This is a genomic window from Paenibacillus sp. 01T424 (assembly GCF_056398745.1).
Genome location: NZ_JBFTPZ010000009.1, coordinates 115,344 through 170,761, shown reverse-complemented (window position 1 = coordinate 170,761; position 55,418 = coordinate 115,344). Strand labels below are relative to the sequence as shown.

The following is a 55,418-nucleotide window of genomic DNA, read 5'->3' as shown; positions in this document are numbered from 1 at the left end:
GCCGAGACCTGTGCCTCTAAGAGCTTGATCTACCCACAAAATATCGACCTCTATCCAATTCCAGCAAAAGACGCTTAATAGTCCGCCAAGGATTTTGCCTTCATCATCCTTTATCGTCAGGTTTATTTCCTCATAATTGTTTTTCAACTCGTCGGGGACATGCCCATGATTATACTCGATCAGTTTTCTTTTCACGTATTCGCTTTCTTCTTTGCTTCCATAAGTAATTTCAGCTGACACTAGTTTCCACCGCCAAATAAGATAATATAATGATCACTTTCCAATTATAGTATATTGCACATTCAAGATGAAGCGTTTTGCTTATTCATGGAAACGGCTGCGGAAGCTGCTTGGCGACTCTCCCGTCCAACGTTTGAACTGCCTGCTGAAGTGCGCAATATTATGGTAGCCAAGCCTCGCCGATATCGACTCTACCGTTGCTTCGGGATTCATCAACAGCAGCTTCGCTTTTTTCAGCATCAAAGTGGACAAATATTGACGGGGAGACACGCCATACACCTGGGTAAACATGCGATTGACCGACGACATGCTGTAACCCACCGAATCCGCAATTAATTTTATCGTCTCCATCTCGTCCTCCTGCTCTCTTCTGCTTGCCGCACCCTCAACCGTACGCTCCAGCATAGTCGCAATCTGTGCTGCTGCAGCCGATTTTCGTGCACCAGCCTCATCACCGCGGTTAAGCTCAGACAGCGTACCGCTTAATCCGGCAAACAGTTCAAATAAAGCAGACAAAATATTCATGCGAGATTCTACTCGTACCACTGCTTCTTCAGAGGTTAATGCCATTAATTTATCCAAAGCTGGCTTGATTGCTACTGCCAGCTCACTGCCAGCTTCGTGAAAACAATGGCTATTGCGAATAAGAAGCTCACGGAAAGACCTCTCATCCACGTCAAAATGCAAGCAGTAATAGGTCATTTCATCATTACAAACGACAGAGCTTTCATGATTGTCCCCTGGATTGAGCAATATAAGATCACCTGGACCTTGCTTATAGGCATGTCCGTTAACCTTCATCTCCTGCGTTCCCGATAATACGAGATTCACTTCAAATAGAGGATGCTTATGCAGCGGGTATTTCCATTCCGGATCAACCGTACGCCAGTGTGCTGCAAAAACACGGAAGGTGGAATCCATATCAGGCAGCATAAATTCCTTTCTAGCTGACTCTATTTTTATTTGCATAAGCGCGCTTCTCCTTCCTTATTTGCATGCCCAAAAATATGATTGATTTGGGTAAATATCAACATGGTATGGATATGGGAACGGGTTAAAATCATTGCTATGATATAGATAGTATAGATTACAATTCATTTCCTAAAAAGGAGAAAAGATATGACTGCCATCCAAAATCCGCTTTTACCTGGCTTTAATCCAGACCCCTGTATTTGCCGTGTAGGAGAAGACTACTATATTGCGGTTTCAACCTTCGAATGGTTTCCCGGCGTTGGCATTTACCACTCTAAGGATTTAAAAAACTGGAGGCTTGCCGCAAGACCTTTAAGCAGGCTCAGCCAGCTAAACATGATGGGCAATCCTGATTCTGGCGGTATTTGGGCTCCTGCACTATCCTATAGCGACAATAAATTTTGGCTGATCTATACCGATGTGAAAGTGACCGAAGGGCAATGGAAAGACTGCCACAACTATTTGGTTACCTGCGACACGATTGATGGTGAATGGTCCGAGCCCATTCATGTGAATAGCTCCGGCTTCGATCCATCGTTGTTCCATGACGAGGACGGCAAAAAGTATTTTGTAAACATGATGTGGGATCAACGGGTCGGCCATCACAACTTCTATGGTATTTTGCTACAGGAATACAGCGCGAGCGAGCAAAAGCTAATCGGCAAACCTGAAATTATTTTCAAAGGAACCGATATTAAGCTGACCGAAGCTCCTCACCTTTATAAAATGAATGGCTACTATTACTTGCTTACGGCTGAGGGCGGCACCAAATATGAGCATCAGGCGACCATCGCTCGCTCCAAACAGCTTGCCGGACCATATGAGGTGCATCCGGAAAATCCGTTAATCTCATCGTTCCATGCACCGCGTATTCCATTGCAAAAGGCTGGCCATGCTTCTATCGTTCAAACGCATACCGGCGAATGGTTCTTAGTGCATCTTGTTGGACGACCTCTCTCTAGAGAAGGCCAGCCGCTGCTTGATCCGCGTGGTTACTGCCCGCTTGGCAGAGAAACAGCTATTCAGCGGCTCGAATGGCGCAATGATTGGCCTTATGTCGTTGGCGGCAACCAGCCTTCCCTTGTCATTGAAGGACCTAACATTCCCGAAGTGAAATGGGAACGCGATTATCCAGTTAAGGATGATTTCGATAGCAGCACGCTAAATCTGCATTTCCAAAGCCTGCGCATCCCTTTAGGAGATCAAATTGTTTCTTTGACCGATAACCCTGGACATCTTCGTCTATACGGCAAAGAATCATTGACTTCTAAATTTACGCAGTCATTTATCGCAAGGAGATGGCAGCATTTCAACTTTACAGCTGAAACAAAAATCGCATTTCAACCGACGTCCTTCCAACAATCAGCTGGGCTTGTGAACTACTACAATACGCAAAACTGGACATCCTGCCAAATTTCATGGAATGAGGAAAAGGGAAGAATTTTGCAGCTTGTTGCATGCGATAATTTTTCGTTCTCTGAGCCGCTTCAAGGAAACGAAATAGCAATTCCAGAAGACGTTGCCTATGTGCATGTCCGTGTTGACGTAGAGAATACACTGTACTACTACTCTTATTCGTTTGATGGCAAGAGCTGGACTCGTCTGCCTGTAAACTTCGAATGCTACAAGCTATCGGATGACTACATTCAAGGCGGCGGCTTCTTCACAGGCGCATTCGTCGGCATGCAGTGTCAGGATACATCGGGACGCAGCCTGCACGCAGACTTTGATTATTTTATATACGACAATCATTAATGAAGCAAGAAAGCTTTTGGGAGCTGAGCATCGTTCCTAAGAGCTTTCTTTTTTTATACTTTGCATAAACGAAAGAACCTCCATAATCACTGCTGTGATTGGAGGTTCTTGTACGGTTCAGATACTGCCAAGTGGACGACGTCCCATCATCAGCTTTAGCCTTTGACCGAGCCTGCTGCTATGCCTTCAACGATACGATCGCTTAAGAATAAGAATGCAATCAATATTGGCAATATACTAATCATTAATGTAGCGCCGATTGCGCCCCAGTCCGTCGTATATTGGCCGATGAAGTTTTGCACGCCGACCGTCAGCGTTTTATAGGCATCTGAGCTTATAAATGTATTAACGAAAATAAATTCATTCCAATTATAAATCATGTTAATAATGCCTGTCGTTGCGATAACAGAGCCTGTCATCGGCAGTACGATTCGGAAAAATATTTTGTTCACGGAGCAGCCGTCGATAACCGCCGCTTCCTCTACCTCACGCGGCAAAGCATAATAGAAGCCAAGCAGGATCATAATCGTGATCGGCATATTGAACGCTACATAAGACAAAATAAGCGACAACGGATGATCAATAAGATGTATTTTGTTGAAAATGCTGAACAACGGAATGAGCGTCGAATGCACCGGAATCATCATCGCAACCATGAATAGACCGAGTACAAAAGAGCTGCCTTTCCACTTCAACCTTGTTATCGCGTAGGTAACTAGGCTGCCTAACACAATCGTAAGCACCGTCGCAACAACTGTAATCCATACGCTGTTGAAAAAATAAACATCAATATTTCCAGCGCTCCATACCTTCTCGTAATTTTCCCACCTAGGATTCATAGGCAGTGACAGCGGAGGAAGATTGAATACTTCCTGATTGTTTTTAAGCGAGAAAAACAGCAGCCATACGAGCGGGAAAATTTGCAATATGGCAACGACCGATAACACGATATATAGTACGGAATAACCCAGTTTGCTTGCTATCCAAGCGCCGGAGCTTTTGTTTCCGTTCCTCAGCTGTCCTGCAGTTCCGGGCATCATGAAGCTTCCCTCCTTACGAATATTGAATCGTATCTTTTGTAGCAGTCAATTTTCGGATTATCCAAGTTACGATGAGACAAATGATAAGCAGGAAGAAACCAATTGCACTGCCATAACCAAAGTCATATGCCCGGAAAGCCTGGTGATACATGTACGATGCCATCACTTCACTGGAACCGTTTGGTCCACCATCTGTCATGACATAAATCAGATCAAAGTATTTAAGCGATCCAACAATTGCCAGCACGATCGTTACTTTAATGACCTCCATCGCCAGCGGAAGCTTGATCTTGTAAGCGATTTGAAAGGCATTCGCGCCGTCAATCTTCGCCGCTTCCTCAAGTGAAGCTGGGATGTTCTTAAGCGCAGCGTAATAAATTAAAATATAAAAGCCCGCATACTGCCATAGGATTGGAATGAATAGAGCAAACAATACCAGTGAAGACTCAGCCAGCCATGCGGGAGGATTTGCAAACCCAATGGATTCGAGAAAGCTGTTCAGAATCCCATTCGTTGGATGATAAATTTTCAGCCAAAGCTGTGCAATCGCTACGGACGACAGCAGCATCGGAATCAAATATATTTTGCGAAAAAAATTGACGCCTTTTAGTTTGGCGGACAACACCATAGCAATAACTAAATAGAGAATGAGACTAAGTGTTGAAAAAACAGCTAACATAAGCGAATGACCAGCGCTGTTCCAAAACATTTTATCCTTAATTAGAGCTTGATAATTATCCAAACCAATAAATTTCATCGCTCCAATACCATTCCACTGGTTTAATCCATAATAGCCAGTCAGAACGATTGGAATATATACAATAGCTAATATCAGAAGCAGGGAAGGCAGCACATACAGCGCAATTATTCTTTTGTTCGACATGACCTTATCCAAATTAGCCGACTCCTTTCTCATTCTCAAGCAGTAAGCGTTTACCCGGCATCCTCTGCCGGGCAAACGGCTTCCCTGCTCCCTATTCTAGAAGCTGTCAGTTTCCTTTGGAAATGGCCGCATCATGCTCTTCAGAGAATTTCTCTGGCGTCACTGCTTTGCCGAATAACGCTTGAATTTGGTTGAGGTGCATTTCTGCGGCATTTGCTTGCATTTGTACATCTGCAAACAAGGTGATGCTGCTAGCTTTGTTCATTTCATTGAATAGATCTACATATAGCTGAGGCAGCTCAAGCTTGGAAGTATCCACCTTCGTTGCTGGAATAACACCTGCTCCAGTAACGGATTGCTCGCCCCATTTTTCCACAAAATATTCTACGAAAGCTTTCGCTTCTGCTTTGACGTTTGAGCTTTCTGAAACGAACAATCCAACGCCTGGTCCGCCTACCCAGCTGTTGATATCGCCTTTGCCGCCTTCAACCGTTGGGAACTTGAAGAAACCAACGCTGTCGCGGAACTCTTTAGGAATATCTTCATTCGTTGTGAAGTTAGGAAGCTCCCACGTACCCATCATGTACATAGCCGCTTTGCTGTTCAGAAACTCTGATTTTGCTTCTTCGTTGGACAAGCCGTTAAAGCCTTTTACGAATGCGTTGCTGTCTACTAGCGATTGAACCTCACTAGCCGCTTTTACCAGGTTTTCATCCTTGAAAGATCCTGAGCCGCTAATCGCTTTGGACAATGCTTCTTGTCCTGCAAAACGATCTGCAAGGTACATGTACCACAATGATCCAGTCCAACGATCCTTGTTGCCAAGGGCGATTGGCGCGACACCGTTTTCAGAGAGCGTTTTCACAACTTGCTTAAATTGCTCGTAGGTTTGCGGCACTTCCAGCTTGTATTTCTCAAAAAGCGCTTTATTGTAATATACCGGGGAAATATTGAATTCAAGCGGCAAACCATACGTTTTACCGTCTACAGCATAAGCCTCTGTTGTGCCGCTGACGAATTTGCCATTAAGATTTCCGCTAAGCAGATCATCCAGCGGTGTGAACAGCTTGCCCTCTACATACGGCTGAAGGAAGCCCGCTGCCCAAGTCACACCTACATCCGGCAGTTGATTTGATGCTGAAAGCACTTTCAATTTATTTTTATATTGTTCGTTATCCAGCACTTCTTGTTTGATCGTAACGTTAGGGTTCTCTTTTTGATATTCAGAAATAATTTGATTCACAATTTTGTTTTGTCCAGYCGATACGCCCTCAGGCCATAAGTGCATAAAATTAACCGTTACTTTCTCGGAACCGCTTCCATTTGCACCATTCTTTGAACCCTCTTTACCGCCATTGTTCGAATTTTGACCGCAGCCTGCTGCAACAACTGCAAGACATAGAGTCAATAGGAGAATCGTCCATTTCTTTTTGAACACGTTTACAACCCCTTTTCTGCTGGTGATAGATTTGAATCTTACAAATCCATTTTATCAACACGATGTCAGCATCGTAAGGGTACATGAATTGGGGAAAATACTACTTTTATTGGATTGTCTCCTCGGAATGAGCGATCGTTCTTCGGTATTGACCCGGGCTAGTTCCTTCAAGCGAACGAAACACTTTCACAAAATATTTCGCCGTTTGATAACCGACTTGTTCAGCAATATCAGCAATCGCAAGTCTTGTTGTAGACAGTAATTCCTTAGCTCTTTGCACCCTTTTTCTCGTCAAATAATCGCTAAACGTAAGCCCCGTCTGCTCCTTAAAGAGCACGCTGAGATAGCTTGCATTCATATGCAAATGGTCTGCTGTATCGCGCATAGTGAGTGGCTTCTGCAAATTGTCTTTTAAATACTGAATCGCTTCTTGCACCTGCGGGCTGTAGCTGTCTTCTTCCTGCGCAATATCCAGCAGCTTCGGGTCCATTAGCTTCTCCATGCGCTCAATCCGGTGTTTGCTTTCTTCTCTTTTCATAGCAAGCTCTACCGCTTTAATAAGTTTAGTCTTATCCAAAGGCTTGAGCAGATATTCGACCACACCAAACTGCAGCGCCTTCTGCGCGTAATCAAATTCAGGGTGACCCGAAATAATGATGACGACAGGAGGTTGCGGCAGCTGCTCGTTTATTCGCTCCACTAAATCGAGCCCTCCGATTTCAGGCATGCGTATATCGGTGATTAGCAAATTCGCCTCGTTAAGCGTAAGCCACTCCAACGCTTCTATTCCATTGGACGCGATCTCTATCCGATATTGTCCAGCCGACCATGCTTCAAGCACTTTGCGTACGCCTTCCCTCGTTCTCGGTTCATCATCCACGATCAGTATGGTTTTCAATTGGAATTCCCCTTCCATGTTCATTCGGTATCTCAAAGGCGACGGTTGTTCCACTGCCGATCTCACTCTTTATTTCCAAGCCTTTGGTTTCCAAATGATAATAAAGCAGCAATCTTCGCTCCACATTGCTTATGCCAACTCCAGTTCCTTTGGAGGAAGCTTGATGCTGACCTTTGTCCATTGCTGCGTATAACGCCCGAATTTTCTCCTCATCCATGCCTGGTCCATTATCCGTTACAGCGATGCGAGTATAACCCGTCCGCTCAGACGGCTCGACCCGAACAACAACGGTGCCTGCCCCAATTCGCTGCTCAACGCCGTGCAGAATCGCATTTTCCACGAGCGGTTGAATAAGAAGCTTAGGAATCGGCACGCTGCGGCAATTTTCATCTGATTCAACCTTCCATGTCAGCCTATCGATCATGCGCATATCCATTATTTTCAAATACCGCTGCGCATGCTCAAGCTCATCACCGATCGTTACCCATTCATCCTCATCCGCGTGTGAAATGACATATCGGAACAAACCAGACATCGCAATAACAACATCCGCCAGCTCCTCTTCGCCTTTCTCATCCAGGGCCCAATAAAAGGCTTCCAGCGTATTAAACAAGAAGTGCGGATTAATTTGCGCTTGCAGCGCCTTCAGCTCCGTCCGGCTTTGAACAATTTCCTTCTGATAAACAACATCAATGAGCTCATTCAAAGAGCCAACCATCTGATTGTACGTATTATTAAGCTCGTTAATTTCCATCGTTTTGGACGTAACCGGTATCGGCTTCAAGGTCCCGAACTTCGCATTGCGCATCACTTTAATCAAATTCAATATCGGGCGAGTAATCATCGTTGATAAAATAAAAGTTAAAATAAGAAATAACATGCCGCCTACTAAAATCGAAACAATAATAACGGTACGCAAAATTGAAATGCCTTCGGCAGCATACTTTATCGGCGTTAAAATAATAATTTTCCAGCCGGTCATTTCCGATTTTTTCTCAATGGCCATGAAACGTTCTCCGTCCAGCGCTACCGTCTCATCCCCTTGATTAAGCATCTTCTCAACGTCTACTTCCTTCGAAAAATCGGAGGTAATCGTCTGATTCTCGGCATCGAATAAACCCATCATTTCGCTGGAATTATTGTCAGCGTTTCCATTCGATTCCGTGAGCTCAAAATATTTTTTATCAATTTGCACCATCAAATACCCTGCATGCGAGAAGGAATGGTCAATAAGCCGAACATGGCGAATCGCAATGATGGAATCGGGGTACCTCGGGTCCATCCCGAACCAGACCAACCTGCCTCTTCCCTTGTCCACAAGGCTGAGCCAGCCCGTAGATACCCGGTTGTCCAAGCTTATATCCGTAAGCGGGAACAGCATCCGATAGTCGGTTGTATACAGCTCCAATGAGCGAATCCCCGTTGCATAAGCTTCTTGCTTTCGTATCTCCTGCTGAAGGGATTGACGTTCTTCAAAGCTGATCTTTCGTCCTTGCACCTCTTGTGCCATCAACCGCTGGATCGTTGCGCTTGTTGCTACCTGCATCGTAAACGTATCGATCTGCCGCAGCAGCACATCCAGCTTGCCTGTCGCTTGAACAGCCGTTTGTTGAATATGTTTTTCCGCATTGTTGCGCAGCAGAACCGAAACTTGATCATACGTAAAAAAGCCGACCGCCCCCAGCACGATAACCATAACGAGCATGAAGCCAAGGAAAATTTGATTACGCAATGTATTCATTTGTCCGAAACGATTCATGCCTACACTCCTTGTCCCATTCATTTCGTTTTTACTATACACAATTAAGATAATAAAAAGAAAGCCCTATCATTTCCACTGCTAATATATTAATTAATTAGATTAATAATCCATTGTTCACTGTAATCAGATATAATGATCATAAGCTTATGGCATATCAGAGTATCTACTTGCTAATCATCTTAGAGAGGGGAATTCCGATGACCGTTGATTTCCTAGTACGCAATAACGTAAATCTTTTAGGCAAAGGTGAACAAACGATTGTATTTGCTCATGGATTCGGCTGCGATCAAGATATGTGGCGCTACATCGTCCCGAGCTTTAAAGATGATTACCGCATCATCTTGTTTGATTATGTAGGTTCTGGAGAATCACAAATCGATTATTATGAACCCGAAAAATATAGTAGTTTACATGGTTATGCGCAAGATGTCATTGAAATTATGGATACGCTGCATGTAAAGGATGCTATATTTGTTGGCCACTCCGTTAGCAGTATGATTGGGATGCTTGCATCCATTCACAATACGGAATATTTTAAACACATCATTATGCTTGGTCCTTCTCCGCGTTATGTAAACGACCTTCCTGATTATTATGGAGGTTTCCATAGGCATGAAATCGATGAATTGCTTCATATGATGCAAATGAATTTTATTGGCTGGGCGAGCTACCTTGCGCCAATCGTCATGCAAAACCCAGATCGCAAAGAATTAACTAGCGAATTGGAAAAATGCTTTTGCTCTAGAGATCCCCATATTGCAAGGCAATTTGCTGAGGTAACTTTTTTATCCGATTGTCGCGCTGATCTCATTCATGCAACCGTCCCTACCCTCATTCTTCAATGTTCTGACGACAGCATTGCTCCTATTGAGGTTGGCGACTATTTGCATGCTCATCTTAAAAACAGTACTCTTCAGCATATGCTAGCAAAAGGCCATTACCCGCACTTAAGTCATCCCGAAGAGACGACGCAATTGATCAAACAATATCTATCCAACAACTAGAACTTGAAGAGAGGCAGTCGTTACATGGATACCCAGTTAAATTATGCCCCCTGTGGATTTTTCACTATTTCAAGTACAGGGGTAATTCTAGAGGTCAATCAAACGCTGTTAAACATGCTTGGTTTTGACCGACAGGAACTGCTGAACCAACATCTTGAAACCACTATGTCTCTTACGAACAAACTGTTTTTTCATACCTATTTTTATCCGTATATCCAGCTGTATGGGCATGTGAATGAAATGTACTTCTCGTTTAAAACGAGAGACCAGCTTGATGTGCCTGTACTGCTAAACGGTATTCGTCACGAACGAGATGGCGAAATTGTCATTGATTGTGTCGTTGTGGAAATGCGCAAACGCATTGAACATGAGAACGATATCCTGCAAACCAAAACAAAGCTGGAGGAGCTTTATCGGGCAACCAATGAAGCGAACAAAAAGCTTGAACTTCTACATGAAGAATATGAAAGCAAACAATCGCAATTGCTAATTTTGAACCACCAGTTGGAAAAGCTAGCCTCAACCGATCCTTTAACAGGGCTCAAAAACCGAAGGTTTTTTCAAGAGAGCTTGCTCGCGTATATCGCATTATTTCAACAAACTGAGCTGCCATTTTCCCTTTTAATTATCGATATTGATCGTTTTAAAAGCATTAACGATACCTATGGGCATCCGGTCGGTGATTTGGTTCTTACAGAGCTGGCACAATTACTCGTATCCGCGTCAAGAGAAGACGACATTGTGGCTCGATTTGGAGGAGAGGAATTCGTCATTATTATTCCTAATACCAACCAGGAGAATGCCATATTAGCGGCCGAAAGGTATCGCAGCAAGACTGAAACAGCTCATTGGGGAGAATATCATGTGACGGTTAGTATTGGCGCAGCAACGATTACGCAGGAGGATACCGATCAATCCTTGCTTCAAAAAGCTGATCAAGCGCTCTACAACTCCAAAAAAAGCGGGAGAAACCGGGTCACACACTACTCCAATTTGGAGGAGGGCTAATCGCTTGTTCCCCATTTTGAAAACAAGAAATAGACCGAGAACCACATTTTCGAATGGTTTCGGTCTATTTTGATATCTAATTATCATATATTTCGATTCAGATAATAATAAATAAGTTCATCTCTTAATTCTGCTTCCTTCTCAAAATGCAGCCTATTCAGCAGTTGAATGGATTTTTCATTTTGCTGTTCCACGGTGGCTTCGATTATCGATAAACCCATCTGCTCAAATCCAAATGCTATTACAGGGAGCAGCGCTTCTTGCATTAGCCCCATTCCCCAGTATTCCTTAGCTAAATCAAATCCTATCTCTGCTTTAGGCTGCTCTCCTTGAATCCAGCAATGGAAACCGCAAGTTCCAACGAGTCTATGATCCTTTTTACTGAAAATCCCCCATCGGCAGCCCTTATCATCGATGTGATATTGAATAATCTCTTTGGCCTCGTTTAAATCTTTACATGGGTTTATATCCATAAATCTGGTCACATTTTCATCCGAAAAATGTTTAAAAACTGCATAAGAATCATCTAAAGTCAAAATAGAAAGCCTCAAACGTTCTGTCTCTAGTTCAGGAAATACAAAATCATAAGCAGTCAATTCACAACACCTCCACTCAGCTAACCCTTTTACAAAAAGTGATCATACTCAATTCGCATTCTATATAAATTCAAAATTCGAACTTGTTCCTCACTTAATTGTTCATGATTCCAATACATATGCATCAAGTTGTATTCAAACAGCTGTTTCAATTTCAAAAAAAGAGGCAATGTGTCAACCATCTCCGGAGATAGCTCGTGCTCTTCTCTATACCCATCAAGGAGAGCTGCCGTAATGGACTGTCGATAGTCCTTTATGTTCCCTCCGCCTGAGAATGAGAATTCCATAGCAGAATAGATGGGCACAGCTAAATCAAAAATATTAAAATGTTTTTCACAATCTTGGAAATCAATCATCGTAATTTCAGAGCCGTCCACTAAGATGTTTTCTAGCCATAAATCACCGTGGATCAGTCCGTAGTTTGAATTATTTTTAGGTAAACCCTTAATCTTTGTTAAAAGATGATCCGCCATTTCTCGTATCGCTGTTTCTTCCTTCGGGATATATGTGAGAAAATCATATTCCTTATTTTCATACCAATCCTTAAGATGTGCCGTAGACTCACGATAGGATTGGGTTACACGATGCATCTTACCTATTTGTTTTCCAACCTTTTTAAGTACGGATGTGTTCCACTCCGCCCGTGGCAAATGAATGCCCGCCGCAGCTTTATATACAACGGCCAGCTTTTCTTCATCCAGCATGATCTTTTCAATATATTGATGATTAGAGGAGCGGACAGCTTCAGAAGCGCCAACGCCTTGATGGCATAAAAAATTCGTCCAGCTCACTTCTTCTGACTGCTCTTGATAGGTTTTATAGTTCGTTATTCGAACAAAAAAGGTGCCCTGCTCTGCAAGACAACGATAGATTTCATTGGTTACCGTCTCCACCTTATAACAACCAATAGAATAAGCTTCCTTAAGAAATTTCAATATTTGTTCTTCCATATTTGTATCCGCCTCGTTATAGATAGTTATCTAAACCACTTCTTTAGTTTACCATTTATAAACTTCGGGCTCCGATAAAATACAATTATACTTGTTCTTGGCATGGCCGAAATACTCTTATTGCAGCTATTTTCTATAATCTATAGTGCGTGAGCGGCTAGAAGCAGGCGATACGCAGGTGACCGCGCTTGTACGCCAAGCAGGTCAATATTTTGGCTACGCTTTAACTAACCTGCTTCATCTGTATAATCCAGATGTCATCGTGGTTGGCGGCAATACTCCGACATATAAGGGCTATATGGAAGCTGCCAAGGCTGCTCTTGAAGAACATGCGCTGCCTGAATTGTTGAAGTGCTGCAACCTAACAGAACCTAAGATTCATAACCGGGTCATCGCATTTGGCGCTAGAGAGTGGATAAGGAAGCTTACACAATAACCATATTTGCATAGCTTTATTTATTCATAAAGAACAGAAAAGCCGGACACCATTCGATTGAATGGTATCAGGATTTCTTGTAACTGCTCCTTATGTTGCTTCCCGCAAAAAAGAGCACCAGCAAGGTGCTCTTCTTATTCAATACACTTTTATAATGTCGAGGCGGCCTGGCCAACTAACGACGTCAGTTGATCATAATCAACTGTATTCCCTTGTTTAAGCTTAATGGTTTTCCGTTCAGGAGGACCGTCAAACAATGGCTCTGGAAACGATAGCTCACTTGCATTGAAGATCGTAAAGCTCACCGCATCCTTCGAAGTGGAAATAACGGCAGCGTATTTTCCATTTTTCAAAAAATGAGGTTTCTTATACTGTATGCGCTCCTGAACGTCTGGGATAGCTCCATGAACAAGCTTGCGCAGCTCAGAACTCAGCTCCACTTGCCAAGGCTCTTTTATCGCTGCGATAAAATCCGTTACTTCTTGATTCATATGATATTTCTCCTTTGTAATTGAAATTCTACCTGACTCTATCATTACGTCGAACGAGGATTAACAAAATCGACAGCATCATTAAAAAAAACTCAACTATTATTTAGCATGCCAATTTGGTCTCTCAAATCCGCTTCCAGTGCCATCATTCTTGAGCCTTGCAGCAAATTCGTATCATCAAGAAGCAAGCGGAGCTCAATTTCACCCTCACCGCCGTAGGCTGGGTTTGGCATACGCAGCGCAAATGCAATGGCTTCTTCCTCCGATTTCACATCAATCAGCGTAAATCCCGCAATTATTCCTTTTGCCTCCGCAAAAGGACCGACTACAACATTTGGCTTTTCTCCGTATTCGGAATACGTGATCCGCAGTCCGCTCGAGCTGGGCTGCAGACCTTCAGCAGCTAAGAGCACACCAGCCTCAGCAAGAGATTCATTGAACGAAGCCATCTCATCCATAAGCTGTCGATCGGGCTTTACACCAGCTTCAGATTGCTTGGTTGCTTTAACAATCAACATATATCGCATGTATATTTCCTCCCTATCKGTTGAGAACGGGGTGATTTCAAACCATCCTCTACTTCAGCAACGAATGGGGAGCTTCATAATCGACATGATCGTTATGTTTCATGACATTCATTTTCTTTATCCGCTTCTAAAGACAAGCACTCGGTAGCACGATTCAGCAGAAGCTCGCGCTCGCGAGCGTTACGTGTCAACGAAGCAGCACGCTCAAACTCTGTGCGCGCCTCATCCATACGGCCCAATTTAACCAGAAGATCACCACGGACGCTCGGCAGCAAATGATAGTCTTTTAACGATGCTGCGGACGTGAGCTCATCAACAATTTGAAGGCCGAACGCAGGACCGAAAGCCATTGCAATCGCTACCGCCCGATTTAATTCTACGATAGGAGACGGCATGACGCGCGACAAAGCTTCATATAAAGCGGCAATACGCGCCCAATCGGTCTCCGATGCCATCCGAGCTTTAGCATGGCACGCCGTAATCGCAGCTTGAAGCGCGTAAGGACCAAGCGGACGGCCGAGCTTTTGAGCTCGCTCAAGAGCGGTTAAGCCTCGGCGGATGAGCAGCTGATCCCATAAACCGCGGTTTTGATCCATCAGAAGAATCGGTTCACCCGCAGCATTTACCCGTGTTTTGAAGCGTGACGATTGGATTTCCATTAAAGCAACCAAACCATGCACTTCAGGCTCGGCGGGTGCAATTTCCGCAAGGATACGCCCTAGCCTTAGCGCTTCCTGACAGAGCAGCGGTCGAAACCAGCTGCCGCCGGAAGTCGCCGTATACCCCTCATTAAACATTAAATAGATTACTTCGAGTACAGTAGAGAGTCGTTCCTTGAGCTCATCGCCTACAGGAACCTCGAAACCAACTCGCAAGCTGCTTAATGTACGTTTCGCTCGAACAATCCGCTGTGCAATAGTCGACTCTGCTACAAGATAAGCATGTGCGATTTCATCCGTGGTAAGTCCTCCGAGCAAGCGCAGCGTCAAAGCTACTCTAGCCTCCTGAGATAGAGCAGGATGACATGTTGTGAAGATCAAGCGCAGGAGATCATCTCCGACCTCTCCGTCCATCGCAATATGAATATCTTCCTCGGTATATAAGACGGTTCCTCGTCCAAACTCTTCATATTTCTGGTCGCGCAGCTTGCTCCTCCTAATCATATCAATCGCACGGCGTTTCGCTGCAGTCATAAGCCATGCTCCTGGATTATCCGGAATTCCGCTTTCCGGCCACTTCTCTAGTGCAATAATAAGCGCATCCTGTGCAAGGTCTTCCGCAAGGCCGACGTCGCGAACCATCCGTGCCAACCCGGCTATAAGTTTGGCTGATTCAATACGCCAGATGGCATCAATTGTACGATGGACTGCAGACTGGCTCACGATTTTTTAGGCCTCTCCATCTGTTCACGAAGCGCGGCTTCCATAGCCAGCGTTTCCGGGTTTTGTGTCAAATCCATCGCATCAAGCACCTGCCGCAGCTCAATTTCACCCTCGCCATTACCATGGGGATCTGGCATCCTCATCGCCCATTCAATGGCTTCTTCCCTAGAATTAACTTCAATAAGCGTATACCCCGCTATGATTTCTTTGGCCTCAGTGAATGGACCGTCTATTACTTTCGGTTTTTCACCGGGATTTGGATAAGAAATGCGTATGCCGTTCGAGCTTGCTTGGAGCCCGTCCGCTGCGAGCAGCACGCCAGCCTTAGCCAATTCTTCATTGTAACGAAGCATCGCTTCGAGAAGCTCCTGACTTGGCATAACTCCTGCCTCGGAATCTTTAGTTCCTTTGACGATCATCATAAATCGCATATGTATTCCCTCCTGGTTTTATAATAGAGTCTCTATTATTGTTTTTACTCAGCTAATTATTTCGTCCTTATTTAAACGACGAATACCATTGTTCAAATTCGACTTAGCGAGTTAAAATGATGTCTATTAATTGCTCATGTTGTCCCGCTCCAGTTCATATCCGTTATTTATTCTTCATCTTTAAATAAAACTCCTTTATGGAGCAAGCACAGTGTATACATCATGAAGCAAAATAAAAACCTCTATGTCCGCCGCCTTCTGCAAAAGAGAAGAAGCGAGGCAAATAGAGGTTCTCGTATTCGTAAGTAATTTTATGCTTTTAACAATTAATCACATCAACAGTTTAAGTGGAAGCTTTGCTTTCCATCTCCCTTATATTAATGCCTTTATTTCACGCAGCATCTCACCTGCAAATGCCGCTAAAAGCTCACGATCAAACGTTTGTTTCCCTTTAACTCCGGCGTACTCGTCTAGGCACTTTCCAATCAAGTCCCGATACTCTTTTGGAAGAGCTTTGATGCCCCATTCTCCTCCTTCTTTTTTGGACGATATATTTCCTTCTCTCAGGTAGAACAGCACTCTACACAGGTTCAAGGTAATATACATCGGTTGATCCATAATGTCTTCCGAAGCCCCTTTAATATCATGATAAATGGACGCTAGAAAATACGTTTTATCGATAGGCTCATATAGCTCCTTAAGCGGCTTGCCATATAAGGTAATTCCGCGATAATAAGCGACAACCAGCTGCGATGCAAAATCATGATCCTCGTACCCGCCGCAAACATAGTTTTCGTCTGAGCGATATCTCTCCTTGTGGAAGTCAGAATAATGCATTTCACAGGGCGTAGGATAGACGAAGGAACTCAGGTGCGATTCCAAAACCATACTAAACTCCATACCTTTAGCATTTGGCATTTCATCATCCAGCGCCAACACTAACCTAGCCATCCTCTTTTTGCTTTCCTCGGTCAGACTCTCTTTGATCGCAACGATAAAATCGATATCGCTTCTATGGGGATGAAAGCATCCCATAGCCAATGAACCGTGTAAATAAATGCCCGACAAATTGTCGCCGAGCTCCCCTTTAAACAAAGAAACGATTTTATCCAAGTACAGCTGCATGCTTTTGCCTCCCCCAACTCATCTGTCCGCATTATTAAATCTAAACACCATTTTATGACCGTCAAATGTCATGCCAACTGCTTCTTCAAAATGGTTCTTTGTGTAGCTTGATACTGTTTTTCTCCAAAATTTTTGCCCTGTTATATTTTGCTCCATCGGGTTTGTAAAGAGCTCCCACTGGCCTTTGAACATCTCAAATACTTGTGTCGCGGCCTTTTGTGCAACACCTTTCCCTCTGAATGGCTGCAATAGAAAGAAATCGTTCACAAAATAATCGACCCCTTTTGCACAATGAGGAGGTGCAGCAATAAGCATAAAGCCCGCAGGAATGTCATCGACCCTTATTAGGAAAGGGTACAAACAGTCAGGCTTTTCCCACCAAATATTCTGAACATCATATTGTTCCGTTAATGTTCTACAATCGTTACTATCCTCGAAAATTCCATGACTGTTCGGCATATGCCCGTAATGTCCAGATAGATCGTGCAAATAAAGAGGATATACATTTTTTATGATATAAGATTCGTCTTGAGCAGCCAGTTTCACTTCTATTTTCATCATCTATCCCACTCTCAATCTTTAATTTCAAAAGAAGCTATATTTCAAACTTATACCAGTATGCGGCTGCAAGCAAGGTACAGTTTGATTGTAACTAATCTACACGTTTTTTCGGTGCAGCCTCCTCTAAAAACAAAAAACGGTTCAGCAAAGACTAAAATCGTCCTCACTGAACCGGAACAAATTAAATTTAGAGCTGTACGGTTGCTTTCGTTTCACTTGCTTTAATAATAGCATCTAAAATCTCTTGATTGCGGTAGCCATCCATAAATCCGGCAATGCCATCCGGAACGCTTCCCTCAAGCAATGCCGTAAAATCAGCATACTGCGTCACTTTACAACTTGCAGGAACTTCGACAACCACTCTCGCAAGTTGACCAGGAGCCTCCTCACGAATCCAAATCAACTCATTCGGATTTAGCGTTGACGCATGAAGYGTGCCTAAATCTCCATATATGGATACTTCGTGCTGATTGCCCGATCCAATCGCATTGCGAGTCGTTTGGAAGACGCCCATAATACCACCCTCCATACGAGCCTGGAAGCTTGCAAAGTCATCCACCTCGATGGTAACCATGTTGCCGCTCGCTGGATCTTGCCGCTGCGGAATAATGGTATGCAGCTGTGCCGACAGCTCTTCGAATTCCCCAATGAGAAACCGTGCCATATCGATCATATGCGAGCCCAAATCGCCAAGCGTCCCCGTGCCGGTAATGTCTTTGTTAAAACGCCAGATATAAGGGACATTATTGGGCGCTGCGCCCCATCCCTGCAAATATTGGACACTAAAGCTGCGAACCGTTCCGATTTCACCCTCGCGCACAAGCTGCCGTACGTAACGGAATGCAGGTGTATAGCGGTAGGTGAACGCCATCATTGCTGGAATCGGCTGCTGTTCATACAACTCAAGCAGTGACTCGGCTTCCTCAAACATGCGGGTAAAAGGCTTCTCCGCCATAAATGGCTTTCGTGCTTGCAGGCAAGCCCGGATAATGTCCGCATGGACGTTGTTCGGCGTAACGGACACTACGGCATCCACATCCGTATCCTCAATTAGATGGTTATAGTCCAAGTAACGCTTGCCCTCAGCAACATCAAGCTGGTCACCCACCTTGGCTAACGCTTCTTCATACACATCGCTTACCGCAATAATGTCAAAGCGGCCTTCCGCTTTCATCCACCGAATATGCTCCTGAGCCATTCCGCCCAAACCAATCAAGCCGATACGGAATTTTCTCATATTTCGGTTACCTCTCTCGAGTAAGGCTTGGATTTAATAGGCTCCAGCGGAGCTGCATTGCCATAGACAGGCTCAGCCGTTTGACTTGGCACTGCCCATCGCACGCCGTTCTCGATTACCTTCTGGATTTCTTTATTGTAATAGGTCGGATAGGTCTCATGCCCCGGACGGAAGTAAAAGACTTTCCCTTGTCCGCGGTGGTAAGTAACGCCGCTGCGGAACACTTCGCCGCCTTCAAACCAAGAAACAAACACCAGCTGGTCTGGAGTCGGAATATTAAAATGCTCACCGTACATCTCTTCCTGCTGCAGCTCGATGTATTCGCCAAGCCCAGAAGCAATTGGATGAGCCGGGTCAATGACCCAAATCCGTTCCTTTTCATCCGCCTCGCGCCATTTCAGTTGTCCTGTCGGTGTGCCAAGCAGCTTGCTGAAAATTTTCGAAGCGTGCCCTGAATGCAGAACGATAAGCCCCATTCCTTTCAGCACCCGCTGGTACACCTTGTCGACGATACTGTCCTCGACCTCATGATGCGCCAAATGCCCCCACCAAATTAATACATCCGTCTGATTTAATACCTGCTCCGTTAGTCCATGCTCCGGCTCATCGAGCGTAGCTGTTCCGACTTCAAAGCCTGCTTTCGTCAGGAAGTCTGCAATTGCGCCATGAATGCCGTTCGGATAAATGCCACCTACAACCGGATTGTTTTTCTCATGACGATTTTCATTCCATACCGTTACTCTCACCATTACGTACGAGCTCCTTTACAACAGTTACTTAACACTTGTGTAGCGTTTGTAGGCATCACTGCGAATCTCAACCAAACGTTCTAGTCCCATGCCGTTCAGCTGTTTAATATACGCGTCCCACTCTTGATCGATGTTTCCTTTTATAATCCATTTTGCACGGTTCGTTTTGACGTAGCTGTCAATATCCGTAGTAAGCGTTGGAAGCTCTTTGAATTCTTCTACGTTGTACATAACATTCGGGAATGGCGTCGTTACATATTCACTTACGAGCTTGTCGATTGCCAGCTTCAGCCCGTCGCCTGTCGTTTCATCCAAAACGATATTTTTCTCAAAGCTTGGGCTTACATATTTTGGACCAAAATCACGGACCGATTGATCCCAGTACCAAGCATCCGCGCTTGTGCCTTCTGGAGGATTCATCAGCGCATAGCTGCCATCGCCTTTTTTATCAATAACGGTACCGATTGCGCCCCAGAAATTTTGAATGCTTGCTTCATTTGTGTAGAACTGATCCGCCCAGCGCGCAGCGACTTCCGGATTTTCACTGAATGTCGTAATCAGCATTTCATTGCGTCTTAAGCTTAATCCAACAGGATCGCCGGTTTGATAACGTTTGCCATCTGGACCAGCAATGGACGGAATAGCTGCATATTCATCCTTCCACTTTCCGAAGACAGCATCCGGTATCCATTGATTCGAGAAGCCGATCATAGCTGCATCTGGATTTTGCTGTTTAGCAGAAGACATGGTATTGTCCTGGGTGAACAGCTCCTGATCGATCAACCCTTCTGAATACAATTTATGCGTCCATTTCAGCGCTTCTTTATATTCGTTCGAAGTCGGATAGAAAACGGGCTCGCCGTCCTTGAGCATCATGCTGTTACCGTTCAAATCTGTTATGCCAAATGGGTTTAGAAAATCCATGCTAATATCTACCGAGCCGCTAAAAGGAATTTCATCCGCTTTCCCGTTTTGGTTCGGGTCTTTTTCTTTGAATGCTTTGAACACATTGTACAGATCTTCAATGTTATTAGGAACTTCAAGGCCGAGACGATCGAGCCACGCTTTATTGATTACAGGCTGCATCGTCGAGAGAGGACGTGATGGCAGCCTAGCAGGCAAAGAATAAATTTTGCCGTCTGGGAATGTGCTGATTTGCTTCAGCTCTGGCGTTTCGTCCATTGCCGCTTTCAAGTTCGGCATATATTTGTCGATATAGTCATCGAGCGGGCGGAAATAGCTTAAGTTGTTGACGATATCGGAATCCGAGAAGGCGTTGTCTCCAAAAATAATATCAGGAAGCTTGCCGCTCGCCAGCATGATCGATTTTTGCTCGGCCCAATCATTGGAGGACATGACCTGCCAGTTTATTTTAACGTTCGTTGCTTTTTCAAGGTCCTGCAGCCATTTATTATTTTTGAATGTATCCCCCATATTGCCCCAGCGCACAGTCAACACATCCAGTGTGATTGGCGCCGTTACGATCGGCAGCCCTTCTGAGCTAAATTCGGAGCCTGCTTGGGCAGGTTCCTTCTCCGTTTTGCCAGAAGCGCAGCCTATAAGACTGATTAACATGCTTAAGCTTAGAACTAGTGCAATGAACAATTTTTTCTTCATTTGAAGTTCCCCCTAGTACTTATTGTGAATGGCAAATGGCTAAATTACTTCACAGCTCCAATCATCACCCCCTGATTGAAATACTTTTGAACGAATGGATACATACACATGATTGGAAGCGTCGAGACGATAATAACGGAATAGCGCATTAGGTTCGCTAGTCGCAGGGCAATAAGCGCCGCTTCGCCTGTTCCCATGCTTGACTGCATTTGGTTCGTAATTAATATGTTCCTAAGCACAAGCTGCAAGGGATACAAATCCTGATCCTTTAAGTAAATGAGTGCATTAAAATAGGAATTCCAGTAGCCAACCGCCGTCCATAAAGCCAAAACAGACAAAATGGCTTTTGACAGCGGCAGCACGATTTGCACATAATACTTCAGGTTGCCGCAGCCATCAAGCTGCGCGGCTTCCCACAAATCGCCAGGTATGCTCGACTGGAAAAACGTACGCGCCACAATGATATTAAACACGGCAACAGAGAATGGCAGTACCATAACTAGAAAAGTGTCATACAAATGAAAGTCGCGGATCGTCAAAAATGTAGGAATGAGACCGCCATTAAAAAACATCGTGAATATAAAAAATATATTGATGCTCTTGCGGCCTACAAGATCTTTTCTGGAAAGTGCATAAGCTGCCGAAACATTGATCGCCAAGCTAATGATCGTCCCTATTACGGTATACAGGAGCGTATTTCGGTAGCCGATCCATATGTTTGAATGATTCAATAATTCCTTATAGCCATCGAGCGTAAAGCCTTTTGGCAAAACCCACATTTGACCGTTAGCGACGGCGGCAGGATCACTGAATGATGCGATGACGATAAAATAAATCGGATAAACGATTAGGATCAGCATCACAATCGCAAACAAATATAACAACCATTCCATGGCGTCGAAGGAACGCCTTTTTTGTTTATGCAAAGCCGGTTGTGCTGCGGTTTCCATTGTGCTCATCCGTATCCTTCCTTTCTGTTACCACAGGCTGTTTTCGCTGTATTTTTTGGCTGCCTGATTAACTAGAATCAGTAATATAAAGCTAATGATCGTATTAAACAGATTGATCGCCGAGGAGAAGCTGTACTGGCTGCTCAGCATCCCGATTTTATATACATAGGTAGCAATAACCTCGCTGGAGGAAATGTTCAAATTATTTTGCATCAAATAAACCTTTTCAAATCCGACACCTAGCAGTCCGCCAATTCGAAGGATCAGCAATGTGATGGCCGTTGGGAGCAGCATCGGAATATCAATGAAACGTATTCTTTGCCAGCGGCTTGCCCCATCCACCTTCGCTGCTTCATAAAGGCTTGGATCAACAGCGGATAACGCCGCAATGAAGATAATGCTGTCCCAGCCAGCGTGCTGCCAAACATCCGTCCATACATAAACGCTGGTAAACCATTCCGCTGAGCCCATCAAGTTAGGAGCCTCAGCACCAAACAAGCGAAAGATATTGCCCATTAGCCCGGTGCTCGGTGAGGATAAAATGAGGATCAGACCCACCATTACAACGGTAGAAATAAAATGCGGCATATAGGTTACCGTCTGAAATACTTGCTTAAACCGGTTCACTCGCATTTGATTGATCATCAGCGCGAGCATAATCGGTATTGGAAAAGTAGCTATGCTATAGAAGCTAATAATCAACGTGTTTTTAATTGTGCTTGAAAATTGATAGGAATTGAAAAACTTCTCAAAGTACTTGAACCCTGCCCAAGGACTGTCCATAATTCCGAGAGCGGGACTGTAATCTTTAAAAGCAATCAGCACCCCATACATCGGCTTATAAGAAAAAAGCAGAAGCAGCACAACTGCTGGCAGCAGCAAAACATACAAGCCCCAATTCTTTCTTATCCGGCCAATCGTTTGCTGCATATTCATGTTTAATTGGCTGGTCTTCAATGAAATTCCCCCATCCTTCATTCGTCTGCGTCCATGTTGTTTCGTCACACTCTCTCTTGCCTCTTTATTATAGAGGCTGCTTTGAGAACAATTCGGACTATTCTAAATGGCTATTCGGACTTTTCATCCCATTCATCTAATGGTTTGGCAGCAGAATGCTAAAAATAAAAAAAAGACTGACACTATCCAGACTTTCTTGCGTTTTTTTCGGACTTTCATGTGAAAACGGGCTAGACCCGCCTCTCATTCTACTGCGTTTGCATTATAATTGGTTTTACTAGCAGACAGAAAGCCCGAAAAGAGAGGAAGCTAATGAGACCTATGACAAAACGCAAACCCGGCAAATCCTATCCGATTAGGCACTACGTAAAAGTGATGCTCTTGATTTTAGTCTCTGTATTAGTACTGGATTGCATTATTAGTATCGTCGCTATTTCCATGGTCAAGCAGCAAACGACACGGTATTTGCAAAACACCGCGAATATGTACATTAATCAAATCAATCTTGATTTCTCCAATATTAATCAATACATGGGCTGGACGCTCGCAAACGATGAAAACGTAAAAAAGATGAAGCAATTTCGCTCCACCGATAACGAATTTATTAAAGCAAATACAGAACTGTACAGGCGTTTCTCCGAGCTCCAAAAAAATTACGAGAAAAAGTATAATTTCTTCATCTATTTAGAAGATCAAAAATACTTTTTAAATTCCTCACCAACCAATGTGTTGTACCCCGATTATTTATCGTTAAAAAAACAAATCGCATCCTATGTACAAGATAAAAATTCGCTTGAAACCTATTATTCCAACTGGTCGCTTATCCAGCTGAATGCGAAATATTTTATCATTAATATCGTGCCATTTCATGAAAGCTACCTGATTTGTCTCATTTCGGCTGATGAACTGATTGGTCCGCTTCAGCAAATGGATCTTGGCGGCAACGGGTTTGTATCCTTAATAGATCATACCGGCAATGTCATCAATAATCTGTCGAGGGATAAGGGCACTGAGGTCCGTAACAACGAGCAAAAGAAAACGCTGCTAGGCATGATCCAGACCACAACAACCGTCAGCAAACCATTTGCAAACGCAACCTTTGGCGTGAAAATGTTCATCAAGTTTGGCGCGTTTGAGAAAATTATGATTGCCCAGCTGCTCATTATGCTCCTTGCTGCTATTGTTGCTTGTGCCCTATGCGGCATCATGGTATATTTCAATATCCTGATTTTAAGACCGCTCAAAAACTTTTCATTCAGCCTGACGCAGTTTAATGAAGACAGCAAACCGCTCGATCTCAAGATGAACAAAATCGTTGAGCTGGAATATGCCAATAAACTGTTCAAAAACCTGCTGGAGCAAATTCGAATTTTCAAAATCGATATTTATGAGCATGAAATTGAAAAACAAAAGATTCAGCTCGATTATATGAAATTACAGATCAAGCCTCACTTTTTTTTGAACTGCTTAACCAACATTCACAGCATGGCTCAAATGCAAATGTTCGAGGAAATTCAAAGCATGGCCATTTCAACGTCCAACTATTTTCGTTATATTTTTCAAAATGGGGAAGATTTCGTGAAGCTGGACGATGAGATTGATCATGTTCGCATTTATTTGGAAATTCAAAAACATCGTTACAGAGATGCCTTCTCCTATCATATTCATCAAGGCCAAGACACGGGCAAGATGAGAATTCCGCCGCTTGTGCTTCAGACCTTCATCGAAAATTCAGTGAAATATGCTGTTTCGCGTGTACAGGAGGTTCAAATTAGGCTGGATGTTGATGTGGAAAGGGAATCCGAGGAAGAGGTTGCTGTTATTCGTATATCCGATACCGGCCCTGGTTTTGACACGGATATATTGGAAAGGCTTGAAAGTGGACAGCCGCTTGATCAAGCAGACGGGAATCACATCGGCATCATGAACACAGTACAACGTTTGGAGTACTTATATCACCGCAAGGCTAAAATTCATTTTTCCAATATTGATGCTGGAGGGGCTTGCGTGACGATATACCTTCCTCATCCTACGCAGGATACACCGTGAAAGGAGTAACAACAAATGAATGTACTGCTTGTAGATGACGACTATTTTGTTGTGACCGCACTAGAGAAAAAGGTCGATTGGCAGGCATTATCGATTGATCATGTCTATACTGCTTTTAATATCGCCCACGCGCAGGAGCTGCTCAAGCAGCATCCGATTCACATTTTACTTTGCGACATCGAAATGCCGCAGGGCAGCGGGCTTGAGCTGCTTGCTTGGATTCGTGAAGAGAAATACAATATTCAGACCATATTTCTGACCAATTATGCTGATTTCAACTACGCGCAAAAAGCGATTGAGCTGCAGAGCTTTGATTATTTTCTAAAACCAATTGAATTTGACAAGCTGACGCTAATTATTCAGAAAGCCATCTTCAAAGCTAACGAACAGCAGGGCGTCGCCAAGGCGGTTCAAGAAGGCTACTACTGGCAAAAAAATCAAAAAAACGTACAGGAGCATTTTTGGCGTAAGCTTGTGACGGGGAAAACAACCTATTCTACCCCCTCCAACATTTCCTATTTGATTGCAGAGCAGAATCTCCCTTACGCTTTATCAGACTTGGTACTGCCTGTCCTTATTCATGTATTTCCTCACGAGGAAAGCCTAGAAAAAAAAGACAAGGATCTATTTGATTTTGCGCTTATGAATGTGCTGCATGAGCTGTTCCAGAATAAACGTTTTACAGTCGAATCGATATTGGAGTTCAAGGAGTCCAATTGGATGGCGATACTGAAATGGAAGGACATTCCCGACAGCGGAATCATTGAAAACATTTGCGCTACCTTCATTCAAAGAGCAAGTACATTTCTCAAATGTGATGCAAGCTGCAATATAGCAAGCACCGGAAAACTGGAGGCCATCCATCACGTCATGAAGGATTTGCTTAGCATGAATGAGAAGATCATTAAATATCGAAATCAAACCTTTTTGCTGGAGCATTTCAATCAGCAAGAAACTTCTTATATACCGCCTAACTTAATGCTTTTGGAGCAGCTGCTGGAGCAAAATAATCCAAGCTCCTTCCTTGCGGAAACGAGCTCATATTTGCACAATATCACCCAAAAGCAAATGCTGAATGCTTCTGTGCTGAGTTTGTTTCGGCTGGATATCGTTCAGCTTGTTTATGCGTATCTCAAGAGCAAAGAAATTCAAGCACATAAAATGTATACGGGAAGAACCAATGACCAAATGTTTATGCAATCGTTGAACTCCATAGAGGATATGGAGAACTATCTTCAATATCTGGTGAATACGGCGACAGAGTACCGAAATTTCACGGAGCAGCCCAAGTCCGTCGTAGAAGAAATCAAGCAGCATATTCACAGCCATTGCGGAGATGAGCTGACCAGAACGAGCCTGGCGGAAACCGTCTATCTTAATCCTGATTATTTGGCTCGATTGTTTAAGAAAGAAACGGGCATTTCATTAGGGAATTATATTATTCAAGTGCGCATCAAGGCCGCCAAGCATTTGCTCGAAACCACACAGTTATCGGTTAATACAATCGCCAGCAAAACCGGATACACGAACTACTCTTATTTTACCAAGCTGTTCAAGCAGGAGATCGGCTGTACGCCTAATGAGTTTAGGAAAATGCAAAATGGTCTCAAACAGTGACACTGACGATTATTTTATAAAATCCTTCCATATTTGAATCATAACTTGAGGTCCTATTTCTTGAGGATAAAGTAATAAACAAATAAATGAAGTTAGGATTATAGTCGTTAACCATATATAGAATTTTATTTTTTTACTCAATTCAGCTTTTATTGTTACGGTTAGTACTGTTATGATAATGCCACTATTAATCAAAAAAATCATTGGGACTGCGATTATTCTTCCTAGTCCTGTAAACGGGTATAGTTTGATCAGTATATTTACTAATAATATAGAGGGGATCAAGCCTGCAATACAAAGTAAGATTCTTAAGCTGAATTTTTTCAATCTTCATTTCTCCATTCTTGAATCGAAACTCATCTTCGTGCAAAGACACGATAAGGAATAGTTTAGGAAAATGCAAAATGAAAATAGATCTAGAAAATAGACTTAAGCTTGCTCAGCACCCTTAAAAAAGCAATTTATGATCGTTTCAACAAAAAAAAATCTAAAATCTAGATCTATTTTCGCTAAATGAGTCTTACTCGCAAAAATAGATCTAGATAATAGATTTAAGTCTGATCATCTTATTCCGTTTACGTAATGTAGGGGCTGTTAATTGAAAGAAAATCCATCTTTGAGTCTACTGACTAATGATTTTCTATTTTCCTTTATCCCCCATACGAGCCCTAAAATGATTGGTGGATAGTAGATTGGATTCATCCAGCTATATGTACCATCTAATAATAAATCACCTAATAAAATCTCATCTTTCTCGTCAACCTTTAGTGACCAATTTCCACTATAAGCATGTTTCCCCTTGTTGCTTTTTATATATTTGATTGCTCTATTGAAATCGAACGTCTCAACTAAAGACCTGWCCACGTCTTCGCACATCGATGAATACTTTTCCTCTTTTTGCTTCCACGAGAAGCTTGAATCCCATACCTCAATAAGCTGGAATCCAAAGAACTGTTCCTCAATTATTTTTTTAAGTTTATCCGATACATAGATCTCGTCGAGTATATGATCACCTTCATGTAACCTCACCCTAAAAATGTCATGGCCTTCCACTACTTCTTGACGGAAAGCAAATTGTTCATACCCTATTAATCTGCCTGATCCATCTATTCTTTTTTCTAGCGACTGGTCTGGGTCAACACAATCTAAAGCGGTAAGTACATTTAGGACATAAAGCTCAGAATCTGAAATGAGGGGTAAAAACTCCACATTAATATTCGGTATTTGTAAGATTAAATCTTTGGCTCTGGCGCTAACGATGAGTGAGCCTCCAGTTCTATACATAAAATCAGAAGGTTTATTCCTATCCTCAATGGAAACACGCAGTGCCGTCCAATTACTTGCAACTGATTTGCACTCTTTAAATAGCTTCCTCATATTTGCGTAGTCATCGTAATTCTCATAACTTGCCGAGTTAAATGCCGGATGATAATCAAGCCACCATACTTTCATAACGTACACTTCCTCATTATAATTTGCACGCACGAACCCTCATCAGCTCAAACCATCCAATGGGAGCTTTATATGAGCTTTATATCATTAAAGTGGCCGATATACTCACGTTAAGAAAACCTGAATTTTCTCAAGCAGCCTACTCCATTCGATAGGCTTAGTATCAAAATCATCGCATCCCGCTTCAAAGGCCTTCTCACGATCACTTGCCATCGCATGGGCGGTCAAGGCGATAATTGGAATATGATTGGTCCCCTCAACTGCCTTCAGTTCCCTTGTAGCATCCCAGCCGTCAATGACGGGCAAGCTCATATCCATCAAGATGAGATTAGGCGACTCCGACTTTGCCATCTCTATCCCTTGCAGGCCATCGGATGCCATGACCACTTGATAACCTTTGCGAATCAAGCGGCGCGACAACATATCCCGGTTCATCTCGTTGTCTTCAACCAACAAAATTTTATACATGTTCTCCCCCCTCTGCAAGCGAGAGTGCAATCAAATGGCGTACTTCATGCAAGAGAGCCTTGCGATCCAGATGCCCCTTTTGCACGATGTTCTCTACACAGCCATTAAGCCTCCGTCGATCTTCTTCCGTTATACTTTTCGCTGTCACAACGACAACCGGGATCGCTCGCCATTCTTCGTGCTCACGCATCGCCGCAACAAACTCAAAGCCATCCATTTCCGGCATCATAAGATCTAATAATATTAAATGAGGCGCTTCCTCTTGCATGCGCTGCAGTGCGTGATGCCCATTGCCGGCCCTTGTCACGCGGTAGCCTTCCCGCTTCAGCAGCTTTGTCATCATGTCACTTGTTACCGCATCGTCTTCGATGACCAGCACAGAATGCGACTGGCGCTCAGGTATATACTTATCTAATGTAGAGATCAATCGCTCCCGATAAATCGGCTTGGTTAGAAATTCCGACGCGCCAAGCGCATAAGCCAAATGCTGCTCGTCCATCATGGAAATCATCACAACAGGAATGTGCGCAAGCTCAGAATCATTCTTGAGTGCTGCCAGTACGTTCCAACCGTCCATTCCCGGCATGAGCACATCAAGCGCAATGACTGCCGGCTTCAGCGTCTTCGCTAAGCGGACACCCTCTTGCCCGGATGGGGCGAGCTGTACGTTCCACTCCTCATTCCCCAAATAATACTGCATTAGCCGAAGCATCGCTGGATCATCGTCGATGACGAGAATCGTTCTAGCCCCTTCCATGGGAAAGCTTTCATCACTATGTATTAAGGCACTTAGTTGTTCAGAATCTGCATTCTCCAGCAGGGGAAGCCAGATAGTGAACGTAGTGCCTTCGCCTACTATGCTGCTTGCGCTGATGTTGCCTCCCATCATATAGCATAGACTTTGGCTAATCGCGAGCCCCAAGCCGGTACCGCCATATTTTTTCGTTGTCGACGAATCCGCTTGTTTAAACGCTTGGAAAATTTGGTCCATCTGCTCCGCAGTCATCCCGATGCCAGTATCTTGTACCCGGAATACAATGCCAGGCAGTCCCGCCTCACTCTCAAATTCCACTTGCAGCGTTACTGTTCCATCCTTCGTGAACTTGCTTGCGTTGCTGAGCAAATTAAATAGAATTTGACGGAGCTTTGTTATGTCGGTTTTGATCGAGCCCTCCGTGCATTCTACCTTGATCTGGTTCTTATTCACTTCCATTAGCGGATGCACAGTCGTTACAATGTCATGAATAATGCTCGGAATATCACATTGCTCCAAGTATAATTCCATTTTACCTGCTTCGATTTTGGACAAGTCGAGTATATCGTTTATGAGTGTGAGCAAATGCCTGCCGGCATTATTAATCTTGTGAAGATCTTCGGCCAGAGCAGGTTCGCCCATCTCCTCCATGTCTTCCTTCAGCATTTCGCTATAACCGATAATCGCGTTCAGAGGAGTCCGCAATTCATGGCTCATGCTCGCAAGAAATTGGCTTTTGATCTGACTGGCTTCCACTGCTTCATCGCGAGCTTTCGACAACTCAAGCGTCCGTTCTTTCACAAGCTCCTCCAGCTGATCATTTAATTGCCTCAGCTCTTGGTTAACATAATAGATCTCACGAGTTTTTTCCTCGGCAATCTTCTCGGCTGCTTGGCGAGCCTTCTTCTCCCGCTCAAGCTGCCTGCGGACTACATCTATATCATTCATGGCATGGCTCACCCCACTTGGGTTAATTCAAAACGGGCAGACGTTCCATCTGCCAAATCGATTCTTTTCACATCTATTGCTTCTCCATAATGCGCCACGCAGCCTAAAATAAGTCCTTCAGCCAAATCAGCGAACGGCCGTGAGGAGTTGTATGTCATAATCAAAGTACCCGGTATAGAAGTGTCATATTGAAACGTTGGAAGCTCCGCTCCAGGATAAAGCTTGCGCACTTCAACATGGATATAGCTGTCGACCTTTTGCAAAAACTCAAATACGGTGCTATTCTCCACCATAAAGTCAGGATGCATATCTAGCAGCTGGCCAAATAAATATTCGCCAAATGTTCGAATGAGGTCAGGCACAGGGATCTGGGTTCGAGCGTTAAGCTCCACGATCAATTTAATCATCTCATGGTGGTCATATGTGCCAACCGTTGTATAGCTTCCTCCTGAAGGCAGCTCTGCAGCTTCAATAATTTCATCTACCAACTTCAGGGAAAACTTGTTTTCTACCATTTCCAAAAAAGATGTGAACACCATTCCTTTCACAACTGAACACCCTCTCGTTCTCTCTCATCTTCACTGCTGCTTTCTATTACACGCAAAAAGGCCTCTACGACCTTAGGATCAAAATGAACTCCGCTCTGAAGCTTAATTTCAGCAATGGCTTCCTCTTGTGTCCATGCCCGTTTGTACGGTCGCTCATGCGTCAGGGCATCATAGAAGTCAGCGATCGCTACGATTCTACCGGCAAGTGGAATATCTTCTCCGCTAAGTCCATTCGGATAACCTGTCCCATTCCATTTCTCATGATGAGACAGCGCGATGCTTTTGGCTAATTGCAGAACCGGGAACTGGCTTCCCTCCAAAATGCTGGCGCCAATTTCCGTATGCAGCTTCATCTTTTCGAATTCCTCCGGCAAGAACCTTCCCGGCTTCAGCAGGATGCTGTCTGAGATTCCGATTTTTCCGATATCATGCAAAGGTGCTGCTCGTCTAATAAGAGCTGCTTCTTCTGCCGACAACCCTAAATCAGTTGCAAGTCTTCCAGCCATATCACCCACTCGCTGCGTATGCTGCCCCGTCTCATCATCACGATATTCCGCGGTACGCCCCAGTACGTTCAATATTTCATTTTTTGCCCGTTCGATTTCTTTGGTGCGTTCGCGAACCCGCTGCTCCAAATTGTAGTTTTGCTCTTGAAGCTTCAGATGGTAATATCTTGTTTTCAAAAAGTTTTGAATACGAAGGACAACTTCCATCCTATCAAAAGGTTTTGTAATAAAATCGTTGGCACCTTCATGCAGCACCCGCGTTCTGGCCTCGGGTGTCACATCCGCTGTTAAGACAAGTACTGGTAAATATTCGCCTTCTTGCTTCCATTTTCTTAAATGCTGCAGCGCCGATAATCCATCCATAACAGGCATATGTAAATCTAACAAAATAATATCGGGTTGATTGGCCCGGTATAACGTCTCTAGCTGCGTTGCATCTGTGGTCGTGAACAAATTCGTATAACCTGCTCGTGACAATATACGCTCTAGGAGACTGATATTATATTCCTGATCGTCTACAATCAGAAACTTTGCGGATTTCATCCATAGCTCATCCATAATTTATCCTCATTTGTTCTTTAATTATTAGATAATCTTTCCATACTTGCTATCATTATAGAACATCATTCGACATTAATCGAGAGAGTTCTTGCTAAGCTTTTGATTTCAAAAATAGGATAAGGAAGGGAATTTCTCATATTTTGTCGAAATGTAATCATTGCCATAATGAACCGAGTAGGAGTTGGTTAGCAAATGAATCATGCTCATGGAACATACGATATTGTATTGGTCATCTTTTCATATCTTGTAGCGGTCGTTGCCTCTTATACGGTGCTTGATTTGGTCGGACGAATAAGTACTACGCATAATAGAAAACGATGGTTATGGCTCCTATTTGGCGCTTGCGCTATGGGTATGGGCATATGGTCGATGCATTTTGTTGGAATGCTCGCCTTTTCGCTGCCCGTTCCCATTGCATATCATATGCCAACCGTTGTTCTGTCGGTTATTGTAGCTATAGTAGCGTCTTTTTTGGCCCTTCATATCGTCGGTAGAAACCAGCTTTCACTGCCTCAATTGCTGAGCGGGGGAATATTGCTGGCAAGCGGTATAGTAACGATGCATTACATCGGCATGGAAGCAATGATGATTGAGATCACCTACGATCCTATTTATTTCTCGTTATCTATTATTATTGCTGTTGTGGCCTCAGTTGCGGCCTTGTGGCTTTCATTTTATTTTCGTAAAGGCAGTGAGAACAAGCGCGGACATATGTGGAAGAAGCTGGGTAGTGGATTGTTAATGGGCGCTGCAGTCGTTGGCATGCATTATATCGGCATGATGGCTGCGCATTTTGATATAGACAATATCCATTTACACAGTGCGGAATCTGGGATGATTCTGAATCAACAATGGCTCGCTTATATCATTTCCGGAGGAACGCTATTTACATTAGGCATGTCCCTTATCGGTATCTATATTTCCAATAAATTCTCTGTTAAAGACTCTGAAATACAAGATAAGTCGGATGAGATTCTAAAAATAAACCATGAATTGCGGCAGCTCAACGAACACTTGGAGCAGATGGTTAAGGAGCGGACAGCGCAGCTCGAGCAGGCCCATGATGAAGCGATTAAAGCCAATCGAATCAAGAGCCAATTTCTTGCCAATATGAGCCATGAGCTTCGGACACCGCTGAACGCCATCATTGGCTATAGTGAGATGCTGATCGAGGAGGCAGAGGAGCTCGGTGAGCAGACGTTTGTAGAGGATTTAGRCAAAATCGGAAAAAGCGGAAGGCATCTGCTCTCCCTTATTAACGATATTTTGGACATTTCAAAAATTGAAGAAGGCAAGATGGAAATCCATGAAGAGATGTTTCAGGTTCATGATTTAATCCAAGATGTCATGACAACCATAAAACCGCTTATTGAAAGTAATGGCAACCAGCTGCAAACTCACTATGTACGGGGTGAAATGATGGCTGATGTTACAAAGCTGCGCCAAATCCTATTAAATTTGCTTAGCAATGCTAGCAAATTCACCCATAATGGAGCTATTCAGTTTAACGTCTATGAAGAAGATATGGAAGGAAAACCAGGCTTTAGCTTTCTTATCAAAGATTCCGGCATCGGCATGAGCCCTGAGCAGCTGGACAAATTATTTCAGCCGTTCACTCAAGCTGATGCTTCCACCACTCGCAAATATGGCGGTACTGGGCTTGGACTTGCCATAAGCAGCCGATTCTGTTCCGTAATGGGCGGACATATTTCGGTTGAGAGCGAGCCCGGGGTGGGAAGCATCTTCATTTGCTGGATTCCAATCTCGCGAGCCTAGAATTCGTGAAAGCTCAAATAACGGCTTTAAGTAAAATTCAAATGAAAAAAAGCGCCGGGTTCTCTTTACGAGACTTTTCCGGCGCTTCTTTTTGAATACTTTTCTCGAAATATTACATGAAACTATAAAGACACATTGGCTATTCTTTATTTCTCATTACTTTCGAATACTTTAAGAACAGCGTCTATTGCATAGCTGTTAGCAAGCGGAGACATGCCTAGACTAAACCATTCTTTGCCGCCCATCACGTATACCTGATTGTTCTTAACTGCCTTCATGTTTTTCCATAATGCGCTGTTCAACATATCTTTGTACGATTGTTGAATGACTTCATTGTTCTCGTCGTCCAGCTGTACGATAAGATGGTCAGGATTGTATTCCGGCAATTTCTCAAGCGATATAGAGAGAGACTGCTCCGTCTGAGGAAAGTTCGCAATCGGATTAAGCCCCAGCGTCTTGTGAATAAAGCTTCCGCGATCAATATTTTCACCATACAAGACAACTGATTTTGGCATAATCATCATATACATAACGGTTTCGTCACCAACAAGAGTATCAAGCTTTGCTTTGGCTGCCGCTTCCTGATCAACTAAGTCTTGAATGACTTTATTCGCGACATCCTCCTTGTTAAGTACTTTTCCAATATCCTTCAGTTCATCACGCCAGTCATCACGCTGCGGCAGCAACACCGTTGGTGCAATCTTGGTTAGCTGATCATAGTCTTTATCCGACCACCATGCTGGTGCGATAATAAGATCAGGCTCGGCTGCTAATATCATCTCAAAATCTGGTGTTTCGGCAATGCCCATTTTTTGCACATCTTTGAAGGCTTCTTGCAGGTATGAAGGGAAATCGGCATGATAATTTTGCACCGCGATCGGAGTAACCCCTAATGCTTGTAGAAATTCCGGATAAACAACAGAAAGACCAATGACCTTGCTTGGATTTGACGGAATAGTAATTTCGCCCTTCTCACTTGCTACGACACGAACATTATCCGATGGTGCTTCTGTTTCTGAGTTTTTCACCGTTCCTTTTGTTGACTCATTGTTCCCTGAACAAGCGACCATCACTACCATCAACACCATGGCCAAAACCATGAACGAACCTATTTTCAAATATTTCATTTTTCTATACTCCCCCTGAGTGCTCGATGTTCATCGTTTCTCATTTGACAATGAGAATCACTATCACTTCTAGCAGTATAAAGGAAATACGTCTATACGCCTATCGACGATCTCGCCAACATTTTATGCACGATTACGCCAAAGCTTTAACACTTCGTCCAAGATTAGCTCTTGCGTGAACGCCGTGTACTCTGTCCAAGGGTAGGGTGGAAGATAATCGATGCGATTGTTTCTAATCGGCCGCATCCTCCCCCAAAACGCTGATTGCTTGAGGTCCTGCCAGGCTGCCTGCGACTGAGCATCTTCATCCACGATAAGCAGCAATCTGTCCGCATCTGTCTGCGCAAGCTCCTCTTGTGTCAATTGTTGATTATTAAGATCCCTATTTACCTCCGTTGCAGGCATAATATGAAGATCATCATAAAACACCTCTCCAAGACTCCGATTTGCCAGTACGCTAATATTTTTTTCGGATATTCTCACAATAAGCAGACGTTCAATATACAATACGCTTTTGGTTCGCTCCCGAACTGCTGCCGCCTTTCTTTCATACCGATCCAGCCATACCTCTGCTTCTGCAGTTTTACCTAGCTTTTCTGCGATTAATCGTAAATGCATGCGCCAATCGTGTTCCCACGGCAAGAAATAAGTTGATGTTATTCCATTAAGCGTCTTCTGCATATCCAAGCTCATGAAACCTTCTAGCCCAACGATAAAGTCAGGGCTCATGCTTCTGATCTGTTCTATTTTCACATCATCGTCTTTAGCAAGGGACAACACCGAACTCGTATCATATTTCCTTCGGTAATATTCGACCCATGGATGATCCTCGGGAGCCGCATGAGGAGTAATATTAAGCGCGAGAAGATTACCGATCATATTTGCGTGGAACGCCACGATCTTTTGCCTCGCATATCTCATAAACGCCGCCGGAGGAGTGCCTGTTATTTGCTTAAATTTGCGGCGGAAATAAACCTCATCCTGATAGCCTACATAACTGGATATATCCTTGAGCTGATAATCATGGTGAGGTCTCATCAACTCTTGAGCTTGTCCAATTCGATATCTAGACAAATATTCGATAGCGCTGCAGCCATATCTTTGCTTAAACAGTCTAATAAAATGCCGAGAGCTGACTCCAGCTTCCTTCGCTAACTGCTCAATGGTAAGGTCCTCCCGATAATGCTGCTCGATGTACGTTTTAGCACGTTCCAAATCCGCTTCAGAGTTATTGTCCAGTAAGCGCTGACCATCTCGCAACAGACTATAAACCAGTTCATAAAATTCGATTTGCCCGCGCAGCCGCTGCATATCATTATCGCTTCGCATAGACTTCGCCATCGCTTCACAGAGTGCACTTATGACGATCATCGAGGATACAACAACTTCTCCAGTGATCGGAAACCTCATATTTCGGCCAAGTGGATAGTTATGTTCTTGTTTTGCGGGCAATTGAGGCTGCTCAAATACATCGAAGCGCACAATGTATAGCCCTCGCTCTCCTAAATCCTTCATAGATGCCTCAACCAGCTGGCCAGGCGTGCATACATAGGCACTCCCTGCCCGAAGCTCGTAATACCGACCATCTACAGTAATCCATCCCTTGCCTGATGCTGTGATGACCAGCATATGCGACTCAATGAATTGCATTCGGAGAGACCAATTGCCAGTGAGACTATTGTTTTTTTCGACTGCTCTAAGCTTGAACCACATGCCCTCTAGCTGCTTATAATCACTCYTTTGCTGGTCATCGTACACCGCTCATCACCTGCATCTCGTATTTATCTGCTCTCTATAGTATTGCGAAATAAATAAAGAACGCAACCCTTCTGGAAACACCAGATGCTGCGTTCATTTAATTTTACAGATATTAAAGGAAGAGCAATAGTTCAACCTTTCTAACTTTCCTTCGCTGCTTCTACTTATCCTGTGTCAAAAATTGAACAGCTTCCTTTATTTGAACTTCAATATCATGAGGCGTGTAGCCTAACCAAGTGTCCATACTAATATCGTAAATATGATTATCTTTAACGGCCGTGAGATTTTTCCACAACGAGCTTTGCTTAATTTCGTCCAAACGCTTAGTTGTATCCTCTCCCTCAAGCAAAGTCAGAAACACATAGTCAGCGTCGTAATCCGGAAGCACCTCCAATGAGATCGGAACTGCCCACAAATTCGGGTCTTTCTCTATTTCCTTCTGAACGAGAGCAGGCGGTGTGAGTCCAAGCGCTTTATAAAGCGTAAAGCCCATATTGCGAACGCCATAGACATAAAATTGTTTCGGGTCCACTCTATAAATAGCAAAAGTTTTGCCCTCGCCAATTTTACCGATAATTTCATCTTTTGCTGTTTTCATTTTCTCATTGAAATCCGTTTTCCATGCTGCTGCTTCCTGCTTACGATTCAGAATATCTCCTATAACCTCAACGTGTCCGAATACATCATAATCCATCCATGGAACAACAACCGTTGGAGCTATTTTTGTAAGCTTGTCATAAACGTCTTTCTCAATGTCACCAGCAATAATCAAGTCAGGCTGCAATGACACGACTTTCTCGTAGTTTATTTGATCTGCGCTTCCAACGTCTTCAATACCTTTAAAGTCCGCATCCGTTGTTTCAAGCAAATGGCTTGAAGCTCCGATTGGTTTAAGTCCTACCTTAAGCATATGACTGGCATATTGGAGTGTAACGACTTTTTCCGGGTTGACCGGGATCTTCGTTTCTCCAAAGAAATGTTTATAAACCCGCGTTTCGGTCGTACTTTCATTAGATGCCTTCTCATTCTGTGAAGCCGCGTCGTTCTGCTCAAGGTTTGACGTTGCTTGTGGATTCGTTTCTGCCTTCCCGCATGCCGCTAATGCTAATACAAATAAAAGCATACTCATGCATATGAATACGTATTTCTTCAAGATGATATCCCCCAGTAATGTGTAGTATATTTTCGGACGCAGCTAAGCTTACTTTTCCCCAGTAATGCTAGGCGAAAAGTTCTCACCCGCCTCTTTTATTGATAAAGATTATCATTATTAATTAGAAGCGTCAATGAAATATATTGGGTATATTTTCTCGCAGTTTTATAACCCTATTAACATTTGAGACTCTCTTCCTTTTATGTATACACATGGTCATCTGTACGATATATTGTGGAGAATATTAAATGTCCCGATTGACTGTTATCAAGTGTTATATAGATTAGAAAGCACCACTCGCGAAGGGAGGAGATTTCATCGAAGACCAGACCATTGAGCAATTCATCGTACGGGTGCAAAAAGGCGAATCGAGTTACTATGTCGAGGTCGTACAAAAGTATCAGCAGACCATCTACCGCTACTGCTTGCGGTTACTTGGAAATCAGCAGGATGCTGAAGATGCAGCCCAAGATATTTTTATAAAAGCTTTCGAGTCTATTATGCAATATAAGAACACGGTCAGCTTCTCTTCATGGTTGTACAAAATTGCCTACCATCATTGTTTAAACCTATTGCGTAGGCGAAAATACCAGCTTCGTCTGCTGCTTCGATTGTTTACTCCGGAAGTGAAAGCAGAGAGTCCAGAACAAACGATAGTCAACCGATTATTCAGCCCGCAATTAATGTATGCACTGACTGCGTTATCTCCAGAGGATCGATCTATGCTCATTCTTCGCATTTTTGAAGAACGAACTTTCGAGGAGCTTGGTGAGATTATGGGATGCAAACCGGAGGCTGCCAAAAAAAGAGTAAGCAGAATGAAAGAAAAGGTTAGAAAAAAAATGGCGGAATGGCAGGAGGAGCTAAAATGGGACGAGAACAATCAGACGATCAATATAAAGACTTAAGGCAGCATTCCATACCTGATCCTCAGATCAATACTATTAATTTATCAGATGCTGTAATGAACCATATTTCTGCTTCGCAATCAGGCATAAAGGTCCGAAGCTACAACCCAGCAAAGCGATTTCCGATCTACGCCACGATTCTATTCATTGTGCTTCTAACATCTGCCTCCGTATATGCTGCAAGTGAGCTGATTCAAATTCGTGATCGTGCGGGAGATGTCAAAATTAAATCCATTGTGCTAGAGTCAGAATCGAAAATCGTACCTTATACGCATCAAAATGATTCTCCGCTTCCAACTTATAGAGATCGCGTACTAGAATTAGTTAAACCAGGTCAAATGCTGGCCTACTTCGTTAGAAATGATCGTTCGTCTCTAGCTATACAGTACCTCCACAACACAAATACGAACACTTCTTACAACGATTTTAAGGAGCTTCTCGATCGCACTTCCGCTCCTGTCATTAAGGAGCCAGTTAGCTTGCCAGATGGCTTCACGTTCAAGTACGGCAGCGTTATGCCGCTCACTCCGAATGAACATGACGCTTCCCTGGCTGAAGAATACGCTAGATTGCTTGCGTTGTTCAAACAAAGGGCTGCTGCGGAGCCGGATCAGGATTTATTCGTCGAAGAGGTAAACTGGACAAAAGCAAATATATCGGAGCTCGAATACACGAAAAACGACATGAGCATTCGAATCCAAGCCATGAAAGACATGATTGGCATGGAGGTTGCTCTTTCCGCGGAATATACACAAGAAACAGTCGCTATAAACGGCATAGAAACTATTTTTGCAAGCGGCAGTATACACGGCTTTCAAAGCTATCAAGCGATATGGTATGACGAAGCGCAAAAAACACATTATCAGGTGACAGCATCAGGCAATGTAGACCTGACAGAAGAGCAATTTAAGCTCGTCGTAAAAGGCTTGATCTAGGGCTAGAGACAGGGTCAAATAAAACAAGTTTAATAGCCGTTCACCCTCCAGTATTCACTGGATGGCGAGCGGCTTTTTTTTCTATTCATTCCACTGAATCGTATGTTTAGATCTTGTATAGAAGCATAGTGTAAAATAACCATTGTTGTATGTATATTGCCATTTAAACTGGTCTTTTTGAGCTAAGTTCTATTAAATACTTCATTTTTTGGCGCTATGCACAAATTGGTAGTATATGCGAGCTGCGTCCGGAGCATTTTGCATACTGTTGAAATGGCTGTTTAGTCCCATTCCACATGTTGGAACATGTCGGATAAAATAGAATCAAGTTGAGAATAAAGGGGAAAACGTGCTTGAATCAGAAAATTACACGCAGCAATAACCGTCAAAAAGGCAGCTTTGTATCTTTGAAAAAAACGACTCTCATCATCTACTTGGCAATCATCATTATTCTCATTGGAGTCTGCGGAGTTCTGTACGGCAAATATTTGAGTGTGGTTGATTTCAACCTGCAATCCGCTGTTGCTAATAAGCTAGAGCAATCAAATGAGCAAGCGCTCAATAATGAAACCGCTAACTCGAATTCAAGCAAAAATGAAAATGGCGGGCTTGAAACGATTGTAGACGAGCTAATCCCCGCAGGATCTGTAGACGATGAAGAAAAACAAGAACCAACTGAAGAAAAGCAGGATACCAATACGGGTTCCAAACCTGTTGAGACTAATAATCCAAATCCACCGGTCAAAGAGACCGTTAAAACACCTGACACTTCTAAGCCCGCTGTGACAGAAAAGCCTGACAAGGTGGAAAAACCTGTACAAGAACCGAAGGACAGCGACAAGACAACAGGCTCCTCCAATGAGACGATAAAGCTTCCAACTACCTATATCGTTCAAAAAGGCGACACCTTAAGCTCAATATCCGAGAAATTTTATCAATCGAAAGACCACTATGCACTGCTTGCAGAGCATAACCATATTTTGTTTATTAATGATATGAAAGCTGGAGATAAGCTAACTATTCCGGCATTATCCTCTGGCACTGGATCAACAGGCGGCAGCTCGCAAGGGTCAAAGGATTATTCCAAAATCACCCTGCCAGCAACCTATTTGGTACAGGCTGGCGATACCCTCTCCAGCATATCCAAAATGTTTTATAAATCCGCGGAATATGTAAGTTACATTGCGCAGGAAAACAAAATTGACAAAAACGCCGGATTGAAAGCAGGCAGCAATCTCATCATTCCTTCTCTTAAAAATTACAAGAAAGAGGAAGATGATAACTCATGGGGTGTATCTCCAGGTTTTGAGACAGTAGATCATACCGTAAAAAACGGTGAGACGCTTTACAGCATTTCCAAAACCTATTATGGCTCTAACAAATACGCAATGTTTATTGCCGACTTCAATCAAATCGTAGATATTGATAATGTAAAAGCCGGCACGGTATTGAAAATCCCTAAATGATTAGCTAAAAGAAAAACGACGCCCTCTTTCGCGAGAGGCGTCGTTTTTTTTGTCTATTTCTTCCTTCCATATTGCTTGGCATAAGATGTAATGCGTCGATACATGCTTTTGTCCTTTAAATGCTTCAGCGGATAAAACTGCGGTCTCGTATTTACCTCTAGAATCCAAGCATTTCCGGTTTTGTCCAAGGCGACGTCGAGGCCCAGCTCGCGAAATCTACTTCCATGTCTATCAAATATACGTCCAACTGATCTGCCAAGCCTCTTCAGTTCTGCTTCCTTTCTTTTTACTCTAGCATAACTGAACCCTGCTTGAGAAAGTGTATTCTGGAAATATCCGATCTGGCCGCCTTGGTGATAGTTTGTTGTAACTTTCCCCCGCTTGCCTATTTTCGTGAAGAGCGCACTGCTCTTCCATATGCCGTTGTTTGTCTTTTGTACCATGACCCGTATGTCGAAAGAGTTGCCATTCACAGTGGCAAGATGAATGCCTTTTTGCAGCAAATAAGAACGTTTCCTCGCATGCTTTTTCAATTTTACATATAGGATGTCGAGCGTGGAGCAGTGATTTTTTTCGGAGTTGTGTTGGATCTGATAACCATTTCCCTGCTTCTTTATCCGTATAATATTAAAGCCGCCTGAACCAGTGGTCGGCTTGAAATAGACAGTGGGATATTGAGAAAGGATCATACTAAGATTCCTTCGGTTAAAGCGCAGCGTCTTAGGAACGTACGCTCTTACATCTGCATTCTTAAGCAGCCATTTCGTTTTTGTCCACTTGCTCTTTATCGTGGTACTCTTGTAGTTCATAATGTACATTCCCTCCTTATCCCTAACATATGAGGAGGTATGATTGTCTGATCGTGCTCTTGTCTAGTCGGTGGTATTATCTATGCAGCTCACTTTAATGGAAGCATGATTCCATAATTTAATATGATCGTTCAGCTTCATCGCAGTGCGAAGAAAAGCGAAGAAAATCTATCCGTTCTAACTTGATCAAGCACTGTAAAAAATGCGATACATGTGTTTAAAGGATGAGGCTTGTATGGCATATCATGCGGCTGATACTCATAATCCTATAGTAAACAACTAAGAATCAGCGCACATCCATCAGGCTATTCAACAAAAAAGTTAGGAAACCCCATTAAGGAGGTTATTTCTGATGAAGGCACTTAACGTAATTAGTCTTATTCTGATCATCCTAGGCGGCTTAAATTGGTTATCCGTGGGCTTATTCAATTATGACGTCGTCAGTGAGGTTTTTGGGGGAACAGAAGAAGTTGGATCACGAATTGTATATATCGTCGTCGGTGTCGCTGCGCTTTACGCTCTATCCCTTTTTGGAAAGGTAACAAGCGAGGACTAACAAACAACGGCAGTAACTACAGGCCACGCCTGGCTAAGCCAGGCGTGGCCTGTAGTTGTTTACTATACTCTTGTGACGATGTATGAGAAACTTGCATCTCCTTGTTAAAAAATCATTCTGCAAGCAAAAGCATCGTCATTCTTATCTCACTCGAAACGTTCTCGGCCCGTACCTGCGGACAAGCACTGGCGCAGCAGCGAAGTAAATCAGCGTCAAAGCAGCTATACTCACCGTAAATGGCACTATCGGAATTCGCAAAAAGATACATGCCCCGCTAGCTGCTGATATCCCCATATTCACTATATAATATAGCGGGTTTTTCACATTCAGCTCTGTAGAATACGGTTGAAAAATATAATACATAAACAAATGATGTATGGTGAAAAACACGGAAAGCGAAATAACACAGATCCAAAGCATAAGCAGTTCGCTGTTTAGCCACTCCCCGCCCGCTGCAGCGATAATCGCTGTGAGTGACACCCCAAAAGCGGCGGCAATACTCAGGTTCAAGCCCATCATTTTTTTTAGCCGAATGAGGAAATGACTAAATGCTGAGCCGCGATAGAAGCTATAACGCATTAGGCTAAGATCACAGTTGTAGAACATAGCCTTGCAAATGTTTTCTCCAACGGACATGTAATACATAATCAGAACTAAGAACGGAAATATCATTCCCACAGTCCATTTTAGACTCTGCAGCTGCTCTCGGAATAGGAAGGTAAGCAGAACACCCACCACACCGAAAGCACCAACGATAACTAATCGTTTGTTAACCGGGCTGCTGATCAGGCTGCGATGCCGGAGAAAAAATATAGCGTTCAAATACGCATAACCTTTTTTGCCGTCTAACTTGCCTTGCTCATTTACGTCTATGATATAATCGCTATCCTTTGATTTGACGCTTTTCTTCTGTGACTCTGTCACCATACGACCCAGATCGAGCAGAGGGTCATCCCTTTTAGTTGCCGCATCAACCACTCCACTAAAACCGGTATAACGAGCCAGTTGAAAGACAGCAAACAAGCCTACAGCTATAATGATAATACTAACCGGAAGACTCAGAAGAAACGTACCCGTAAACGGAACCTTGCCGAGCAGCAATGGCAAATACGCGCCGGCATAACCAATTAATATGATCATCCATACGAGAGCAGTCTGTTTAATCAGTACAATGCCCGTTTTCTCAAAAAGCTTGAGATGTGCATACTCCGCAAGAACTCGCCACATTGTGACCATAATGGTTAGCAAAACCGCTTGCAATATGGAGACTCCCGCGAGTGATCCAAACAAAAGCATGGCTGGCAGCAGATATAGCAAAAAGGTTGTATAACGATAGGCAAGTGACGCCTGCATATATCTTTTTCCAGACAACCTCATCAGCTTCACCGCTACGTACTTCTCTCGCTTTGGTTCAAGCACAGTCGCGCTGCTGATCGCTGCCACTACAAAGCTGATGATTGCAAAAATATGTACAAATTGCTGGTGCTTTTCTTCCTCAGACAATCCCACAACGAATTCCGCTATAGGCAAGTAGATAAGTATCCCCAAATACGCGAATCGAAGCATGAATCCCCACAGCTGGGTAATGATGAGCGCTATAATAGAAACGGCCTTCTTGAGCCCCAAATTGGCGTAGAAGCTATTGTGCACCAGCTTGCCGAGCAGCGGCAGCTTCTGAATATAATAAATGAGCATGTTTGCCGTAATGGAGGTTCGAATGGCGAGCAGCGTGTTAAGCGTTCTCAGCATGGGCTTCATCCTTCAGCAGGTTAATGACGGATTGCTCAAATTCCGCGCTATGCAGCAGCTCTGACGGTACGGCAGACAACTTCCCTTTGTTCAAAACAACCAGCTCATCGCATAGATCTGAAGCTAATTGCAATATATGCGTAGAGAAAATCAGAATGTGATCACTCTTCATCTCCCTCAGCATGTTCTTCATCTCCAGAGCAACAATAACATCGAAGGAGGTAAGCGGCTCATCGAGCAGTATAATTGGCGGTTTCGTTATGAGAAATAGCAGCATTTGCAGCTTGTTCTTCATGCCGTGTGAGTAACCTTTGATCAGCAGATGGCGATCCTCCATTGTCATGCTCATCATGTCAAAATAATAATCAATGCTCTTATCCATTTGCAGCTTGCCTTTGTTAATATCCATAAAAAACTTCACGAACTCATAGCCCGTAAGAAACTCGGGAAGAATCGGCAGCGAGTACACATATCCGACATCCTGCTCGCTTAGCTTCCTCGTGTGGCCATCCACTTCCAACAACACTTGCCCGCCATCCATGTCCTTCTCTCCGCTCAGACAGTCGAATAGCGTCGTCTTACCTGCACCGTTTCGACCGAGCAGACCATATATTTTTCCTTTCTCAAAAGTAAATCCGGCTCCTTGGAGCACTTGTTTATCCTCAAATCGCTTGACGATATCATCAATAATCAGACGCAATTACAGCTCCTCCATTCATCCCACTTTTTTCATCTCCTATTGTGTACGATAATGAGAACGAAAGGTCTCGAATTGTAAGGCTGCTGAACGAAAATTATATGTAAATACATGGACTTACTTGCAGGGAGTAAGCACAAAAAGAGCAGCCAGCCCCCTTCGACGGGAGAGCCGACTGCTCCTCATTGCAAAATATATAAGCAGCTGATAATGATTGGTACCTGAACACCGCTAGGCAGCCCTTCCGCAAACCGATTGGCTCAGATGCATACATTATCGTCCATTCGCTACTTGCTGATTTTTTCCTTCATTTCGCCAAGCTTCTCCTGCGCAGTACCTTTCAGCTTATCCAACTTGCCTTCCGCCTGCAGCTTCTTGTTATCTGTTGCTTTGCCGTAGCTATCCTTCATTTCGCCTTTGCTTTGGTTCGCAATACCCTTCACTTTATCTTTCAGTCCGTTTGTATTCATCTTCATCATCTCCTAGATAATTGTATGCTTCTTATTACCTCCAAGGGGTGATTTTGAAACAGGGCTATATTGGAAGCCGGTAGTTTTACGGATGAATTACCCTTTATTTAGTCTATTAAATACTCGAAATAAAGCTCGTTTACAATGTCATTTTTGATATCGATATAGAGATTAGTGGTGTGCGTGTACCGATAGTCGAGTGTAAATAAGCGCAGAAGTGCACCTGTTTTTAACAAACGAGATGAAAATGATTCGAATAGGTGTATAAATGCATCTATTTGAGCAAAATTGAAAATTATTTAGTTAAATAAGTGCATTTATGCTCTTAGATTCAGCTATTGCTGACTGATGTGCACATTTAGCTAACCTGCTTTGCAGTGTTAAATTTATTTGACAGTGTCTTGGCAAGTTTTTTCATAAAGCGTAGTTGCTTATTTTCAACTGAAAACCTTTAATATATAGACCCCGTTTATCTAAACAATAATATTACACACGATAATCGTAGGAATGCATATTCAGCAAGCTGTGTAACTGATTTATGCTAGTACTATAAGTTTGTTTGCAATATCGTTTGATCGTGCAACATTATCCGCCTATTTTGTAAACCAATATTAAATAAATATTGGTTTTATTGCATTGCCGTCTAGAATCGTGATGGCTTCACACATTTAAGGAGGTGATTAAGAAAGAATGTAATGATGTGCAAAATTGAAAGCGCATTAATTCGAGGTTAAAACATCTGACTAGGAGGTTTTTTATGTTATCATTGAACGAATTGGTAAAAAGAAATCCATTCGTCATCATGTCTTTGGCATTTGTTTTATTGCTGTCGCAGCTTACGCTGTACCCCTCCGTATCTTCAGCCGCCGGAGGCCCTAATCTTGCTCTGGGCAAAGTTGTATCAGCCAGCGGCTATGCCGATGTGTATGTAGCGAGCAATGTTAATGACAATAATCAGGGCACCTATTGGGAGAGCGTAAATAATGCATTCCCACAATGGCTCCAAATCGATCTTGGTGCGAATACGAGCATCGATCAAGTTAAACTAAAGCTGCCTGCGGGCTGGGAAACACGTTCACAATCCTTAGCTGTACAAGGCAGCACAAACGGCACAACGTTCTCTAATATTGTTGGTTCTGCATCCTACACATTCAATCCAGCAGTGAGCAGCAACACCGTAACAATCAACTTTACAGCAACCAGCACCCGTTATGTTCGCTTAAACTTTACGGCTAACACGGGTTGGCAAGCCGGACAAATTTCTGAATTCGAAATTTACGGTTCCACAGTAACGCCAACACCTACTCCTACTCCTATACCAACAGCTACTCCAACCCCTACACCTGTGCCTACACAAACGCCAACACCAACTCCTACACCTACGATTACACCTACACCTACAATTACACCGACGCCTACAATTACACCAACGCCACCTGCTGGCGGCAACTTAGCTCTAGGTAAATCAATCACTTCCAGTTCTACCGTCCACACATTCGTAGCAACGAACGGCAACGACGGCAATACGGCTACATACTGGGAAGGCGGCAGCAATCCTAGCCAATTAACCGTCGATCTCGGTTCCAATCACAACATCACATCTGTTGTTGTGAAGCTAAACCCGTCTAGCGAATGGGGTACGCGAACCCAAACGATTCAAGTGTTAGGCAACACCCAGAACTCTTCCACATTCAGCAGCTTGGTTTCCGCGGCATCTTACACGTTTAACCCCGCTAACGGCAACTCGGTAACGATTCCGGTAACCGCTACGGTCAAACAGGTCCAATTGAACATAACGAACAACTCCGGCGCTCCTGCTGGCCAAGTAGCCGAATTTGAAATCTATGGCGCTCCAGCTCCAAATCCGGATCTTACGATTACAGGAATAACTTGGACGCCTACAGCTCCGGTAGAGACGAATGCGATTACCCTTAACGCAACCGTTAAAAATATCGGCACTGCAAACGCCCCTGCGACTACAGTCAATTTTTATCTCGGCAACGAGCTAGCAGGATCTGCTCCAGTAGCCGCATTGACGGCTGGCGCTTCAGCTACCGTATCGCTGAATGCCGGAGCAAAAAATGCTGGAACCTACGCCGTTAGCGCCAAGGTCGACGAGAGCAATGCGATTATTGAGCAGAACGAGACTAACAACAGCTATAGCAGCCCGGCTGCATTAACCGTAGCTGCCGTGTCCAGCTCTGATCTAATCGCAACCGCCTCTTGGAATCCAAGCAATCCAAGTGCAGGCAATACAGTAACCTTTACCGTAAATCTTAAAAACCAAGGAAACATTGCTTCCGCCGGTGGTGCTCATGCCATAACACTAGTTCTTAAAAATGCTGCTGGTGCAACCATTCAAACCTTAAATAGTTCCTATAATGGCTCATTAGCTGTAGACCAATCCGTCAATGTCAGCCTGGGGACTTGGACCGCTGTCAATGGCAGCTACACAGTAACTTCCACTGTTGCAGCTGACACAAACGAAGTACTCATTAAGCAAGCAAACAACTCAAATACAACAAGCCTTTATTCCGGCCGCGGCGCTAATATGCCGTTTACCATTATTGAAGCAGAGTCCTCTTCCAATACAACGAACGGAACAAAATTAGCTCCGAACTTCAAGCCAGGCGATTATGCGGGTGAAGCTTCTGGACGCTCCGCCGTGCATCTTGATGCAACAGGCGAATATGTAGAGTTTACGCTGACTTCTTCGGCCAACGCTTTTGTCCTTCGCAACGCAGTTGCAGAAAATACGACCGGAACGATTAGTATTTATGCTAACGGTGTGAGTAAAGGCAAATTCACGGTAACCTCCAAGTTCTCTTATGTCTATGCAACACCAAGTACGCTTGGCCGCCTGGGTTACGACAATGCGCCTGGGGCAGGATTAACTGCTTACTGGCTGTATGAAGATTCCCAGTTGCTGCTTGACCAAGTGTATCCAGCAGGAACGAAGATCAAAATTCAAAAGGATGCTGGTGACGTTTCAGCAATCTATGTTGACATGATTGAAACCGAAAATGTCGCTCCTCCAGCAGCTAACCCCGACACGACTAAATATATTTCGGTTTCCTCTTCCAAATCCATAGAGCAGGCGCTTAATGAATTTAGACAGGATTCCACGAAAAAGGGGATTTACATCCCTGCAGGCGAATGGGTGATCAACAGTAAAATATTCCTTTATGGACGTGCAACCGAAATCATTGGTGCTGGACCATGGCATACCAAATTGGTTGCGCCACAGAACCAATCCAATACGGATGTAGGTTTTAATATTGGTTCTACCGCTAACGGTTCAACGATTAAAGACCTGTCTGCATGGGGCAACTATGTATACAGAACTGATGGTCCTGGTAAATTCATCGATGGCAACGGCATGCAGAATGTAACGGTTCAGAACGTCTGGGTTGAGCACTTCATCTGCTTGTATTGGGGCGTGAATTCCTCCAACAACACGTTCAAAGACAATCGTATCAAAAACACATTCGCGGATGGAATTAATATGACCAACGGCTCATCCTATAACGTGATTGACAACAACTACTCAAGAGGCGCCGGTGACGATGCCTTCGCCTTATTCAGCGCAGTTGATGCAGGCGGTTCCTACAATGTAGGCAACAAATACACGAATCTTACGGCAACCTGTGTAAGACGTGCAGCAGCTTTTGCCGTATACGGCGGCTCGGATAACCTATATCAAAACCTCTATGGTGCAGACACGTTGACTTATCCAGGCATTACCATCAGCAGCTTAAGCTTTGGTTACAACACATTAGGATTTGGCGATAAGGATACTATAATTGATGGCGTAACATTAGACCGTACGGGTGGAGATTTTTGGACCAGCGTCGGCGCTGATGACAAAATCAATGAATATCAAAACTTTGGCGCTATCTGGTTCTTCGGAGGAGACAGAACCTTCAAAAACATTCTCGTAAAAAATGTGGACATTAATAATCCCGTGTACTTTGGTCTAATGTTCCAGACAAAATCGCCAGAGAATCTTGCTATGCAAAACGTTCGCGTAGAGAACGTTAACATCAACAACCCTTCCCGCTACGGCATCAAGCTCGTTGTCAGAGGAGAACAAGGCCAAGGGCCAGCTGTCGGCGGAGCAAGCTTTACGAATGTGAAAGTGAATAATCCAGGTGTCGCAGCCATTTATGGTGAAAGCGGCAGCCCGAACTTTACAGTGACAAGAGTATCCGGAAACAACTGGTAATCTAGCGCAATGCAGAAGAAAACAGCGTACTCGGGTAACTGAGTACGCTGTTTTCTTCTAGCTCCAAACAATTTATAGGTAATAGTATCAGTTTAAAATCCCAAGTTAAGGCGACGTATCATACGGTCTCTTTTCTATTCTTATTAATTCTTCTTGTGAAAGTACACGCCTTTATTCCTTAATTGCTTTGTTGCAGCTTTTCCAGATGAACATCCAAGTTTTCAAACGTTTGCGTTATACCTGGAATCATTCCCATATCGATTACCGTTTGCAAAGCTTCTGGCGATGCATATTTCGCGGTGTTAACTAGCTTCGTCTTGCCATCTTGCTCAATAAAATCGAGTGTAACCATCATTTGCGGCATATTTTCCGCAACATTGCCTTCCGCATCCGAGAAACAATCTCTATAGACGATCTGCTCCGGTGCTGTAATCTCCTGATAGAATGCTTTACCCCACGATTCCATACCGTAGAAATCGCCTTGGTTCTTATCTTCACACTTCATGCAATAATGCCAAGTTCCACCTGGACGGAAGTCGACGTTGCATACAGGTAAAGTCCAGCCTTTTGGTCCCCACCAATGTTTTAAATGCTCTGCCTCCGAAAAAGCTTTAAATACAAGCTCGCGCGGTGCTTGAAACACACGCTCCAATATAAGTGTGCTGCCTTCTACTTTCGAAACCAATTGATTAGTTAGGTTAGGGTTAGTCATAATAAACATCCTCCTCAAATTTGTTTATATCATTAATCCGTTTATGTCTTATTGCTAATCTTATTTATCTGTTTCCTTGTTTTGCAGCTCCAGTAAATAATCGTCTAGCCGATCGTAGCGTTCCTCCCACATACGTCGGTATGATTCAAGCCAAGCGTCTAATTCCTTAAACGGATCAGGACGCAGCTTGTAAATACGACGGTTAGCAATCGCCTGCACCTCAACAATACCGGCCTCGCTAAGGACGCGCAAATGCTTGGAAGCTTGGGGCTGACGTAGGCCAAGCCTTTCAGCAATCTCCCCAACCGTTAGAGGACTCGCTCGCAATAGGTCAACAATCTGCAGGCGGTTAGGCTCAGCCAAGGCACTCATAACGTTAGCATTCATAAGAAAAACATCCATTCACTTGATTTAATTAATTCATCCTTCTTCTAAAGCAAACATTTAAAGCAAACATTGCTTTATCGAATCCTTTAAGCCCTCCCTCCTTGTATTTCCTTTTGTTGAATTAAATATACCACAACGGGAATATTCCTGTAAAGGAATATTCAAAATATTTTTAAAGCTTGCTTATGTTCCATGAAATCAACCGAGCAGCGGATTTAAGAACCATCGATATCATCGATGTTCTTATTCATCCTACATCGCCTCATCTAATTCTGATTAAAGAAGAATAAATCAAATCGCTGTTTTCACTCGCAGCTATCAGTTAAAATACTATACTTTCCGATATAACATTAGGAAGTTTTTAACAATATAAAAAAACGGTATTTAATTGGATTCGGAAGGATGAATTTTATGTTTAAGTTTAAGCGTATAGTTACATGTCTGATCATCGTATCTTCATTATTTTGGGTAACAGCAACAGCAAATTTGAATGCTCAGGATCAAAAAGATGACGAAAAATACGATTTTCTCATTATCAAGCCCTATGGAATGAAAGGACACTGGGCTGAGCGTCTGTTTCAATGGGCTATGGCACAAAATATTATAAATGGATACCCTGACAGCAGCTTAAAGCCTGACGAGCCAATAAGTGAAGCAGAGTTTTTAAAAGCTCTTTATAGAGCCTTGGGTATGGCTTTGCCATCCGCAAGTTCCCCTGAGGGTAATGATGATTGGACAGACGGTCCCTATCGCCTGGCAGAGAGCTTTAATCATCCTACATCCGGCGCTTCGAACCATAAGCTGCGAATGGAGCCACTCTCGAAGTCGCGAGCTTCAGAAATCATTTGTGCCGTGCAAGGGGTTCATTATGAAGGCGAAGACGCCGTTGTTTACCTCATTGGAAACGGTATGGCTAACAGTGATGCTATAACGCCAGAGCAATTCAATGGACAGGACTCTTTTTCACGAGCAGAAGCCATTCAGTGGATCAGGCAGCTCACCTTTAAAGGAGTATTGGATCTATTAACAAGGCCAACCGCTCCATCGGATCGCACACTTCTACCGTCTTTACCATCTGCAGCCGTCCAGCGTATTCCAGATTTCAGCGCTGAACCTGTCACGGGAAATGACTTCAATTTATTTGGAAATAGTCCTTTTACTGAGGTGAAGATAGGAGATTCAAAAGAAACAATAGAGGATCTATACGAGGTTTCGGATGAAAAGGATGTCTTTAATAATAACATTTACCCTTTATTCTCAGCACACTACAACAAAGATGGGCTGATTGATTCTTGGAAAATAGATGAAGACACTATTGAGCCTACCAATACAAATCCGTCATTACGTACATATAAGGGGATTGTCCTCGGAGAAAGCACAATGTTCGATGTCCTTCGCCTATATGGAACTTTTGGTTTTTATGGAGACCAATCAGCTACCTATTTCTACGAGAAGACCAGCGACGGAAATTACCGCGACATTTCCATTCATGATAAGCTTAACAACCCTGATAATATGTATTCAATATCATTCATATTCGATAAGGAGAGCCATGCTGTTGTCTATGTCTCGACTTCTTGGTTCCCCTATTCTTATTTTGGATGGGAAGATGTTTAATGTTATACAAGAAACCCAGTACCGATGCGGTACTGGGTTTCTTGTATAGGTATAACATTCGTTCCAGAACCCTACACGAAGAGCACTTTTTATAAAAAACTTCCTTCTTATAGGCCACATTTCTGTTACCGAAACCATAAATCATAAATGATTCCTTTTTCAATCCCAGCTAACCCTTACGCTCTAACAGGTGCCACCTTATATGCGGCTCTACCGTCTGAATCTTGCTCCCCCTCATGAGGGGACACACCCCAGCCGAATGAAAGGACGGAAGCGAGGCGCTCTGCTTCAGCTTCTGACAAGCGGGCGATGACCGCTTCGTTCTCCGGCTCCAGAATAAGCTCTGCTTCTTGCTTCAGTGCGACAAGTATCCAGCTGTGAATGCCGCGTATCGTGTTGTACTTGATTTGATAGCCGTTTGTTACAGCTTGTACGAAAGTATCTTGCTCCTCATTCGCCAATGCAGTTAAAGCGGTGTATTCGAAATGGAACTTGCTTTCATCTGTCGGCAAATTGCCAGCCTGCACTTTGCTAATCAGTTCATCATTTGGCCAGCCGTTAGCCTTCAGTGATTCCAGCATCAAGGCATCCCATTGTGAAAGCTTCGTTTCGGGCTTGAGTGTGTCAGCCATTCGTTATCTCTCCTTTATGCTCGCATGTGAGCAGTCCTATGTGAAAGAGACTGCCCCGGTCATCATGGATAACCGGAGGCAGTCTCTTGCCAATATTAAAAGTTACTTGCTTGCTTTGTAGGCGTTTAGGAATTCTTTCGCTTTCGCCGGATCAGCTTTCAGCTCCATGCCTGTATTCACAAGCGGGCTAAGCGTGGAAACGGCTTTGAACTTGTTGCCATTGTAGAATGCCAAGATTTCATCCTGGTTGATGGAGTATAGAACTGCTTTCCGCAGATCTGCGCTTTCTGCAACTGGACGATTTTTTGTATTGAACAGCAAGTAAGAAACAGCATTGCTTTGTACGGTTTGAAGCGCCAGCTTGCTGTCGCCCTTCACAACGTCAAATTTCGTCTCGGATACGCCGTAGTAGATGTGAATCTCACCACTGCGAAGCGCGGACAAGCTGCTGTCTGCGTCTTTGATAAAGCGGATTTTAATATTAGCGATATTCGGCTCATTTTCTGTACCCTTCATATACGCAGGGTTTTTGTAGAAAATTGCTTCGTAATCATTTTTGGAGGACAGGATGTAAGGACCGCTTGTAAACAATGTGTTGTTATACGCGCTGCCTTCTGTTACCGTATTTTGGTCGCCGTAAGGAATATCTTTGTTCACATCGAATTTAGCTACATCGTACGTGTTGATGCTCTCTACTTGTTTCTTGGACACGATACCTGCCGATTGGTGAGCCAAGTAGTTCAGTACTTGTGGGAAAGGCTCAGTCGTCGTAAGCTTAACGACTTGGTATTTACCCTCTTTGTTGTTCGCTTGCTTCTTATCCGATACGAGAGCGGAAATTTTTGAACCAAGACCTTTTTCAAGAGCTGCTTTTACTGTGTCGCTGCCACCGGAAACTTTAACAGCATCTAGTGCTGCAGCATCCGTTACAAGCTCCACGTTATTGATATGCTCGTGAAGAGTAAACGTACGGTGGTCAGGTACAGAGTTTTTGTCTTTCGCGCGGTTCAGCGAGAAGATTACATCGTCAGCACCAACGCGTTCGCCAGTATCTACTGCGAGCTTGTTTTTGATTTGAGCAAAATTGATATCGTCTCTTAGGATAAAGTAATAATCGGAATTGCCATCAGCAATCGCATGATTCAACGATAGGGAACCTTCGGAAGTGATTTTATCATCATCTGTTAGATTCACTAGACGCACATACATATTCGTATTAATAATGTTGATGGAGCCGTCGTTGCCTTTGATTGGATCAAGCGACGTCAGCGTCGGCATAGTCGATTGAAGTACTAGTGCATCTTTTGCACGCTTTGAAGTGTCTTTAAAATCAACATCTTCCCAAGGAAGGGAACGTGACTTCGAGATGCGTACGGAATCCTTGTTCAGTACGTCTTGATTCAAGGCCTGTGCTTTCAAGGAGTTGTATAGCGGCGCGATATAAGCCTTGTCAAAGACAAGCTGCTGCTCGAATTGCTTGTACGTTTCTGTGTACTCTTCTGGCGTTTGAGCACCAGCCGCATCAATCAATTTATCGATTTCCGGATCAGCAAGGATGCTGTAGTCTCCGCCTGTTTTGAAGAGCGAGCGTACTGCATAGTCGGGGTTACCTGTAACGGTAGTCCAGCTGGACAATGCGATGTCATAGTTGCCAGCGTCCTGCTGTGATTTGAAGCTGCCGTAATCAGCTTGTAGATTCAATTTCACTTTAAAGCCGTTTTTGGTAAGCTGATCACGAACAATGTTAAGGTCAGCCTCGTTTGAGCTCATGCCAAGCAATTCTATATCTACTGGGTTACTGTCAACGACTGCCTCTGTTCCTTGCGTTGGTGCTGGTGATTCCTTCACGTCGTTCTTTGTTGTTAATTTGCATCCGCTGAGCATAATCGAAAGACTGATTAGCAACAATGCGGCGAATTTGCCTTTGTTCTTCATGATAGTAGTCTCCTCCTGTTTTATCTTTATCTTGTATGTTAACTCACATTCAGTTATCGCCCATTCCTGTCTCGTAACGTAGAAGTCGATGGAATATGAATGAGGTTAAGAAGAAACGACTTCGTCGTCCTTGTTTAAGGACAAGAAGTTTCTCGCAAAATATAGGCGGAGTATAAATGTGAAGCTTATACTTTCCTATATTTTAAAAAAGGGATGAAATCTTTAATCCAGCTTCGGATCCAGCGCATCGCGCAAGCCGTCGCCAAGAAAGTTGAATGAGAGTACAAGCGCGATAATCGCAAGTCCCGGATAAACAGCCGTATAAGCATGCGTTTCGAGATATGCGCTTCCGAGCTTTAATATATTTCCCCACTCCGGAATATGCGGTTCTACGCCAAGCCCCAAATAACTCAAGCTGCTGGTCGATATAACCGCAGTACCAATCGTCAGCGTAGATTTTACAATCATCGGCGCGATGGAGTTAGGTACGATGTGCTTGAACAAAATAGTTCGGTCACTGGAGCCGAAAGCTCTAGCAGCCTGTACATATTCCAGCGTAGATACGAGCATGACATTGGCTCTCATTGTCCGAGC

At 43.6% G+C, this 55,418-nt stretch carries 49 protein-coding genes and 1 pseudogene (1 of these 50 only partly in view); 13 read left to right on the top strand and 37 right to left on the bottom strand.

Going from position 1 to position 55,418, the window contains the following annotated elements:
• Nucleotides 1-240, bottom strand: a pseudogene (locus AC1DPK_RS10355) (GNAT family N-acetyltransferase); the annotation flags it as partial.
• Nucleotides 241-321: 81 nt separating this feature from the next.
• Nucleotides 322-1,209: an AraC family transcriptional regulator gene (locus tag AC1DPK_RS10350; RefSeq protein WP_477510226.1), complete on the bottom strand. Its 888-nt coding sequence runs from the start codon at nt 1,207-1,209 to the stop codon at nt 322-324.
• 150 nt (nt 1,210-1,359) lie between these two features.
• Here AC1DPK_RS10350 and AC1DPK_RS10345 point away from each other — a divergent pair, with 150 nt between their 5' ends.
• Nucleotides 1,360-2,967 carry a glycoside hydrolase family 43 protein gene (locus tag AC1DPK_RS10345; protein ID WP_477510225.1) on the top strand — a complete coding sequence of 536 codons (1,608 nt, stop codon included), beginning with the start codon at nt 1,360-1,362 and terminating at the stop codon, nt 2,965-2,967.
• Nucleotides 2,968-3,122: 155 nt separating this feature from the next.
• Here AC1DPK_RS10345 and AC1DPK_RS10340 read toward each other — a convergent pair whose 3' ends face one another.
• The 5 genes from AC1DPK_RS10340 to AC1DPK_RS10320 all read right to left on the bottom strand — a co-directional run bounded on the left by AC1DPK_RS10340 (nt 3,123) and on the right by AC1DPK_RS10320 (nt 8,985).
• Entirely contained in the window at nt 3,123-4,007 is an 885-nt protein-coding gene (locus AC1DPK_RS10340) for a carbohydrate ABC transporter permease (protein WP_076268734.1), read from the bottom strand.
• Between the two features lie 13 nt (nt 4,008-4,020).
• Entirely contained in the window at nt 4,021-4,902 is an 882-nt protein-coding gene (locus tag AC1DPK_RS10335; RefSeq protein ID WP_076268733.1) for a carbohydrate ABC transporter permease, read from the bottom strand.
• A gap of 94 nt (nt 4,903-4,996) precedes the next feature.
• Nucleotides 4,997-6,328 carry an extracellular solute-binding protein gene (locus AC1DPK_RS10330; RefSeq protein ID WP_477510224.1) on the bottom strand — a complete coding sequence of 444 codons (1,332 nt, stop codon included), beginning with the start codon at nt 6,326-6,328 and terminating at the stop codon, nt 4,997-4,999.
• A gap of 106 nt (nt 6,329-6,434) precedes the next feature.
• Nucleotides 6,435-7,226 carry a response regulator transcription factor gene (locus AC1DPK_RS10325; RefSeq protein WP_477510223.1) on the bottom strand — a complete coding sequence of 264 codons (792 nt, stop codon included), beginning with the start codon at nt 7,224-7,226 and terminating at the stop codon, nt 6,435-6,437.
• Complete coding sequence (locus tag AC1DPK_RS10320; RefSeq protein WP_477510222.1) at nt 7,201-8,985, bottom strand: sensor histidine kinase; 1,785 nt, start codon at nt 8,983-8,985, stop codon at nt 7,201-7,203. The genes AC1DPK_RS10325 and AC1DPK_RS10320 overlap by 26 nt, the downstream gene beginning before the upstream one ends.
• A gap of 200 nt (nt 8,986-9,185) precedes the next feature.
• On the opposite strand from AC1DPK_RS10320, the gene AC1DPK_RS10315 reads away from it, so the two are divergent.
• The gene (locus AC1DPK_RS10315) at nt 9,186-9,992 is read left to right on the top strand and encodes an alpha/beta fold hydrolase (protein ID WP_477510221.1); all 807 of its coding nucleotides are present in this window, start codon (nt 9,186-9,188) and stop codon (nt 9,990-9,992) included.
• Between the two features lie 24 nt (nt 9,993-10,016).
• Nucleotides 10,017-11,000: a sensor domain-containing diguanylate cyclase gene (locus AC1DPK_RS10310; RefSeq protein WP_477510220.1), complete on the top strand. Its 984-nt coding sequence runs from the start codon at nt 10,017-10,019 to the stop codon at nt 10,998-11,000.
• 83 nt (nt 11,001-11,083) lie between these two features.
• On the opposite strand, the gene AC1DPK_RS10305 is transcribed toward AC1DPK_RS10310, so the two are convergent.
• Together AC1DPK_RS10305 and AC1DPK_RS10300 are read right to left on the bottom strand one after the other, a co-directional pair.
• Nucleotides 11,084-11,596, bottom strand: coding sequence for a GNAT family N-acetyltransferase (locus AC1DPK_RS10305; protein WP_477510219.1), 513 nt, complete (start codon nt 11,594-11,596; stop codon nt 11,084-11,086).
• Between the two features lie 29 nt (nt 11,597-11,625).
• A complete protein-coding gene (locus tag AC1DPK_RS10300) occupies nt 11,626-12,546 on the bottom strand; it encodes a phosphotransferase enzyme family protein (protein ID WP_477510218.1) in 921 nt (306 codons plus the stop codon).
• A gap of 145 nt (nt 12,547-12,691) precedes the next feature.
• On the opposite strand from AC1DPK_RS10300, the gene AC1DPK_RS10295 reads away from it, so the two are divergent.
• The gene (locus AC1DPK_RS10295) at nt 12,692-12,982 is read left to right on the top strand and encodes an ROK family protein (RefSeq protein WP_477510217.1); all 291 of its coding nucleotides are present in this window, start codon (nt 12,692-12,694) and stop codon (nt 12,980-12,982) included.
• Between the two features lie 149 nt (nt 12,983-13,131).
• Here AC1DPK_RS10295 and AC1DPK_RS10290 read toward each other — a convergent pair whose 3' ends face one another.
• The 11 genes from AC1DPK_RS10290 to AC1DPK_RS10240 all read right to left on the bottom strand — a co-directional run bounded on the left by AC1DPK_RS10290 (nt 13,132) and on the right by AC1DPK_RS10240 (nt 22,988).
• Nucleotides 13,132-13,473: a DUF1801 domain-containing protein gene (locus AC1DPK_RS10290; protein WP_076268722.1), complete on the bottom strand. Its 342-nt coding sequence runs from the start codon at nt 13,471-13,473 to the stop codon at nt 13,132-13,134.
• A gap of 92 nt (nt 13,474-13,565) precedes the next feature.
• Nucleotides 13,566-14,000, bottom strand: coding sequence for a YciI family protein (locus AC1DPK_RS10285; protein WP_477510216.1), 435 nt, complete (start codon nt 13,998-14,000; stop codon nt 13,566-13,568).
• A 92-nt stretch (nt 14,001-14,092) separates the two neighbouring features.
• Nucleotides 14,093-15,382 carry an RNA polymerase sigma factor gene (locus tag AC1DPK_RS10280; RefSeq protein WP_477510215.1) on the bottom strand — a complete coding sequence of 430 codons (1,290 nt, stop codon included), beginning with the start codon at nt 15,380-15,382 and terminating at the stop codon, nt 14,093-14,095.
• The gene (locus AC1DPK_RS10275) at nt 15,379-15,813 is read right to left on the bottom strand and encodes a YciI family protein (RefSeq protein WP_441878767.1); all 435 of its coding nucleotides are present in this window, start codon (nt 15,811-15,813) and stop codon (nt 15,379-15,381) included. Before AC1DPK_RS10275 ends, AC1DPK_RS10280 begins: the two co-directional genes overlap by 4 nt.
• A 372-nt stretch (nt 15,814-16,185) precedes the next feature.
• Complete coding sequence (locus tag AC1DPK_RS10270; RefSeq protein ID WP_477510214.1) at nt 16,186-16,938, bottom strand: aminoglycoside adenylyltransferase domain-containing protein; 753 nt, start codon at nt 16,936-16,938, stop codon at nt 16,186-16,188.
• Nucleotides 16,939-16,956: 18 nt separating this feature from the next.
• The gene (locus AC1DPK_RS10265) at nt 16,957-17,499 is read right to left on the bottom strand and encodes a GNAT family N-acetyltransferase (protein ID WP_477510213.1); all 543 of its coding nucleotides are present in this window, start codon (nt 17,497-17,499) and stop codon (nt 16,957-16,959) included.
• Nucleotides 17,500-17,686: 187 nt separating this feature from the next.
• Nucleotides 17,687-18,736 carry a Gfo/Idh/MocA family protein gene (locus tag AC1DPK_RS10260; RefSeq protein WP_477510212.1) on the bottom strand — a complete coding sequence of 350 codons (1,050 nt, stop codon included), beginning with the start codon at nt 18,734-18,736 and terminating at the stop codon, nt 17,687-17,689.
• Nucleotides 18,733-19,485: a ThuA domain-containing protein gene (locus tag AC1DPK_RS10255; protein ID WP_441878773.1), complete on the bottom strand. Its 753-nt coding sequence runs from the start codon at nt 19,483-19,485 to the stop codon at nt 18,733-18,735. The genes AC1DPK_RS10260 and AC1DPK_RS10255 overlap by 4 nt, the downstream gene beginning before the upstream one ends.
• A 24-nt stretch (nt 19,486-19,509) precedes the next feature.
• Nucleotides 19,510-21,102 carry an extracellular solute-binding protein gene (locus AC1DPK_RS10250; protein ID WP_477510211.1) on the bottom strand — a complete coding sequence of 531 codons (1,593 nt, stop codon included), beginning with the start codon at nt 21,100-21,102 and terminating at the stop codon, nt 19,510-19,512.
• A 44-nt stretch (nt 21,103-21,146) separates the two neighbouring features.
• Nucleotides 21,147-22,052 (bottom strand): carbohydrate ABC transporter permease, encoded by a 906-nt coding sequence (locus tag AC1DPK_RS10245; protein ID WP_430056181.1) that lies wholly within the window; start codon nt 22,050-22,052, stop codon nt 21,147-21,149.
• A gap of 27 nt (nt 22,053-22,079) precedes the next feature.
• Complete coding sequence (locus tag AC1DPK_RS10240) at nt 22,080-22,988, bottom strand: ABC transporter permease (RefSeq protein WP_076268873.1); 909 nt, start codon at nt 22,986-22,988, stop codon at nt 22,080-22,082.
• 342 nt (nt 22,989-23,330) lie between these two features.
• Here AC1DPK_RS10240 and AC1DPK_RS10235 point away from each other — a divergent pair, with 342 nt between their 5' ends.
• Nucleotides 23,331-25,058, top strand: a complete 1,728-nt coding sequence (locus AC1DPK_RS10235) for a sensor histidine kinase (RefSeq protein ID WP_477510210.1) — start codon at nt 23,331-23,333, stop codon at nt 25,056-25,058.
• Nucleotides 25,059-25,073: 15 nt separating this feature from the next.
• A complete protein-coding gene (locus AC1DPK_RS10230) occupies nt 25,074-26,675 on the top strand; it encodes a response regulator transcription factor (protein ID WP_477510209.1) in 1,602 nt (533 codons plus the stop codon).
• A gap of 594 nt (nt 26,676-27,269) precedes the next feature.
• Here the strand turns inward: AC1DPK_RS10230 and AC1DPK_RS10225 are convergent.
• The 5 genes from AC1DPK_RS10225 to AC1DPK_RS10205 form a co-directional block, all read right to left on the bottom strand.
• A complete protein-coding gene (locus AC1DPK_RS10225; protein WP_477510208.1) occupies nt 27,270-28,127 on the bottom strand; it encodes an imm11 family protein in 858 nt (285 codons plus the stop codon).
• 105 nt (nt 28,128-28,232) lie between these two features.
• The gene (locus tag AC1DPK_RS10220; RefSeq protein WP_441878783.1) at nt 28,233-28,595 is read right to left on the bottom strand and encodes a response regulator; all 363 of its coding nucleotides are present in this window, start codon (nt 28,593-28,595) and stop codon (nt 28,233-28,235) included.
• Complete coding sequence (locus AC1DPK_RS10215) at nt 28,588-30,297, bottom strand: response regulator (protein WP_477510207.1); 1,710 nt, start codon at nt 30,295-30,297, stop codon at nt 28,588-28,590. Before AC1DPK_RS10215 ends, AC1DPK_RS10220 begins: the two co-directional genes overlap by 8 nt.
• A gap of 8 nt (nt 30,298-30,305) precedes the next feature.
• Complete coding sequence (locus AC1DPK_RS10210; RefSeq protein WP_441878889.1) at nt 30,306-30,836, bottom strand: heme NO-binding domain-containing protein; 531 nt, start codon at nt 30,834-30,836, stop codon at nt 30,306-30,308.
• 5 nt (nt 30,837-30,841) lie between these two features.
• Nucleotides 30,842-31,909, bottom strand: a complete 1,068-nt coding sequence (locus AC1DPK_RS10205) for an HD-GYP domain-containing protein (RefSeq protein ID WP_441878787.1) — start codon at nt 31,907-31,909, stop codon at nt 30,842-30,844.
• Nucleotides 31,910-32,104: 195 nt separating this feature from the next.
• On the opposite strand from AC1DPK_RS10205, the gene AC1DPK_RS10200 reads away from it, so the two are divergent.
• A complete protein-coding gene (locus AC1DPK_RS10200; protein ID WP_477510206.1) occupies nt 32,105-33,688 on the top strand; it encodes a sensor histidine kinase in 1,584 nt (527 codons plus the stop codon).
• A 146-nt stretch (nt 33,689-33,834) separates the two neighbouring features.
• Here the strand turns inward: AC1DPK_RS10200 and AC1DPK_RS10195 are convergent, their stop codons facing one another.
• From AC1DPK_RS10195 to AC1DPK_RS10185, 3 genes are all read right to left on the bottom strand, one after another.
• Nucleotides 33,835-34,815, bottom strand: a complete 981-nt coding sequence (locus tag AC1DPK_RS10195) for an ABC transporter substrate-binding protein (protein WP_441878791.1) — start codon at nt 34,813-34,815, stop codon at nt 33,835-33,837.
• A 123-nt stretch (nt 34,816-34,938) separates the two neighbouring features.
• Entirely contained in the window at nt 34,939-36,573 is a 1,635-nt protein-coding gene (locus AC1DPK_RS10190; protein WP_477510205.1) for a helix-turn-helix domain-containing protein, read from the bottom strand.
• 160 nt (nt 36,574-36,733) lie between these two features.
• Complete coding sequence (locus AC1DPK_RS10185; protein WP_441878795.1) at nt 36,734-37,726, bottom strand: ABC transporter substrate-binding protein; 993 nt, start codon at nt 37,724-37,726, stop codon at nt 36,734-36,736.
• Nucleotides 37,727-38,079: 353 nt separating this feature from the next.
• Here AC1DPK_RS10185 and AC1DPK_RS10180 point away from each other — a divergent pair, with 353 nt between their 5' ends.
• The 3 genes from AC1DPK_RS10180 (at nt 38,080) to AC1DPK_RS10170 (ending at nt 41,035) form a co-directional block, all read left to right on the top strand.
• Nucleotides 38,080-38,634 (top strand): RNA polymerase sigma factor, encoded by a 555-nt coding sequence (locus AC1DPK_RS10180; protein ID WP_441878797.1) that lies wholly within the window; start codon nt 38,080-38,082, stop codon nt 38,632-38,634.
• A complete protein-coding gene (locus AC1DPK_RS10175; protein WP_441878799.1) occupies nt 38,595-39,569 on the top strand; it encodes a hypothetical protein in 975 nt (324 codons plus the stop codon). The genes AC1DPK_RS10180 and AC1DPK_RS10175 overlap by 40 nt, the downstream gene beginning before the upstream one ends.
• 353 nt (nt 39,570-39,922) lie before the next feature.
• Nucleotides 39,923-41,035: a LysM peptidoglycan-binding domain-containing protein gene (locus tag AC1DPK_RS10170; protein ID WP_441878801.1), complete on the top strand. Its 1,113-nt coding sequence runs from the start codon at nt 39,923-39,925 to the stop codon at nt 41,033-41,035.
• 53 nt (nt 41,036-41,088) lie between these two features.
• Here AC1DPK_RS10170 and AC1DPK_RS10165 read toward each other — a convergent pair whose 3' ends face one another.
• A complete protein-coding gene (locus AC1DPK_RS10165) occupies nt 41,089-41,844 on the bottom strand; it encodes a YheC/YheD family protein (protein ID WP_477510204.1) in 756 nt (251 codons plus the stop codon).
• 352 nt (nt 41,845-42,196) lie between these two features.
• On the opposite strand from AC1DPK_RS10165, the gene AC1DPK_RS10160 reads away from it, so the two are divergent.
• Nucleotides 42,197-42,400, top strand: a complete 204-nt coding sequence (locus tag AC1DPK_RS10160) for a DUF378 domain-containing protein (protein ID WP_339206614.1) — start codon at nt 42,197-42,199, stop codon at nt 42,398-42,400.
• A 141-nt stretch (nt 42,401-42,541) separates the two neighbouring features.
• On the opposite strand, the gene AC1DPK_RS10155 is transcribed toward AC1DPK_RS10160, so the two are convergent.
• The 3 genes from AC1DPK_RS10155 to AC1DPK_RS10145 all read right to left on the bottom strand — a co-directional run bounded on the left by AC1DPK_RS10155 (nt 42,542) and on the right by AC1DPK_RS10145 (nt 45,322).
• Nucleotides 42,542-44,149, bottom strand: a complete 1,608-nt coding sequence (locus AC1DPK_RS10155) for a hypothetical protein (protein ID WP_477510203.1) — start codon at nt 44,147-44,149, stop codon at nt 42,542-42,544.
• Nucleotides 44,133-44,849: an ABC transporter ATP-binding protein gene (locus tag AC1DPK_RS10150; RefSeq protein WP_441878807.1), complete on the bottom strand. Its 717-nt coding sequence runs from the start codon at nt 44,847-44,849 to the stop codon at nt 44,133-44,135. Before AC1DPK_RS10150 ends, AC1DPK_RS10155 begins: the two co-directional genes overlap by 17 nt.
• 284 nt (nt 44,850-45,133) lie before the next feature.
• Entirely contained in the window at nt 45,134-45,322 is a 189-nt protein-coding gene (locus tag AC1DPK_RS10145; RefSeq protein WP_477510202.1) for a CsbD family protein, read from the bottom strand.
• A 751-nt stretch (nt 45,323-46,073) separates the two neighbouring features.
• Here AC1DPK_RS10145 and AC1DPK_RS10140 point away from each other — a divergent pair.
• Entirely contained in the window at nt 46,074-49,541 is a 3,468-nt protein-coding gene (locus AC1DPK_RS10140) for a galactose-binding domain-containing protein (protein ID WP_477510201.1), read from the top strand.
• Between the two features lie 178 nt (nt 49,542-49,719).
• Here AC1DPK_RS10140 and AC1DPK_RS10135 read toward each other — a convergent pair whose 3' ends face one another.
• Together AC1DPK_RS10135 and AC1DPK_RS10130 are read right to left on the bottom strand one after the other, a co-directional pair.
• Nucleotides 49,720-50,253 carry an SRPBCC domain-containing protein gene (locus AC1DPK_RS10135; protein WP_477510200.1) on the bottom strand — a complete coding sequence of 178 codons (534 nt, stop codon included), beginning with the start codon at nt 50,251-50,253 and terminating at the stop codon, nt 49,720-49,722.
• Nucleotides 50,254-50,313: 60 nt separating this feature from the next.
• Nucleotides 50,314-50,640 carry an ArsR/SmtB family transcription factor gene (locus AC1DPK_RS10130; RefSeq protein WP_144376785.1) on the bottom strand — a complete coding sequence of 109 codons (327 nt, stop codon included), beginning with the start codon at nt 50,638-50,640 and terminating at the stop codon, nt 50,314-50,316.
• Nucleotides 50,641-51,051: 411 nt separating this feature from the next.
• Between AC1DPK_RS10130 and AC1DPK_RS10125 the strand changes: the two genes are divergently transcribed.
• On the top strand, nt 51,052-52,257 hold the full coding sequence (locus AC1DPK_RS10125; RefSeq protein WP_477510199.1) for an S-layer homology domain-containing protein: 1,206 nt from the start codon (nt 51,052-51,054) through the stop codon (nt 52,255-52,257).
• Between the two features lie 176 nt (nt 52,258-52,433).
• Here the strand turns inward: AC1DPK_RS10125 and AC1DPK_RS10120 are convergent, their stop codons facing one another.
• The 3 genes from AC1DPK_RS10120 to AC1DPK_RS10110 all read right to left on the bottom strand — a co-directional run.
• Entirely contained in the window at nt 52,434-52,889 is a 456-nt protein-coding gene (locus tag AC1DPK_RS10120; protein ID WP_477510198.1) for a hypothetical protein, read from the bottom strand.
• Nucleotides 52,890-52,991: 102 nt separating this feature from the next.
• Nucleotides 52,992-54,824, bottom strand: coding sequence for an ABC transporter substrate-binding protein (locus AC1DPK_RS10115; RefSeq protein ID WP_076268688.1), 1,833 nt, complete (start codon nt 54,822-54,824; stop codon nt 52,992-52,994).
• 222 nt (nt 54,825-55,046) lie between these two features.
• Nucleotides 55,047-55,418 carry the 3' portion of an ABC transporter permease gene (locus tag AC1DPK_RS10110; RefSeq protein WP_339206601.1) on the bottom strand. 1,137 nt of this gene lie beyond the right edge of the window, so 372 of the gene's 1,509 nt are visible here — the last part of the coding sequence; its start codon lies beyond the right edge, outside the window; it ends in the stop codon at nt 55,047-55,049.

What these genes read in the sequence shown, in the direction of transcription:
- AC1DPK_RS10275 (WP_441878767.1), bottom strand. Translation starts at nt 15,813, where the DNA reads ATGCGATTTATGATGATCGTCAAAGGAACTAAAGATTCCGAGGCAGGA.
- AC1DPK_RS10245 (WP_430056181.1), bottom strand. Translation starts at nt 22,052, where the DNA reads ATGGAAACCGCAGCACAACCGGCTTTGCATAAACAAAAAAGGCGTTCC.
- AC1DPK_RS10345 (WP_477510225.1), top strand. Translation starts at nt 1,360, where the DNA reads ATGACTGCCATCCAAAATCCGCTTTTACCTGGCTTTAATCCAGACCCC.
- AC1DPK_RS10310 (WP_477510220.1), top strand. Translation starts at nt 10,017, where the DNA reads ATGGATACCCAGTTAAATTATGCCCCCTGTGGATTTTTCACTATTTCA.
- AC1DPK_RS10300 (WP_477510218.1), bottom strand. Translation starts at nt 12,546, where the DNA reads ATGGAAGAACAAATATTGAAATTTCTTAAGGAAGCTTATTCTATTGGT.
- AC1DPK_RS10250 (WP_477510211.1), bottom strand. Translation starts at nt 21,102, where the DNA reads ATGAAGAAAAAATTGTTCATTGCACTAGTTCTAAGCTTAAGCATGTTA.
- AC1DPK_RS10320 (WP_477510222.1), bottom strand. Translation starts at nt 8,985, where the DNA reads ATGAATCGTTTCGGACAAATGAATACATTGCGTAATCAAATTTTCCTT.
- AC1DPK_RS10115 (WP_076268688.1), bottom strand. Translation starts at nt 54,824, where the DNA reads ATGAAGAACAAAGGCAAATTCGCCGCATTGTTGCTAATCAGTCTTTCG.
- AC1DPK_RS10340 (WP_076268734.1), bottom strand. Translation starts at nt 4,007, where the DNA reads ATGATGCCCGGAACTGCAGGACAGCTGAGGAACGGAAACAAAAGCTCC.
- AC1DPK_RS10195 (WP_441878791.1), bottom strand. Translation starts at nt 34,815, where the DNA reads ATGAAATATTTGAAAATAGGTTCGTTCATGGTTTTGGCCATGGTGTTG.
- AC1DPK_RS10235 (WP_477510210.1), top strand. Translation starts at nt 23,331, where the DNA reads ATGACAAAACGCAAACCCGGCAAATCCTATCCGATTAGGCACTACGTA.
- AC1DPK_RS10350 (WP_477510226.1), bottom strand. Translation starts at nt 1,209, where the DNA reads ATGCAAATAAAAATAGAGTCAGCTAGAAAGGAATTTATGCTGCCTGAT.
- AC1DPK_RS10155 (WP_477510203.1), bottom strand. Translation starts at nt 44,149, where the DNA reads ATGCTGAGAACGCTTAACACGCTGCTCGCCATTCGAACCTCCATTACG.
- AC1DPK_RS10175 (WP_441878799.1), top strand. Translation starts at nt 38,595, where the DNA reads ATGGGACGAGAACAATCAGACGATCAATATAAAGACTTAAGGCAGCAT.
- AC1DPK_RS10270 (WP_477510214.1), bottom strand. Translation starts at nt 16,938, where the DNA reads ATGCAGCTGTACTTGGATAAAATCGTTTCTTTGTTTAAAGGGGAGCTC.
- AC1DPK_RS10315 (WP_477510221.1), top strand. Translation starts at nt 9,186, where the DNA reads ATGACCGTTGATTTCCTAGTACGCAATAACGTAAATCTTTTAGGCAAA.
- AC1DPK_RS10230 (WP_477510209.1), top strand. Translation starts at nt 25,074, where the DNA reads ATGAATGTACTGCTTGTAGATGACGACTATTTTGTTGTGACCGCACTA.
- AC1DPK_RS10255 (WP_441878773.1), bottom strand. Translation starts at nt 19,485, where the DNA reads ATGGTGAGAGTAACGGTATGGAATGAAAATCGTCATGAGAAAAACAAT.
- AC1DPK_RS10285 (WP_477510216.1), bottom strand. Translation starts at nt 14,000, where the DNA reads ATGCGATATATGTTGATTGTTAAAGCAACCAAGCAATCTGAAGCTGGT.
- AC1DPK_RS10125 (WP_477510199.1), top strand. Translation starts at nt 51,052, where the DNA reads ATGTTTAAGTTTAAGCGTATAGTTACATGTCTGATCATCGTATCTTCA.
- AC1DPK_RS10220 (WP_441878783.1), bottom strand. Translation starts at nt 28,595, where the DNA reads ATGTATAAAATTTTGTTGGTTGAAGACAACGAGATGAACCGGGATATG.
- AC1DPK_RS10165 (WP_477510204.1), bottom strand. Translation starts at nt 41,844, where the DNA reads ATGAACTACAAGAGTACCACGATAAAGAGCAAGTGGACAAAAACGAAA.
- AC1DPK_RS10205 (WP_441878787.1), bottom strand. Translation starts at nt 31,909, where the DNA reads ATGGATGAGCTATGGATGAAATCCGCAAAGTTTCTGATTGTAGACGAT.
- AC1DPK_RS10130 (WP_144376785.1), bottom strand. Translation starts at nt 50,640, where the DNA reads ATGAATGCTAACGTTATGAGTGCCTTGGCTGAGCCTAACCGCCTGCAG.
- AC1DPK_RS10215 (WP_477510207.1), bottom strand. Translation starts at nt 30,297, where the DNA reads ATGAATGATATAGATGTAGTCCGCAGGCAGCTTGAGCGGGAGAAGAAG.
- AC1DPK_RS10145 (WP_477510202.1), bottom strand. Translation starts at nt 45,322, where the DNA reads ATGAAGATGAATACAAACGGACTGAAAGATAAAGTGAAGGGTATTGCG.
- AC1DPK_RS10120 (WP_477510198.1), bottom strand. Translation starts at nt 52,889, where the DNA reads ATGGCTGACACACTCAAGCCCGAAACGAAGCTTTCACAATGGGATGCC.
- AC1DPK_RS10135 (WP_477510200.1), bottom strand. Translation starts at nt 50,253, where the DNA reads ATGACTAACCCTAACCTAACTAATCAATTGGTTTCGAAAGTAGAAGGC.
- AC1DPK_RS10265 (WP_477510213.1), bottom strand. Translation starts at nt 17,499, where the DNA reads ATGATGAAAATAGAAGTGAAACTGGCTGCTCAAGACGAATCTTATATC.
- AC1DPK_RS10290 (WP_076268722.1), bottom strand. Translation starts at nt 13,473, where the DNA reads ATGAATCAAGAAGTAACGGATTTTATCGCAGCGATAAAAGAGCCTTGG.
- AC1DPK_RS10210 (WP_441878889.1), bottom strand. Translation starts at nt 30,836, where the DNA reads ATGGTGTTCACATCTTTTTTGGAAATGGTAGAAAACAAGTTTTCCCTG.
- AC1DPK_RS10140 (WP_477510201.1), top strand. Translation starts at nt 46,074, where the DNA reads ATGTTATCATTGAACGAATTGGTAAAAAGAAATCCATTCGTCATCATG.
- AC1DPK_RS10240 (WP_076268873.1), bottom strand. Translation starts at nt 22,988, where the DNA reads ATGAATATGCAGCAAACGATTGGCCGGATAAGAAAGAATTGGGGCTTG.
- AC1DPK_RS10160 (WP_339206614.1), top strand. Translation starts at nt 42,197, where the DNA reads ATGAAGGCACTTAACGTAATTAGTCTTATTCTGATCATCCTAGGCGGC.